Below are 55,653 nucleotides of genomic sequence, written 5' to 3' on the forward strand. Positions count from 1 at the left end.
CCCGCCCTCAGTGCCGGTAGCGTTCGGCCAGGGCCATGAGCGCCTGGGCGAGGTCGGTGAGGTTGGCGGACGCCGCCTCGACCTGGCGGGTGCCGGCCGCGGTCTGCTGGCTGGCCTGGCGGATGTTCTGCAGCGCCCCCATCACCTGCTCGATCCCGAGCTGCTGCTGGTTGGTCGAGGCCACGATCTGCTGGAACGTCTGCACGTTCTCCTCCACCCGCGCCGTGATCTCCTCGATCGTCCGCTGGGTCGTGTCCGAGCGGGTCTTGCCGGCCGCCGCGCGCTTGACCGCCTCCTCGGTGAGCATCACCGAGGTGTTGATGCCTCGCTGGATCTCCCCCAGGAGCCCCCGGATCTGGCCGGTGGCCGCCTTGGCCTGGTCGGCCAAGAGCTTCATCTCGGAGGCGACCACGGCGAAGCTGCGCCCGCTCTCGCCGGCCGCGGCCGCCTCGATGGCGGCGTTGAGCGCGAGCAGATGGGTGCGCTCCGAGATGTCGTTGACCGTCTCGATGATGTCGCCGATCGTCTGGGTCTTCTCCGACAGGCTGACGATGTTGCCGGCGACCGCCTCGGCCTGCTCGCGGATCGCGTCCATGGCCTTGGCGGTGTCGGAGACCGCGCGCAGGCCCTGGCGCGAGGTCTGGGCGGTGGCCTGGGCGGTGGCGATCACCTCGGTGGCGCGCTTGCCGATCTGGGCGCCGGAATGGGTGATCTCGTCGACGGTGGCGGCGGTCTCCTGCACGGCGGCGAACTGCTCCTCGACCGAGGCCGCCTGCTGCTGGGCCGAGGCGCGGATCTCGGCGGCGGCGGCGTTGAGGTCCGAGGTCGCGGCCCGGTTGGTCCGGGCGAGGTCGGAGAGGTTGTCGACCATGGCGTCCAGCGTCCGCCCGAGATTGGCGATCTCGTCTCCGCCCTGCATGGCGAGCTTGCCCGAGAGGTCGCCGTCGCCGACCCGCTCGACGAAGGCCATCACCGTCTCCAGCGGGCGCACCACCGCCCGGCGGATCAGCCAGGTGACGAGCATCGCCAGCAGCACCGCGGCGGCGAGCGTCAGGTAGATCGACAGGCGCGAGCGCTCGTAGACCTCGTGGGCGGCGCGCTGCCCCAGGGCCATACTGCCGTCGAGCAGGGTGCGGAGGTTGGTGATGCCGCCGAGGAACGGCGCCTGCAGACGGCCGATCTCGTCGTTGCGCGCCTCGACGGCGGCGAGATCCTGCTGGGCGATGGCGGCGAATTGCGCCTCGCTCACGGTCCGGACCTCCCGGAAGGAGCGCTGCACCTCGGCCGCCGCCGTGGCGATCCGGTCCCAGGCGGCGTTGCGCTCGGCGGTGATCGATTGCGTCCGGTACGTGCCGGCGAGCTGCATGGTGGCGGCGAGGCCGCTCTCGACCTGGGCGGCGGTCCGGCGCCAGGCCGCCACGGTGTCCTCGGCGCGCGCCGGCCGTCCTTGCGCTTGCGACAGCATCGCGATGACGGCGTTGCGGCGCAGGAGCCCGAGGTCCCGGGCCTCATTGCCGAGGTCGTCGAGCTGGCGCAGCACCGCCATATCGCGGCGGACGATGGCGTCGGTGGTGTCGCGCACCGCCCCGATCTGTTCCAGCGCGTAGAAGCCGAGCGCCACGATCACCACCGTGACGGCGACGAAGCCGAGGAGGATGCGTCTTCCGATCGAGAACGTCACGGTCGGGGCTGACTCCGGTGGAGGGGCGCGCGGACGGAATTTAGGGCAGCACGCGGCGCAGGAGGCGGGAGAGGTCGACGACGACGAAATCCGGTCGGCCGTCGCGGACCGAAGCGGGGGCATACCCCGAAGCGGCCGCGTTGCCCAACCCGGTGGGATCGGCATCCTCCGCGATCCCTGCGGCGGAGGGTCCCGGGGCGGCGGCGATCCCCAGCACCCGGTCGACCGCCAGGGCGACGGCTTGCGGCTGGGTGCCGCGCAGCACGACCAGATGGCCTCCCCCGCTCTCGCCCTCGGGCGGGGCTTCCGGCCGGCCGAGCGCCCGGGCGAGGCCGACGACGCCGACGATCCGGCCCGACAGGGCGATCAGGCCGAGCAAAGCCGGCACCGCTCCGGGCATCGGCGTGCACGGGCGCATCGGCAGGACCTGCGCGACTGCGGCGAGAGGGATGCCGTAACGCTCGGACCCGCATTCGCAGACGAGGTGGTCGATCCCGATCTCCGCGCCCGCCGCGGCGGCGCTCCGGCGCGCCAGGGACGCGGCGCGCGCGGCCCGGATGTCCCGCGCGGTCCCGGGCCGGGCGCCGTGCTGCGGTGCGCTCTGGCGCGCGTCCATCAGGAACTCCCGGTGTCTGCGCTGCGATAGGGCCCGAGCCCGGCGCGGGCCGCGGCCGCCCCGGCGGCGATCTCGCCGGCCGCCGCGCCGTCGCCCTCGAGCAGCAGCGTGTTCGGCCCCAGCGCTTGGCTGAGCGCGATGGCATTGTCGAGGGCCCGGGCCGCCTCGCCGGGACGGCCGAGCCCGATCAGCAGCAGGCCGAGATGGTAGTGCGCCATCACGAAGCCCCGGTCGAGGTAGAGCGCCGCCCGCAGCGCCCGCTCGGCCTCGGCGTCCCGGCCCAGCGTGCGGGCGAGCAGGCCCTCGTAGAAGCGCAGGGCCGGATCGGTCGGGTCGCGGGTGAGGGCGCCGCGCAGCAGCCGCCAGGCGGCGCCGGTCTCCCCGGAATCGGCGAGCGTGCGGATCTGCGCGAGGTCGCCGTCCGGCGCGTCGGCGGGCGCCACCTCGGCCGGCGGAAGCGCGTCGGCCGCCGGAGCGCGCGGCTGGGCCAGGGTCGCGACGACGGTCTCGAGCGCCGTGCAGGGCTCTTCCACGGCCCGGACGCGCGGCGCCGGCCCCGGCTCGACGGCCGGGGAGGCCGGCCGCGGCGCCGGTGAAGCCGCGTCGCCGAGGCGGCGGTAGGCCACGGTGCCGGGCAGGCTGACCGGATCGAGGAACCCCGAGAAGGTCAGGTTCGGCTCGGCATGGCCGAGCAGCAGCCAGCCGTCCGGCCGGAGTTTTCGGCCGAGGCCGCGCACCACCGCGGCCACCGTCTCGGCCTCGAAATAGATCAGCACGTTGCGGCACAGGACCAAGTCGAAGCCCTCGCCCGGCGGGCTCTTGGGCTCGACCAGGCTGAGCAGGTTGCCGCGCTCGAACCGGACCAGCGCGCGGAATTCCGGCCGCAGGGCGTAGCCGCCCTCGCGGCGGATCCCGGGGGCGGGGGGCAGGCGCGTGAAATAGCGCAGCCTCTCCTCCGGCGGCATGGTGCGGAGCGCCCAGCGCCCGTACTCGGCCGCCCGGGCGGTCGCGAGCGCCTCGACGCTGATGTCGGTGCCGAGGATCGCGACCCGCCAGTCGGGCAGGGCGTCGCCCAGGGCCTCGCGGACCAGGATCGCCAGGGAATAGGGCTCGGCGCCGGTGGAGCAGCCGGCGCTCCAGATCCGCAGGGTGCGGTCGAGGCTGCGCGCCGCGATCAGGGCCGGCAGGATCGTCTCACGCAGGGCCTGGAACTGCTCAGCATAGCGGAAGAAGAAGGTCTCGCCGACGGTGATCTCGGCCTCGAGCTGGGACCATTCCCCCTCGCCTCGGGACCGGTCGGCCAGGAGCGCGGCGTAGGCGGTGCAGTCGGCGAGCGCATTGGCCCGGAAGCGCCGGCGCAGGCGCTCGATCAGGAGCTCGTCCTTGTCGATGTAATAGTGGTGGCCGGTGCGGGCGATGATCCGCGCCTTGAGATCGGCATAGGCCGGGTCGGCGCCCGGATCGGGGCGGGGAGGAACGGGGCGCCGCATCGTGGGATCAGGCGGAGGGCGGCAGGGCGGCCAGGCGCTCGGCGGCAGCCCGCGTCAGCGCCGCGACCCGGGCCCGCTCCTGGGCGGTCAACAGGCCGTCGGGGGCAAGGGCGTGGACGAGCCGGTCGCCGATCACGAGCTCGGCGGCCACGCAGCCGTTGAGGGTCCCGACCTCCTTGGCTGGCCGGATCGCGGAATCGGGCACGATCACCAGATCGGCGGCGCGGTCGACCAGGTAAGCGACGGCGTCGTCCCGGGTGAGCACCAGATGCGCGTAGAGGCCCGGCTCCGTGGCGGCCGGGCGCAGGCCGAGCAGCGGCGCCAGATCGATCACCGGGATCGGCGCGCCGCCGAGGTTGAGGAAGCCGGCCAGCCAGCCGCCGGTTGCTGGGGGATTGTGCAGATCCGGCAACGGCAGGATCTCGGAGACGGCCGCGCGGGGCAGGGCGCAGGGCGTGCCGGCGACGTCGAGGAGCAGATAGGCCGAACCGCTGCTGGCCAAGGCCGCCCCCTCCTGAACGCATCGCGGCCGAGCCGGGATAGGTCGCGAGATAGGCTTTCGGATCCCGGCAAGCAATCATCCACCTCCGAATCGCGGATCCGGGGAACCAAGTCTCCTCTCAGCCGCTTATTTTCCAACGCAGCGGCACCGCTCCAGACGACGGGCGACGCCTCGCCTGCGACTGTCTTGAAGCCAGGATCCGATCATGAAGAAATTGCTGTTGGCCGCCGCCTCGCTGACGCTGCTCGCGGGCTCCGCCTACGCCCAGGGCAACGCGCCCTACAACAATTCCGGTTCCCAGGCCGGCGGTCCCCGCGGCGGCATGGAGCGCGCCGGTGAAGCCGCCACCATGGAGCGGGGCGCGGCCCCGGCCCCGATGATGCACAAGCGCATGAAGCACAAGCGGATGATGAAGCATCACCGCCGGATGCGTCACCACCAGATGTGATCGGTTCGGGGAACGCCGCAGCGCGGCATCACCGTGACGATCAGGCCTGTCGCATCCGCGGCAGGCCTTTTTTGTGGGGTTTTCGGTCGTGGTGCCGATCCGGTCGAGGCGGGCTACGATGGTCGCACAATCGGTTTTGCAGGTCGCGACGCGCCTCCTCTCCCGTGCGGGAGAGGGAACCCGTGCCACGTCCAGCATCGTGTGAGTCCGACGGCCTGCACAAGTCGAAGACGCTGCCAAGGCCGCCACCTGTGCGGTTCCAATCCTTTGCGCGCCCCATCCGGTTGCCCCACCGCCCCCATCGGTTCACTCTCTCGCGAAACCCGCCGCACCCGTAAGATGTTCGCAAACGAACATCCGCGCCCGTAAAGTGGCGCGAGAAAACGCCAGGAGTCCTGATGTCACGACCGCTCGACCGGAGATCCGAGGACAGGGTCGAGGTGACCGGGGTCGAGGGGCGGCGCAGCGCCATCGTGGCGTCGGTGCGCCAGCGGGGCTTCGTCACCATCGAGGCGCTGGCCGCGCAGTTCGGCGTCACCGTCCAGACGATTCGGCGCGATCTGAACGAGCTGAGCGCCGAGGGACGGCTGGAGCGCTACCGGGGCGGGGGCGGCTTGCCGTCCAGCGTCGAGAACATCGACTATGCCGACCGCCGGGTGACCCTGCTGCCCGAAAAAACCCGGATCGGCCGGCTCGCGGCGAGCCGGATTCCGTCGCACTGCTCGGTCTTCGTCAATATCGGCACCACACCCGAGGCCGTGGCCCGGGAGCTGACCCGGCACGACGACCTCAGCGTCATCACCAACAACCTCAACGTGGCGCTGTCGCTCGCCGAGGCCACGGAATTCCACATCGTCGTGGCGGGGGGCACCGTGCGCAACCGCGACGGCGCGGTGCTCGGACAGCTCACCTGCGACACGCTCAGCCAGTTCCGGGTCGACGTGGCGGTGATCGGCATCAGCGGTATCGATGCCGACGGCGCGCTTCTCGACTACGATTACGAGGAGGTCCGGGCGACGCAGACCATCCTGGCCCATGCCCGCAAGACCTTCCTGGTGGCCGATCATACCAAGTTCACCCGCCGCCCGATGGTGCAGGTCGGTCGGCTGGACCAGATCGACACGTTCTTCACCGATCGGCTGCCGCCCCCGGACTTCGTCGCCCTGATCGAGCGCCAGGGCGTCACTCTGGCGGTGGCCGACGACGAACTGTAACGAACATGCGTTTTTTCGCTTGCGAAAATCCTCACCGGGTTCAATATGTCCTCAACTCGCCATTCAGGGCGGGAGAGGAGGAACAATGCCGGCTGCAACGCGCCAGCGCGAGCCGTCCGACGCCTACGACCTTTTGGTCATCGGCGGCGGCATCAACGGCACCGGGATCGCGCGCGATGCGGCGGGCCGCGGCCTGGCGGTCCTGCTGGCCGAGCGCGGGGACCTAGCCGGCTTCACCTCCTCGTCCTCGACGAAGCTGATCCACGGCGGCCTGCGCTACCTCGAGTATTACGAGTTCCGCCTTGTCCGCGAAGCCCTGGCCGAGCGCGAGCGGTTGCTGCGCCAAGCCCCTCACGTGATCTGGCCCCTCCGCTTCGTACTGCCCCACGACGAGGGCCTGCGCCCGGCCTGGATGCTGCGGCTCGGCCTGTTCCTGTACGACCATCTCGCGCGGCTGCGGACGCTGCCGGGCTCGACCTCGGTGGACCTGCGCAAGTCCCCGTTCGGCGCGCCCCTGCAGAAGCGGTTGACCAAGGGCTTCGTCTATTCCGACTGCTGGGTCGAGGACAGTCGCCTCGTCGTGCTCAACGCCATGGATGCCCGCGAGCGCGGCGCCACGGTGCTGACCCGCACCGGCGTGGTCTCGGCGCGGCGCGAAGGCGACGGTTGGGTCGCCACTTTGCGCGATGAGCGCACCGGTGCCGAACACAATGTCCGGGCGAAGGCGGTGGTCAACGCCGCCGGCCCGTGGGTGAGCGCGACGCTCGGCGGCACGCTGGGCATCAACAGCCGCGCCGCGGTCCGCCTGATCAAGGGCAGCCACATCGTGGTGAAGCGCCTGTTCCCGGGGGACCAGGCCTACATCCTGCAGCAGCCCGACAAGCGGATCATCTTCGCAATCCCCTACGAGCGCGACTTCACGCTGATCGGCACCACCGACGTGCCCTATGACGGCGAGCCCGGGCCGGTCTCGATCTCACCCGAGGAGACCGACTACCTCTGCGGCTGCATCAACCGCTCCTTCGACACCCGCATCACCCCGGCCGACGTGGTCTGGAACTATTCCGGCGTGCGCCCGCTCTACGACGACGCGGCCGAGAACGCCTCCGCGGTGACCCGCGACTACGTGCTCGATGTGGAGGACCAGGGCGGGAAGGCGGCGGTGCTGTCGGTGTTCGGCGGCAAGATCACGACCTACCGGCGCTTGGCCGAGCACGCGATCGAGAAGCTCAAGCCGTTCTTCCCGGGCCTCAAGGGAGCCTGGACCGGCGATTCATTGCTGCCCGGCGGCGCCATGAAGGATGCCGATTTCGACCGGTTCCTCGCCGAGTTCCAGGCGGACAAGCCGTTCCTGCCGGCCGAGACGGCGCGGCGCCTGGCTCGCGCCTACGGCACACGCGCCCGCGAGATCGTCGGGACCGCGCGCTCCATGGCCGATCTCGGCGAGGTGTTCGACGGCGGCCTCACGGGGGCCGAGGTCGATTACCTGCGCGCCAAGGAATGGGCGGTCACCGCCGAGGACATCCTCTGGCGCCGCTCGAAGCTCGGCCTGCGCACCGGCCCGGAGAGCGCCGCGCGGCTCAACGCCTACCTCGACCGCAAGGCCGAGGCCGCATGATTGTACCGAACCCGAGCCGGCGCGAGACCGGTCGGGCCTAACCGAGGGAGGGAACGATGAGCCGTTACGTCGGGGCCATCGACCAAGGCACCACGAGCAGTCGCTTCATGGTGTTCGATCGCGAGGGCAGCGTCATCGCGCTGGCCCAGGCCGAGCACGCGCAGATCTATCCGGCCCCCGGCCATGTCGAGCACGACGCCGCCGAGATCTGGACCAGGACGCAGGGCGTGATGCGCGAGGCCCTGGACAAGGCCGGCCTCCAGCCCATCGACTTGGCGGCCATCGGCATCACCAACCAGCGCGAGACCACGCTGATCTGGGACCGGCGCACCGGCAAGCCGCTGCACAATGCCCTGGTCTGGCAGGATACCCGCAACGACCGGCTGGTCTCCGAATTCGCCCGGGACGGCGGCCGCGACCGGTTCCGCGACCTGACCGGCCTGCCGCTGGCGAGTTATTTTTCGGGTCTCAAGCTGCGGTGGCTTCTGGACCATGTGGAGGGCGCCCGCGAGCGGGCCGAGGCCGGCGACGTGCTGTTCGGCAATATCGATACCTGGCTGGTCTGGAACCTCACCGGCGGCGCCGAGGGCGGCCTCCACGTCACCGACGTGACCAATGCCAGCCGCACGCAGTTGATGTCGCTGAAGACCCTGGACTGGGACGACGGCATGCTGGCGACCTTCGGCATCCCAAAGGCGATGCTGCCCCGGATCGTCTCGTCGAGCGAGGTCTACGGCGAGACCAAGGCGCCGTTCGCCGGCGTGCCGATCGCCGGCATCCTGGGCGACCAGCAGGCGGCCCTGTTCGGGCAGACCTGCTTCAGTCCCGGCGAGGCCAAGAACACCTACGGCACCGGCTGCTTCGCGCTGATGAACACCGGCGAGACGCCGATCCCGTCCAAGGCCGGCCTCATCACGACCCTGGCCTACCGCCTCGACGGCGAGAAGCCGGCCTACGCGCTGGAAGGCTCGATCGCCATCACCGGGGCCCTGGTGCAGTGGCTGCGCGACAACCTCCACATGATCAAGGACTCGGCCGAGGTCGAGACGCTGGCCACCACGGTCGAGGACAATGGCGGCGTCTACTTCGTGCCGGCCTTCTCGGGCCTCTACGCGCCGCACTGGAACGAGGGCGCCCGCGGGCTGATCATCGGCCTGACCCGCTACGTCAACCGTGGCCACATCGCCCGCTCGGTGCTTGAGGCGACCGCCTTCCAGACCCACGAGGTGCTGCAGGCGATGGCCCAGGATTCCGGCATCCCGGTCAAGGAGCTGCGGGCCGACGGCGGCATGGTCGCCAACAATACGCTGATGCAGTTCCAGGCCGACATGCTCGACGTGCCGGTGGTGCGCCCGAAGGTCTCCGAGACCACAGCGCTCGGCGCCGCCTACGCGGCCGGCCTGGCGGTCGGCTACTGGAAGGGCCTCGACGACCTCAAGCGCAACTGGGGCGTCGACAAGCGCTGGACCCCGAAGATGGATGCCGGCCAACGCGAGAAGATCGCCGCCGCCTGGGGCCGGGCGGTGCAGCGCTCCTTCGACTGGAAGCTCGACGAGGATTGAGCGAGCCAATCCCGGGTCTCCAAAGGGCTCCAGCCCTTTGGCGGGGTTCGGGGGCGGAGCCCCCCGACGATAGCAAGGCTCTGCCCTGCACCCGCAAAAGGTCGATTACCTTTTGAAACCATGACTTTTTCTGAGCCTACACGGCGATACGTTCCGAACAAGAAGACGATCGCCACAAGACGACGGGGGAGACTGGACGATGACCTCACCATTCCTGGGCGAATTCCTCGGCACGATGACGCTGATCGTGCTCGGCGACGGCGTCGTCGCCGGCGCCCTGCTCAAGCGCTCCAAGGCCGAGAATGCCGGCTGGATCGCGATCACCGCCGGCTGGGCCTTCGGGGTGCTGGCCGGGATCTTCGTCGCCACGGCGACCGGCAGTCCCGACGCGCATCTCAATCCCGCCGTGACCGTGGCGGGCGCCGTCAGCTCCGGGGATTTTTCCAAGCTCTCGGTCTACGTGCCGGCGCAGATGCTCGGCGCCTTCGTGGGCGCGGCCATCGTCTGGCTGCACTACCTGCCGCACTGGGCGGCCACGCCTGAGCAGGACCTCAAGCTCGCCTGCTTCTGCACCGGGCCGGCGATCCGGGACGCCAAGGCCAACTGGACCTCGGAGATCATCGCGACCTTTTTCCTGATCCTGACCATCTCGGCGCTAGTGACCAACACGCTGGGCGCCTCCGGGGCGATCCCGCGCGGGGTCGCGCCCTACATGGTCGGCATGCTGGTCTGGGGCGTCGGCCTCTCGCTCGGCGGCACCACCGGCTACGCCATCAACCCCGCCCGCGACCTCGGGCCGCGCCTCGCCCACGCCGTGCTGCCGATCGCCGGCAAGGGCTCCTCGGACTGGGGCTACGCGCTGATCCCGGTGGGTGGCCCCGTGATCGGGGCGGTGCTGGCCGGGCTGCTGGTGCGGGGCCTCGGGATCTGACGGAAACGCCGTATCCTCAACCGCCGCATGGCGTCCCGGCGTCGCGGCGGTTTGCGGCGCGGGGCCGGGCGCCTTAAGTCAGTCCCACTGACCGACCGCGCCCCCGGGCGCCTCCCCGCGGTGTGGCATGGCCATCGTCCTCGACATCCTGAAGAACGATCCGCGCTCGGCGCGCCTGCGCCATCCCGAGAAGGCGCACCGGCCGGACCAGCCGGTCCAGGCCAAGAAGCCGGACTGGATCCGGGTCAAGGCGCCCGGCTCCAAGGCCTGGACCGAGACCCAGAAGATCGTGCGCGAGCACGGCCTGGTCACGGTCTGTGAGGAAGCGGGCTGCCCGAATATCGGCGAGTGCTGGGAGAAGCGGCACGCCACCTTCATGATCATGGGCGACACCTGCACGCGGGCCTGCGCCTTCTGCAACGTCCGCACCGGACTGCCTGACGCCCTCGACGCCCTGGAGCCGGAAAAAATCGGCGACTCGGTGGCCAAGCTCGGCCTGAACCACGTGGTGATCACCTCGGTGGACCGGGACGACCTGAAGGACGGCGGCGCCCAGCATTTCGCCCGGACCATCGCGGCGATCCGGCGGGCGAGCCCCGGCACGACGGTGGAGATCCTCACCCCCGACTTCCTGCGCAAAGACGGCGCCCTGGAGGTCGTGGTCGCGGCCAAGCCCGACGTGTTCAACCACAACTTGGAGACGGTGCCGGCCAAGTACCTGACGGTGCGGCCCGGCGCCCGCTACTTCCACTCGGTTCGCCTGCTGCAGCGGGTGAAGGAGCTCGACCCGACGATCTTCACCAAGTCCGGCATCATGGTCGGGCTCGGCGAGGAGCGTAACGAGGTGCTCCAACTCATGGACGACCTGCGCTCCGCCGAGGTCGACTTCCTCACCATCGGCCAGTACCTGCAGCCGTCGAAGAAGCACCACGAGGTGGTGCGCTTCGTGCCGCCGGACGAGTTCAAGACCTACGAGACCACCGCCTACGCCAAGGGTTTCCTGCTGGTCTCGGCCACGCCGCTCACCCGCTCGTCGCACCATGCCGGCGAGGATTTCGCCAAGCTTCAGGCGGCCCGGCTCGCCAAGCATGCGTCCTCGCACGCCCCCGCCCTCTCGGCCTGAGCACGTCGGAACAGAAATGCCGTCTTTCCGGGTTACCCGTACGGTGCGGCATTCGCCGCAGCAGATGTACGATCTCGTGGCCGATGTGGAGCGCTACCCGGAATTCCTGCCGCTGTGCGAATCCCTGCGGGTGATCCGCCGCCAGGATATGCCGGAGGGCGGGCAGGTGCTGATCGCCGAGATGGGGGTCGGCTACAAGGCGATCCGCGAGCGCTTCACCACCCGGGTCAGCCTCGATCCGGCCCACCACAGGATCGTCGCCGAGTATATCGACGGTCCGTTCCGGCACCTGGAGAACCGCTGGTCGTTCAAGGAAGCGCCGAACGGCGGTTGCGCTGTCGATTTCTTCATCACCTACGAGTTCAAGAGCCGGACGCTGGGCCTCCTGATGGGCACGATGTTCGACCGCGCCTTCCGCAAGTTCACCGACGCCTTCGAAGGCCGGGCGGACCGGATGTACGGCACCGCCTGAACGCATCAGCCCCGGGCCGGCACGAAGACATGCTCCGGCCGCACGCCCATCCCGATCATCCGGGCGGGCAGGACCTGAAGCATCGGCAGCGCGTCGAGGATGCGCAGGGCGAGCGGCGCCCTGAACGGCTCGTCGGCCTTGAGCGCGGCGGCGATCACCCGGGCCTGGATCATCCGCTGCAGCGCCTGCGTCGCCCGGACCGGAAAGAGCCGCCGCGCCTGGACGCGGGCGAGGTCGGCCTCGGCGACCGGCCCCGCCCGCAGGGGCCCGGCCAAGATGTTGGCCGCCGCCACCGCATCCTGGATCGCCAGGTTGATGCCGACCCCGCCCACCGGCGACATCGCGTGGGCGGCATCGCCGATGCAGAGCAGGCCGGGACGATGCCAGCGCGCGAGCCGGTCGACGGTGACGGTCAGGAGCTTGACCGCATCCCAATCGGCGATGGCATCGGTGCGGTCGGCCAGGAACGGCGCGATCTCGGCCACCGCCGCCCGGAAGGCCGGCAGGCCCCTGGCGCGGAGCGCCGCGTCGCCTCCCTTCGGGACCACGTAGGCGCATTGCCAGGTGTCGCCCCGGTCCAGCGTGATCAGGATGCGCCCCGGCCCGAACCGGCCGGCCGCCGCCTCCGGGTCGCCGTCGCGGCGGGGCAGGCGGAACCACAGCACGTCGATCGGCGCCCCGAAGGCCCGGGGTGCGAAGCCGGCGTGCTCGCGCATCGCCGAGTGCCGCCCGTCCGCGCAGAGCACGAGGTCGGACCGGATCTCGACCGGCCCGTCCGGCCCCTCGGCCCGCACGCCCGCGACCCGGCCCTCTGCCGCGATGAGATCGCGGGCCTCGGTCCGGCGGATCAGCCGGAAACCCGGATAGTGCCCCGCCTCACCGGCCAGAAAATCCAAGAAGTCCCATTGCGGCATGAAGGAGAGGAAGCGGTTGCGGGTCGGCAGCCGGCTGAAATCGGCGACCCGGTAGCTCCGGCCGTTCACCACGCCCGAAAAGGTCTCGACCCGCCGCTGGGGCAGGGCACGGAAGCGCTCGGCGAGGCCCAGCTCGTCCATCAGGTCCAGGGTGGAGGGGTGGATCGTATCGCCGCGGAAGTCGCGCAGGAAATCCGCGTGCTTCTCCAGCACCGTGACGGCGATCCCGGCCCGGGCGAAGAGCAGGCCGGCCATCATCCCGGCCGGGCCGCCGCCGACGATGCAGAGCTGGGTCTTCAGGCCGTCCATCGAGCCCTCCGCACCGGATCAGTCTACGAGCGCCCCTTCGAGCAGGCCGAGCGCGTCTGCGACCGCCGCCCGGCGGATTTGTCCACGACCAAGATCGCCGTAGCGCCGCTCCAGATGGCGGCGGCCGCCCGCCCGCAGGGCCAGCCCGAAATGCACCAGCCCGACCGGCTTGTCGGCACTGCCGCCGCCGGGGCCGGCGATGCCGGTGATCGCCACCGCGACCGCGGCGCGCGAGGCGGACAGCGCCCCGCAGGCCATCGCCCGGGCCACGTCCTCGCTGACGGCGCCGTGCCGGCGGATCAGGTCCATCGGAACCCCGATCGCCTCCGCCTTGGCCTCGTTCGAGTAGGTGACGTAGCCGCGCTCGAGCACGGCCGAGGAGCCCGGCACCGCGGTGAGCAGCCCGGCCACGAGGCCGCCGGTGCAGGATTCGGCCGTGACGATCGTCCGCCCGGCCGCCGCATAGGCCGCGACCAGCGCCTCGGCGCGTTGGAGAAGCTCCGTGTCGTCGATCATCGCGCGCGGCTCGCCCTGGGCCGGAGCGCCCTATCTCGTGTTGTGACGCAAGGTAGGCCCCGGCTCAAGGACCGGCCGCCCCCAACAGGAGACCCTGACCCGATGATCTTCCCCGCGACCACGGCCCTGTACGCCGCGCTGCTCGCCCTCGTGTATCTCGGCCTGTCCGGCTGGGTGATGGGATCGCGCGTCTCCGACAACGTCCTGTTCGGCGACGGCGGCGACCAATCCCTGCTCAAGCGGGTCCGCTCGCACGCGAATTTTTCGGAATACGTGCCGCTGGCGCTGATCCTGGTCGGCCTGCTGGAGGCCGGCGGCGGCAGCCACGGACTGGTCCAGGGCCTGCTGATCGCCCTGCTGGTCGGCCGCATCCTCCACCCAATCGGCATGTTCGCCGCGCCGAACTCCGCCCGCCAGTTCGCCTGCCGGGGCGGCGGCATCCTGCTGACGCTGGCCGTGCTCGCCATCGCGGCGATCGCATTGCTGCTGCGGACGGCCTGATTTTCTTCTTTTGGATCAGCCTTCATCCGTGATCGACGGATGAGCGCAGAGGCCGCCCCCAAGCGCATCGCCCTCCCCCACAGAGGGGGAGGGAAAGCGTCGGCGTCCTCACCCCTGCCGCATCGCGGTCTCGGCCTCGGCGTCGAGCACCGGGCCGTCCTCCTCCGGCAGGCGGATCGTGGCGGCGGCCTGGGCGGCGAGGCCCTCGGCGCGGCCGACGAAGCCGAGCTTCTCCGTGGTGGTCGCCTTGATCGAGACGGCGGTCAGCGGCACGCCGGCGATGGCGGCGATGCGGGCGCGGATCGCCTCCCGGTGCTGGCCGATCCGCGGCGCCTCGGCGAGCACGGTAATGTCGAGATGATCGATCCGGCCGCCCCGGGCACGGACCAGCCCGCAGGCATGGGCCAGGAACTGATCGGAGGAGGCGCCTCGCCAGCGCTCGTCCGAGGGCGGGAAATGCGTACCGATATCGCCGTCCGCGATGGCGCCGAGCAGCGCGTCGGTGAGCGCGTGCAGCGCCACGTCGCCGTCGGAATGGGCCAGCACGCCGCGATCGGCCGGGATCTTGATGCCGCCGAGCCAGACATGGTCGCCGGACGTGAAGGCGTGGACGTCGAAGCCGGTGCCGAGGCGAGTGACGTAGGCGGTCATGGCGCGGGCTCCGGGCGCTGGCGTGTCAATTGGGTCGGACGCGAAGGCCCGGTCCGCCTCGATCAGGTCGGCGGGCTGGGTGATCTTGCGGTTGGCGATGTCGCCGACGAACACCACCACCGGCAAGCCCGCCCATTCGGCGAGGGCGCCGTCATCGGTGAAGCCGTCGAGGCCCTGCGCGGCCGCGTCGCGATGGGCGCCGAGCAGCGGCGCGAAGGCGAAGGCCTGGGGGGTCTGGACCGCGCGCAGGTGCTCCCGAGGCGGGGTCTCGTGCACCCGGCCGATGCCGGGGGCGATCTCGGCGACGCGCTTGACCGTGTCAGTCACCGGCACGCCCGGCACAGCGGCGCCATGGTCGCGCCCGGCCGCGATCGCCCGGGCGATCAGCGCGGCGTCGACATAGGGGCGGGCGGCGTCGTGGACCAGCACGATCTCCGGCGTCGCGCCGGCCGCCAGGGCTTCGAGCCCGGCGCGGACCGAGAGTTGGCGGGTGGCCCCACCCGCGACGGGGGCGCCAATCTTTTCACGGAGCTCGGGGGCGAGCTCTTCGAGGCAGCTGACGAAAAACTCCGCCGCGTCGGCGGCGATCACCGGCTGGATCCGGTCGATCGCGTCCTGCGCTGCCAGCGCCGCGAGCGTGCGGGTCAGGACCGCCTGGCCGCCGACCCGGCGGTACTGCTTGGGCGTGCCGCCGCCAATGCGGATGCCGCGGCCGGCCGCAACCACCACTGCGGCGACACCGGCACCCGCATGGACAGGTCCGTTGGCAGGCGTGCCGGTGGCGGGCATGGGCGGCGAACTCGTAGAATCCGGGAAGCGGGCGACAGCGGGCGCGCGGGCCTGCCGTGCTGCCGAACCTCTGCCGGTGAGGATGCCCGTCGTTTAAGCGGGGGAGGGCGCGAAATCAACGCACGGCCCCCGCTTGCCAGCGGACCGCGTTTGCCTCAATGTTGTGCAGAATGGCGACTGATCATTATTTAAGCGCGCTGCGCAGCGGACGACCGGCGGGCGGGGGCGAATCCCCCGCTCCGTTGTGCCTGCTCGCGCCCCTGTCCGGCGTCACCGACCTGCATATGCGCCGGATCGCCCGGCGCTGCGGCGCCGACGCGGTGGTCTCCGAGATGGTAGCGGCGCGCGAATTCACCCGTGGCGCCGGCGAGGCGACCCTGCGGGCGGACGGTTCCGGCGTCGACCTGCACGTGGTCCAGCTCGCCGGCTGCGAGGCCGAGCCCATGGCCGAGGCCGCCCGGCTCGCCGAGGCCGGCGGCGCAGACGTGATCGATGTGAACATGGGCTGTCCGGCCAAGATCGTCACCGGGATCGCCTCGGGCTCGGCCCTGATGCGCGACCTCGACCATGCCGAGCGCCTGCTCGCCGCCGTACGCGGGGCGGTGTCGGTGCCGGTCACTGTCAAGATGCGGCTGGGCTGGGACGACGCCACCCGCAACGCCGTCGATCTCGCGACCCGGGCCGAGCGGCTCGGGCTCAACGCCGTGACCGTCCACGCGCGGACCCGGCAGCAATTCTACAAAGGCGTAGCCGACTGGGCCGCGATCCGCCCCGTGGTCGAGGCGGTGTCGATCCCGGTGATCGCCAACGGCGACGTGGTCGACCTCGCCAGCGCCCGGGCGTGCCTGGCGGCCTCAGGCGCCGCGGGTGTGATGATCGGGCGCGCCGCCACCGGGCGGCCCTGGCTGGTCGGGCAGGTGGCCGCGGCGCTGGCTGGCCGTCCGCCAACGGCGCCGTCGCGGGCCGAGCAGGCTGAAATGGCGGCCGCGCATTATATCGGTCTGCTGGCGCTCTATGGCCGCCACATGGGCGTGCGCCACGCCCGCAAGCACCTGGCCGCCTATGCCGACACCGGCGGAGCGCTCCAGCCTTCCGAGCGAGCCGCGCTCCTCACCACCACCGATGCGGAGGTGGCGCTGACCCTCCTCGCCCGCGCCTTCGGGGCGGCCGAACCGGTCCGGGAGGCCGCGTGAGCGAGGACACCTTCCAGCCCGAATCGTCGACCGGAAGCCAGCGCCCCCCAGCCGGGGAGGCCGTGCTCAACGCCCTGCCGCTGCCGGTGCTGACCATCGGCGGCGACGAGCGGATCCTGCACTGCAACCACGCCGCGGAGGCGTTCTTCGACTATTCCGCGCGCCTGATGCAGCGCCGCCGCCTGCGTGATATCATCCCGTTCGCGTCGCCGATCATTGCCCTGGTGGCCGAGGTCCGGCGGCGACGGGCCAGCGTCAGCGAGTACCGGGTCGAGCTGTCCCAGCCGCGCCTCGGGCTGGAGCGCAGCGTCGACGTGTTCGCCACGCCGCTCGCCGACGACGACGACGCCGTGGTGATGATGCTCCAGGAGCGCACCATAGCCGACAAGATGAACCGCCAGCTCACCCACCGCGGCGCCGCCCGTTCGATGGTGGCGCTCGGCGCGATGCTGGCCCACGAGATCAAGAACCCGCTCGCCGGCATCCGCGGCGCCGCGCAGCTGCTGGAGAGCACCGGCGCCGAGGAGGACCGGGTGCTGACCCGGCTGATCTGCGACGAATCCGATCGGATCGTGCGCATCGTGGAGCGGATGGAGCTGTTCGGCGACGAGCGCCCGGCCGATCGCGGCGCCGTCAACGTCCACGGGGTGCTCGACCAAGTGAAGCGCTCGGCGCAGAGCGGCTTCGCCCGTCACATCCGGTTCATCGAGACCTACGATCCGTCGCTGCCGCCGGTGCTCGGCAGCCGCGACCAGCTGATCCAAGTGATACTGAACCTCGTGAAGAACGCCGCCGAGGCGATCGGCCCCGATGCGGTCGAGGGCGAGATCACCCTGTCCACGGCGTTCCGCACCGGCCTGCGCCTGCAGGTGCCGGGCTCGCGGGAGCGGGTCAGCCTGCCGATCGAGGTGGCGATCCGCGACAACGGGCCGGGCATCTCGGCCGATCTCCTGCCCGACCTGTTCGACCCGTTCGTGACCACCAAGGCGCAGGGCTCCGGCCTCGGACTTGCATTGGTGGCCAAGATCGTCGGCGACCACGGAGGCATCGTCGAGTGCGATCCCGCCCCCCGCCGCACGACGTTCCGCATCCTTCTGCCGATGTCGAGCGCCCGCGACGGGCGCGAATCGTCGGTCGACCCTTGAAATCGTCTTGTGTTTCGGCCCCCCGGCCGGAGGTCTGAGTAGAGAGTCATGCCGAACGGCCACATCATCGTCGCCGACGACGACGCCGCCATCCGCACGGTGCTGAATCAGGCACTGTCCCGGGCGGGCTATGAAGTCCGCTCGACGGGCAATTGCGCCACGCTCTGGCGCTGGGTCGCGCAAGGGGAGGGCGACCTCGTCATCACCGACGTGGTGATGCCCGACGAAAACGTGTTCGACCTGCTGCCCCGGATCAAGCGGGTGCGGCCGGAGCTGCCGATCATCGTCATGAGCGCGCAGAACACCTTCATGACGGCGATCCGCGCCTCCGAGCGGGGCGCCTACGAATATCTGCCGAAACCCTTCGACCTGAAGGAGCTGATCGCCATCGTCGGCCGCGCGCTGTCGCGTCCCCGCGGGGCGCCCGCGGCCGGCGCGCCGCCCGACAACGAGGACATCCCGCTGGTCGGGCGCTCGCCTGCCATGCAGGAGATCTACCGGGCGCTCGCCCGGCTGATGCCAACCGACCTCACCGTGATGATCACCGGCGAATCGGGCACCGGCAAGGAGCTGGTCGCCCGTGCGCTGCACGATTACGGCCGCCGCCGCACCGGCCCGTTCGTGCCGGTCAACATGGCCGCGATCCCGCGCGACCTGATCGAGTCCGAGCTGTTCGGCCACGAGAAGGGCGCCTTCACCGGCGCGCTCCAGCGCTCGGCCGGCCGGTTCGAGCAGGCCGAGGGCGGCACGCTGTTCCTCGACGAGATCGGCGACATGCCGATGGAGGCCCAGACCCGGCTGCTGCGCGTGCTCCAGCAGGGCGAGTACACCACGGTCGGCGGCCGGGTGCCGATCAAGACCAACGTCCGGATCATCGCGGCGACCAACAAGGACCTGCGGATCTCGATTCAGCAGGGCATTTTTCGCGAGGACCTGTTCTTCCGCCTCAACGTCGTGCCGCTGCGGCTGCCGGCCCTGCGCGAGCGGTCCGAGGACGTGCCGGACCTGATCCGCCACTTCTTCGTGCTGGTCGAGCGCGAGGGCCTGACCCGCAAGTCCCTCGACGGCGACGCCATGGAGCGGCTCAAGCGCTACCGCTGGCCCGGCAACGTCCGCGAGTTGGAGAATCTGGTCCGGCGGCTGGCCGCGCTCTATCCGCAGGAGACCATCACCGGCCCGGTGATCGAGGCCGAGCTCGACACCCTGCCGCTCGCCGCCCCGGCCTCGGCCAATGGCAGCGCCCGCAAGGCCAATGGCGAATCCGAGACCCTGTCCAGCGCGGTGGAGCGCCACCTGTCGGATTATTTTTCCGGCTACCGGGATACGCTGCCGCCCCCCGGGCTCTATCACCGGATCCTGCGGGAGATCGAAGGCCCGCTGATCGGCGCAGCGCTCGCCGCCACGCGGGGCAACCAGATCCGCGCGGCGGAGCTGCTGGGGGTCAACCGCAACACCCTGCGCAAGAAGGTCCGCGACCTCGACCTGCAAGTGTTCCGGACGGCGCGGTAGAGAGCCCCAATCAGCGCCGCGGCAGGATCGGGTCGCCGCGCATCAGGGCGTTGAGCCGCTCGGTGTCGAAGCCGTTCGGGATGGTGGGCGCGGCGGCCTTCAGGGCCGGCGCAGCCTTGACCGGCGCCGGCAGCGACCCGGTGGCGGAGGGCTCGGCCTGGGCGGCGCGCACCGTCGCAGACGGCGCCAGATGGGCGAGCCGGTCGGCGCTGACGAGGGCGACGATCGCCGTCGAGACCAGCACGAGGACGCCGCCGAGGAGAGGACGCAGGATACGCACGCAGACGACCCGGAACGCGACTTGAGACGGCAACAGATTACCCGCCCGCCCGTTAACGAAGCCCACCCCAAAGGTCCGGGATGGGAGCCAATGTTCGGGAGGCGATATTGACCAACGTCCAGGCCACCGCGAGCGACAGCCCGTTCATCCAGGGCCGCAACGCCCGCCTCTACGGTAAGCCCGCGAGCGAATGTCCCTATCCGGAAGGCTCCGAAGAGCATGCCGGCTGGATGCAAGCTTACGAGGAGGCTGCCGTCTCCGATCCGGCGGAGAAGCCCTGAGCGGGGGGAGGCCGGGCGGGGGCAAGGCTGGCTTGACCTCGCCCCAGCCCGCGGGCTTCGTGCGTCGCAGCGCAACGTGATCGCCGAGCCCCTATGTCCCTGACGCCCAAGCCCGAGTCCAAGCAAACTTTCGGGGCGGCGACGCGCCTCGTCCATGCGGGCCGGGATCCGGGCGCGCAGCACGGCTTCGTCAACACGCCGATCTATCGCGGTTCGACCGTGCTCTATCCGACCTACGACGCGATCAAGCATCGGCGCGGGCGCTACAATTACGGCACCTCGGCGACCCCCACGATGGACTCGCTGACCGACGCCTGGACCGCGCTCGCCGGCGCGGCCGGCACGGTGGTGACGCCCTCGGGGCTGTCGGCGCTCACCATCGCGCTGATGGCCGCGGTCTCGGCCGGCGACCATCTGCTCGTGACCGATTCCGCTTACCGCCCGACCCGGCAGTTCTGCGACGGCGTCCTGGCCCGGTTCGGAGTCGCGGTGACCTATTACGATCCGACCGTGGGGGCCGGCATCGCCGAGCTGATGCGCCCGAACACCAAGGCGGTGCTGGTCGAGGCGCCCGGCTCGCAGAGTTTTGAGATGCAGGACATCCCGGCCATCGCCGCGGTCGCGCATGCCCGGGGCGCCTGCGTGATCATGGACAACACCTGGGCGACGCCGCTGCTGTTCCCGCCCCACGCGCGCGGGGTCGATATCGCGGTCGAGGCCGGCACCAAGTACCTGAGCGGCGGGTCCGACCTGCTGATCGGCCTAACCTCCGCCAACGCCGCGTATTTCCCGGCGGTGCGGCGCACCTTCGATCATTTCGCCCCCTGCGCCGGAGCCGAGGACATCTTCCTGGCGCTCCGGGGCATGCGCACCATGGCGTTGCGCTTGCGCGAGCACGGCCGCGCCGGGCTGGAGATGGCCCGCTGGTTCCAGGCGCGGCCGGAGGTGCTGCGCGTGCTGCATCCCGGCCTGCCGGAGGATCCGGGCCATGAAATTTGGAAGCGCGACTTTTCCGGCGCTTCCGGCCTGTTCGGGGTGATCCTCAAGCCGGTGCCCGAGGCGGCCGTCGCCGCGATGCTGGACGGGCTTGAGCTGTTCGGGATGGGTTTTTCCTGGGGCGGCTTCGAGAGCCTGGTGATCCCGTTCGACTGCGCCCCCTACCGGACCGCCACGACCTGGGCGCCGGGCGGCCCGGCCCTGCGCTTCCATATCGGGCTGGAGGACGTCGCCGACCTGCAGGCCGATCTCGATGCCGGCTTCGCGCGGCTGCGGGCGGCCTCCTGACGGCCTGCGCCGTCGTCGCGCGCGGGGACGGAGGGATGACGGCGCATTTGACCTTCCCGTCCGATCCTGATTGACCGGCCGGGCATGACCACGAGCCTCTCCGCCGGCGGCGTCCCGCGCCTCGCCTCTGTCGACCGGATCGGCCGCGGGCTCGACGCGCTGAGCCTCACCCATGCCCGCGCCGTCCTGGCCCTTCTGGCGCTGTGCCTGCTGCTGTTCCTGCCCGGCCAGATCTCGCTGCAGCCGATGGACCGGGACGAGCCGCGCTTCGCCCAGGCCTCCAAGCAGATGCTGGAGAGCGGCGACCTCGTCGACATCCGCTTCCAGGGCGAGGCGAGGCACAAGAAGCCGGTCGGGATCTATTGGGCGCAGGCCGCCGCGGTTGCGGCGGGCGAGGCGCTCGGCGTGCCGGATGCGCGCCGGCAGATCGCCCTGTACCGCATCCCGTCGCTGATCGGCGCCACCGCCTCGGTGCTGCTGGCCTACTGGGCGGCGCTCGCCTTCCTGCCCCGCCGGCACGCACTGCTGGCCGCCGCCCTGTACGGCGCCGGGCTGATGCTCTCGGCCGAGGCGCATCTCGCCAAGACCGACGCCCTGCTCGCCGCCTGCGCCACCGCGAGCCTCGGGGCGCTCGCCCGGGCGTGGCTGTCATACCGGGCCGGCGGAACCGTGGACCGCGCGGTCTTCCCCGGCTTCTGGCTCGGGATGGCGCTCGGCATCCTGGTCAAGGGGCCGATGGTGCCGCTGTTCGTCGTGCTGCCGGCCTTGATCCTGTCGGTGGTGGCGCGGTCCGGCCGCTGGCTGCTCGCCCTGAAGCCATGGGCGGGGCTGGCGCTGACGCTGCTGCTGGTGGCGCCGTGGTTCGCGGCGATCGCGTGGAAGAGCGGCGGCGCCTTCTACGCCGAGGCGGTCGGACACGACATGCTGGGCAAGGTCGGCGGCGCCGCCGAGCGGCACTGGGGTCCGCCCGGGGCCTACACGCTCACGTTCTTCGCGACCTTCTGGCCGGGGGCGGCCTTCGCGGCGATGAGCCTGCCGCTCGCTTGGCGCGCCCGGCGCGAGCCGGCCTTCGCGTTCCTGATCGCGGCGGTGCTGCCGGCCTGGCTGATCTTCGAGGCGGTGCCGACCAAGCTGCCCCATTATGTCCTGCCGCTGATGCCGTGGCTGGCGATCCTCACCGCCCTGGCCCTGTCGCGCGGCGCCCTCGACCCGCGGCTGCGGCGCGCGCGGGCGACCGCCCTGCTGGTGCCGGCGATCCCAATCGGGCTGACGCTCGGCCTGTGCCTGGCGGGCTGGCGCCTCGACGGCCACACGCTCCCCTGGGCGGCGCTGCCGCTGCTGGCCGCCGCCTGCGCGGTGGCGGTGCTGGCCTGGATGGCCTTCGCGGGCGGCAGGCCCGAGCGCGCGCTCGTGTTCGGTATCGCCGCCTCCTGCCTGCTCGGGCCGGCGGTGCTGGGCGTGGCGCAGCGTTCGCTCCCAGCCCTCAAGGTCTCGCCGCGTCTGGCCGCCCTGCGCGACCGGATGGGCTGCCCGAACCCGCAGGTCGCGAGCCTCGGCTACCGGGAGCCGAGCCTGGTCTTCCTGACCGGCACCGACCTCGCCCTGCCGCCGGACGGGGCTGCCGCCAGGCAGTTCCTCGAGGCCGGCGGCTGCCGGCTGCTGTTCGTGGAGGCCCGGGAGCGCGACGACTTCAACGCCGCCTGGCCGGTGGCACGGGGCGCGCCCGCGCCGCTCACCGAGGTCGAGGGCTTCAACCTCAACACCGGCCGGAGGGTGTTCGTGACCGCCTACGCGGTGGCCCCGTGAGCGCCCGGAACCTCAGCGTCGTCGTGCCGGTGAAGAACGAGGCCGGCAACATCGCCCCCCTGGTGGCCGAGATCGAGGCCGCCTGCGCGGGGCTCGCCTTCGAGCTGATCTACGTCGATGACGGCTCCACCGACGGCACGCCGGCCGCCCTGGCGGCGGCCTGCGCCGGCCGGCCGTGGCTGCGGGTGGTGCGACACGCGCGCAGCGGCGGCCAGTCGGCGGCGGTGCGCAGCGGCGTCCTGGCGGCCCGGGCGCCGATCGTCGCGACGCTGGACGGCGACGGCCAGAACGACCCGGCCTTCATCCCCGCCCTGCTCGCCGCCCTGGAGGCGGCCGGCGAACGGGCCGGGCTCGCCCAGGGGCAGCGGCGCGGGCGCAAGGACGGGCGCTTCAAGATGCTGCAATCGCGCATCGCCAACGGCGTACGCGGGCGCATCCTGAACGACGCCACCCGCGACACCGGCTGCGGCCTGAAGGTGTTCCGCCGCGCTGTGTATCTCCGGCTCCCCTATTTCGACGCCCTGCACCGGTTCATGCCGGCCCTGGTGGTGCGCGAGGGATTTTTGGTGGTCCACCACGACGTGATCGACCGGCCCCGGCTCACCGGAATCTCGAATTACGGCCTGTTCGACCGGCTCTGGGTCGGGCTCCTCGACCTCGCCGGGGTCTGGTGGCTGATCCGGCGCAAGCGCGCAGACCCGCAGCCGGAGGAACTGCCCGCCCCGGCCGCTGCGCCCGCAGACCAGGATGTCGGATGCTGATCCAGCTCGCCCACGATCTGCCGGACTATTTCTACGACGTGTTCGTCACCCGGCTCGATTTTTGGGTGGTGTTCGGCATCGTCGCCCAGTTGGTGTTCGGCTCGCGCTTCATCCTGCAATGGATCGCCAGCGAGCGGGCCGGCCGGAGCGTGATGCCGCTCTCGTTCTGGTTCCTGTCGATCCTGGGCGGGCTGATGACGCTGGTCTACGGGTTCGTGCGCCGAGAGCCGGTAATCATCATCGGCCAGGGCCTGTCCACCGGCATCTACCTGCGCAACCTCGCGCTGATCTTTCGCGAGCGCCAGCGTCGGCGGAGCGGCACCGCATGACCCGTACGCCCCTGCCGGATTTCTACGACGATCTCGACGCCACCTTCGCCGAGTTGTGGCGGCTCCTCGCGGAGGGCGCCGCGCATGGCCGGAGCGGGTTCCACCTGCCGGTGCTGGCGACCCTCGGGCCCGTGGGTCCCAAGCTGCGCACGGTGGTGCTGCGCGAAGCCGACGCTGAGGCCGGCACCCTGCGCTTCCACTGCGACCGCCGCTCCGACAAGGCCGCCGAGATCCTGGCGAACCCGGCCTGCGCGCTCGCCGCCTACGACGAAGCGGCCAAGATCCAGATCCGGATCGAGGGCCGGGCGACGCTCCACGCGGATGATGGTGTGGCGCAGGCAGCCTGGGCCGGATCTCGGGCGATGAGCCGGGTTTGCTACGGCGCCGACCCCGCCCCGGGCACGGCGCTGGCCACGGGGGGCGCCTACACGCTGCCCGACGAGCAGACGGCGGCGACGCTCGGTCGCCCGCATTTCGCCGCGGTATCGGTGCGGGCCGAGCGCCTCGATTTCCTCTATCTCGACCGCCGCGGCCACCGCCGGGCGGCCTGGCGGCGGTTGCGGAACGACTGGACCGGGGGCTGGATCGCGCCCTGACCGACCAGGGAGATCGTCCACGACGTCGGCCAGCGTCCGCAGGGCTCAGACGCGGTGGGTGACCAGCACTATGGTCGGCGTGGCCTCGGCGCCCTCCGAACTGTCGCGCCAATCCCAGCATCTCAGCGGCGAGGTCGGCCGCTTCCTGGCGACAATCCGGGCCGCCCGAGCCCGGGCGCGCGGCACGGCCTCCGAAGAGATATCAGCCTTGCGCGGTTCGCCCTGTCCCGGGCGGGCCGCCGGGCGTAAAGCCCCGGCACCGCCCGCCCGCTCGGGTCGACCGGGAGGACATCTTGGGCCTCGTCTACGCGCTCGCCGCCTATCTGAGTTGGGGCCTGCTGGTCCCGGTGCATTTCCGCATGCTCGGGGCCTTCAGCCCGAACCACATCCTGGCCGAACGGATCGTCTGGTCGAGCCTGTTCGCGGGCGCGCTGGCCCTGGCGCTGGCTTCCCGCAGGCGCCTGAACCTGCCGCTGCCCCTGTGCCGGCGCCACGCCCTGCTGGCAGTCTCGGCCGCGATGATCGGGGTGAACTGGCTGCTCTACCTCCACGCCATCGACCGCGGGCACCTGCTCGACGCGAGCCTGGGCTACTACATCAATCCCCTGGTCAGCGTGGCGCTTGGCCGGATCGTGCTCGGCGAGCGGCTGCGGCCGCTCCAGGCCGTGGCGGTGGGGATCGCGGCGGCGGGCGTCGCAGTCGCCGTGTTGTGGGCGGGAGAGTTGCCGGCCCTGTCGCTGTCCCTGGCCGTGTCCTTCGCGCTCTACGGACTCGTCCGAAAGATCGTCGGGGTCGACGCCCTGGTCGGGTTTCTGGCCGAGACCCTGCTGCTCCTGCCGCTCGCGATCCTGTGGCTCATCCTGTCGCCCGAGCCGTTCCTGCCTGCCGATCCCAAAAGCCTCGCGCTGCTGATGCTGACGGGGGTGACCACAGCGCTGCCGCTGATCTGGTTCGCCGCCGCGGCGATACGGCTGCGGCTGACGACGCTGGGCCTGCTGCAATACGTCGCCCCGACCTGCCTGCTGTGCCTCAGCGTCCTGGCCTATGGCGAGCATGTGGAGCCACCCCGGGCGGCGATGTTCGCCCTGATCTGGGTGGCGCTCGCCCTCTACAGCGTCGATGCGCTGCGCGGCCGGCGGCCGGTGGAACCTGTGGTCGAGGTCCGGTCGGATCCCGACCCGATGCGTGTATAAGGCAGTCCATACGCCTCGCGGGGCGATGACGGGATACCGGCGGGCCGATGAGCGAATCCGAGGGCGGCCGAGGCGTCGTCACCGATGCCGATTACAGGAACCTCGCCGAGACGCTGCCGCAGCTCGCCTGGATCGCCGAGGCCGACGGGACTATCGTCTGGTATAACCAACGCTGGTACGACTACACGGGCAGCACCCTGGAGGAGATGCGCGGCTGGGGCTGGCGCGCCGTCCACCATCCCGACCACGTCGACGCCGTGACCGAGCGCTTCCGGGCGGCGATCATGCTCGGCCAGTCCTGGGAAGACACGTTCCCGCTGCGCGGCAAGGACGGGATCTATCGCTGGTTCCTGTCCAAGGCCCTGCCGCACCGGGACGCGGCGGGCAACATCCTGCGCTGGTACGGCACCAACACCGACATCTCCCGCCGCCGCGCCGTCGAGGAGCGCCTGCGCGATTCCGAGCAGCGCTTCCGGGCGCTGGTGGACGCCTCCGCGGCGGTGATCTGGAACACCAACGCGGTTGGCGAGCTGATGCCGCCCCAGGTCCGCTGGAGCACCTATACCGGCCAGAGCGAGGAGGCCTACCAGGGCTGGGGCTGGGTCGACGCGGTCCATCCCGACGACCGGGCCCACGCCGCCGATGCCTGGGCCGCCTGCGTCGAGGCGCGCAAGCCCTACGAGGTCGAGTATCGCCTGCTCCGCTACGACGGCGCATGGCGGGCCATGGAGGTGCGCGGCGTGCCCGTTCTCGCCGAGGACGGCACCCTGCGCGAATGGGTCGGCACCTGCGTCGACGTCACCGACCGCAAGGAAGCCGAGGAGGCGGTCGAGCGGGCGCGCCAGGCCGCGGAGGCCGCCAACCGGGCCAAAAGCCAGTTCATCGCCAACATGAGCCACGAGCTGCGCACGCCGCTCTCGGCGGTGATCGGCTATTCGGAGATGCTGGGCGAGGAGCTGGAGGATATCGGCCAGGCCGCCCTGCTGCCGGACCTGCGCAAGATCGAGGCGGCGGCCCGGCACCTGCTGTCGCTGATCAACGACGTGCTCGACATCTCCAAGATCGAGGCCGGGCGCATGACCGCCTCGGCCGAGACGTTTTCGGTGTCGGACCTGCTCCGGGACGTTTCCGACGCCACCGGTTCGCTGGTGGAGAAGAAGGGCAACCGCTTCGTCCTCGACGCGGACGGTGCCGCGCTGGGCGCGATGCACCAGGACCAGACCAAGATCCGCCAATGCCTCCTGAACCTGATCGGCAACGCCGCCAAGTTCACCGAGGGCGGCACGATCACCCTGGCGGTGCGCCGCCACCGGGAGGACGGGGCGGACTGGCTGTCCTTCGCGGTGACCGATACCGGCATCGGGCTGAGCCAGGAGCAGATCGGGCGCCTGTTCGAGCGCTTCGTGCAGGCCGACGAGTCGACCACGCGCCAGTTCGGCGGCACCGGCCTCGGCCTCGCGATCACCCGGGCCTTCTGCCAGACCATGGGCGGCGACATCGCCGTAACCAGCACGGAAGGGCAGGGCGCCACCTTCACGGTCCGCCTGCCCGCGGTGCTCAAGGCCGAGGACGAGCCGCAGGAGATCGCCGCCGAGGCCGCGGCGGCCGCGGTCGAGCCGCACGAGCAGCACGAGACGGTCCTGCTGGTGGACGACGATCCGGCCGCCCGGGAGCTGCTCCAGCGCTTCCTCGAGCGCGAGGGTTTCCACGTCCGCACCGCCAATGACGGGCGCGCCGGCCTGACGCTCGCCCGGGCGCTCAAGCCGCGGGCGATCCTGCTCGATGTCGAGATGCCGCGCATGGACGGCTGGGCGGTGCTGCACGCGGTGCGCAATGATCCGGATCTGGCCGGCACGCCGGTGATCATGACCTCGGTGGTGGCCGAGCAGGGGCTCGGCCAGGCGCTCGGCGCCACCGACTACTTCGTCAAGCCGATCGACTGGGACCGGCTGAAGGGCATGATGGAGCGCTACCGCCCGGAAGGGCCCGGGGAGGCGCGCGTCCTCGTGGTCGACGACGACCCGGATGCCCGCGAGCGCCTGCGCCGGTCGCTGGGCCGCGAGGGCTGGACCGTGGACGAGGCCGAGAACGGCCGGATCGCCCTGGAGCGGGTCAGCCAGACGCGCCCGAGCCTGATCCTGCTCGACCTGATGATGCCCGAGATGGACGGGTTCAGCTTCCTGCGGGCGCTCCGCGCCCGGCCGGACGGCGACGTGCCGGTGGTGGTGCTCACCGCCAAGGAGATCACCAGCGCCGAGAAGGCGAGCCTCGGCGCCCAGGCCGACCGGGTGATCGCCAAGGGCTCGATGAGCCTCGCCGAGATCGGCCGGCAGTTGCGGGTGCTCTACGCCCGCTCCACTGCCGAGCCGGTCCCAGGCCGGCTCCAGGGCCTGATCGAGCGGCTCGCCGAGAACGATGTGGGAGAGACACCATGAGCGACAACGGGATCGATCCGGACAAGGCGGCGGCGATCCGCCTGCGGGCGCGGCTTGCGGTGGTGGAGCGGGCGGCCTGGTTCGGCCTCGTCCACGCGATGCGCACGCAGCCCGCCGAGACCGAGGCCTACATCGCCTCCGAGCGGGCGCGCTGCGCGGAAGGCTTTGGCGGCACCGCCTGGGCGAAGGATCTCACCGATGCCGAGCGCAAGATGCTCGGCGAGGAGGTCGATGCCGGGCTGGCGCAGCTGATCGCGGATGCGCGCGGGGAGGTGTGAGACAGTCTCGGTGGGACGGCACTACCTCTCCACGCATGAACGATCGCGAGCAGAAGCGTCGCTGGAGGCCGTTTGATAGCGGTCGATGCACGAGCGGCATGATACAGATCGACAAATGCGCAAGAATATGTTCTTAAATCGAGAATACGTTTTATTTTCACTCAAACAAGTCGAAAATCTGATTAATTTTTAAATTACTAATCGATATCAAGTAAAAATTGATAAGTCTAGGCGAATATTACTATAAAATTGATGCAAGATTCCGACCACATCATGCCCCGGAATCCTGATTTTCTGCTAAAATTCCTATGCATGTGGCGTGCAGTAGGAGAACTCGCGATGCGTGACCGCGGCGAATCATTGCATCTATCTAAACTTTGTTATGATCTTGCGGCAGCCAGCGTAGTCGTAAAATTCAATCGGCTTAGGTTTGCGCTCAAATATTTTGATCCCAATCAGCCGCGTGTCCCGGCGGGACAGCGCGAAGGAGGTCGATGGTCTAGTACCTCATCTGGGTCTGGAACACGTCGAACTGACAACGGCGTTCAACCTGTCACGCAATCGTACAGCTTCGAAGTACTTGTTGCCGAGATACAGAAAAAAATAGGGCGCAATTGTGTCTACGAATTCGACTTCGGATTAGTCATGGTTGAAGGACCAACAAATCTTCGTTGCATTCTGGAACTTCCCTCAGCAGCTGTCAGCCATGGAATGTTGCTGAACGACAACTTCAGGAGGTGAGCCATGACGACGAATTCTTATCTCCCAATCAACTTCACGATTTCTCTGGAAGCTTGGGCAGAAATTGAAGCCATCAGAAAATTCTATGACAAAAATCGTGATGACAAAGCCTCTGTTTTAATGATATCCTGGGGCAATACTGTATTAAACGATGGCAAGTCCTGGAGTCACGTCGTCATAGGATTCTATCGGACATCAGAAAGATATAAAATCCGTGATGGCATTCAGATGATTTCTGGCCACGAGGTTGTTTTTTTCATTACACCCGATCTTTATGAGAAATTCGACAGGAAAATTATAAAATTTGAACGGGAAGAGGGCTTTTTCCTGGCGCCAAATTGAAGACATCCGCGATCACGCGCTTCGTGGTCGGACTCGAAATCTAAGACTCTCGGAACACGTCGTACCAGGCCGGCGGCAGTCCTATGACCGATAGAGGCGCCGCGACAGTGTGGCCCGGCAGGCTCGTCGCGCAATAGACTCCCCGCGCCACGCTCCGGGCCAGCACCCGCGCGGCGGCGTCGCCCAGGCGGGCGAGATCGGCTACCGGGTCCGTGAGCGGCACGGTGCCGGTAGCCACCGCGAAGACGAGGTCGCCGTCGAGGGGCGTATGGGCCGGCACCAGGGCGCGGGCGAGGCCGTCCTGCGCGGCCACCGCGAGGCGCCGGCACTGGGCCTTGGTCAGCGCCGCATCGGTGGCGACCACCGCCAGCGTCGTGGCCGCGCCTGGCAGCGTCCGGGCCGGGAAGGCGAGGGCGTCGGCCGGCACTCGGGCGGGAGAGCCGAGGCCGCCGAACTCGTCGCCTACCTCGAACGGCGCGGCCCAGAAATGCGGCCCGTCGCCAATGGTCGCATTGCCGAAGGCGTTGACCGCCGCCAGCGCTCCGACCGAACAGCCGCTGCCCGGCACGGACGCCGAGGCCGATCCGATCCCGCCCTTCAGGCGCCCGGTGCGCGCGCCGATGCCGGCCCCCACGGAGCCGAGGGCGAAGTCGTCCGACGCGGCGGCGGCCGCCAGAAAACCCAGCTCGCGATAGGGCGGGTAGCGGCCCCACTCCTTGTCGCCGCCGTTGAGCAGGTCGAACAGGATCGCGCCCGGCACGATCGGCACCCGCATCGGGCCGACCGGAAAGCCCCGCCCGGCCTCGGCGAGCCACGCGGTCACGCCGGCGGCCGCGTCGAGCCCGTAGACCGAGCCGCCCGAGAGGACCAGGGCGTCGATCCGCTCCACCGTGCGCTCGGGATCGAGCAGGTCGGTCTCGCGGGTGCCGGGGCCGCCGCCGCGCACGTCGACGGAAGCGATGACCGGCGCGTCGAACAGGATCGCGGTGACGCCGCTGGCGACCGCCAAGTCGCTGGCGTGGCCGACCCGCAGGCCGGGAATGTCCGTGATGCGATTGTGCGCCATCGATCGAGCTTGCCACGCCCGGCGATCGGGGCAAATCCCCGCTCACGCCGCCGGGGGCCGTCTCGGGTCGGTACGGCGGCAACGTCATTGAGGAGCAGGACATGGACGTCGGATTCATCGGATTGGGGCGGATGGGCCGCGGCATGGCCGCCAGCCTCGCCCGGGCGGGCCACAGGGTCCGGGCCTGGAACCGTTCGCCCGCGGGCGCTCAGGGCCTCGACGGGGTGACCCCGGTGGGCAGTGCCGCCGAGGCGTTCGCCGGGGATGCGGTCATCACCATGCTGGCCGACGACGCGGCCCTGGAGGCGGTGATCGTGTCGGGCGGCCTGCTCGACCAGCCCGAGCGCCCCGGCCTGCATATCGGCATGAGCACGATCTCGGTGGCGCTGGCCCGGCAACTCACCGCGGTGCACGAGCGGGCGGACGTTCCTTACGTCTCCGCCCCGGTCTTCGGACGCCCGGACGTGGCCGAGGCCGGCAAGCTCAACATCGTGGCGGCCGGCGACGCGGCCCTGATCGACCGCGCCGCGCCGCTGCTCGACGCCATGGGTGCCAGGACCTGGCGGTTCGGCGACGAGCCGTCGCGGGCCAACGCCGTCAAGCTCGCCGGCAACTTCATGCTGATCTCGGCCATCGAGGCCATGGGCGAGGCCTGCGCGCTGACCGAGGGCCACGGGGTCGCGGGCGCCGACTTCCTCGACCTGATGACCAACACGCTGTTCGCCTCGCCGGTCTACAAGGGTTACGGTGCCTCGATCGCCCAGAACCGCTACGAGCCACCGGGCTTCGGCCTGAAGCTCGGCGCCAAGGACGTGCGGCTGGCGCTCCAGGCGGCGGAAGGCGCCGGCGTGCCGATGCCGTTCGCCAGCGTCCTGCGCGACGGGCTGATCGAGGCGATCAGCCACGGCGATGGCGAGAAGGACCTCGCAGCCCTGGCCCGGGTCTCGGCCAGGCGCGCAGGTCGGTAAGGGGTTCCCAAAGGGCATCGCCCTTTGGCGGGTGATCAGGGCAGAGCCCTGATGCAGGACGTTCAGAGCCCGAAACGGGCGAAGGCGGCGCGCGCCTCCAGCGCCGCCATGGCGTCCTCGGCAATGCCGCCCGGCGCCCCGCCCCGGCGCAGCAGGCGGGAAAGGAGCCCGCCTTTGGCCTCGGCGACGAGCCGCAGGTCGACCGTGTCGCCGAAGCGCGCCCGCAGGGTCGCGCGCACGTCGCCGAGCGCGTCGACCAGCCCGAGGGGCAGCGCCTGGCGGCCGGTCCAGACCGCGCCGGTGAACAGGTTTTCCGCCTTCGACAAGTTCGGGCGCCGCGACGTCACGAGGCCGGTGAACAGGTCCTGGATGTCGGCCTGGAGGCGCTTCAGGCGCTCCACGTCGGCCGGGTCCTCGGGGCGGAATGGGTCGAGCATCGACTTCGCCTCGCCCTGTGTGTGGACCCGGCGCTCGACGCCGATCTTCTCCAGCAAGCCCTGGAAGCCGAAGCCGGCGGAGACCACGCCGATCGAGCCGACGATCGAGGTCGGGTCGGCGACGATCTCGTCGGCCGCGCAGGCGATCATGTAGCCGCCCGACGCCGCGACATCCTCCACGAAGGCCACGACCGGCAGCGTCTTCTCCTCGGCCAAAGCCCGGATGCGCCGGTGGATCAGGTGCGACTGCGCCGGCGAACCGCCCGGCGAGTTGATCACGATCGCCACCGCCTTGATCCCGGGCATGGCGAAGGCCCGCTCCAGGCTGCCGGCCACGCCGCCGATCGAGAGCCCCGGGCGGAGCGGCGAGACCGCGCCGATCGTGCCGGACAGCCGGACCACGGCGACCCGGGGGCGGCGGTCGCGAAAGCGGCGCGGCAGGAGGGCCCGGAGGGCGTCGGGAAGGGCGAACGGCATGGGGTCTCTTCGGGAGATGCGGGACGCGTCGAGCGCTGCCGCCCGAGTTGGGCGTTCCGGCGCCGCGCGCAAGGGAAGCGGGACGCCAGGTCCCGGCAACCATGATCGTCTGCGCAGTCAGAACGGATCGAACCGTTTGCCGACCTTGGCGGTTCCTGCCTGCGGCGCGCGGATCGTGCCGGCCCGGATCGGCTGCGCGCCGCCGGGGGCTCACACGGGAGAGAGAGAGACACGATGCGACCCTGGCCTATCCTGGTCCTGCTCGCCGCGCTGATCGGGGGCTTCGCGAATGCCCCGGCGCGCGCGGCGCCCCTGCCGGTCCCCGCCGCCGCCGAGGCGGCAGCCCCCGCCCCGACGGTGCAGCTCGCCCGCTGGCACTACCGGCGACACTGGCACCGGCATCATCATTGGCGGCGGCACTGGCACCACCGGCGCCATTTCTGGCACCGCCGCCATCATTGGCACCGTCATTACGGGTACCGGCGCCCCATCGGGTATCACCGGCCTTTCGGCCACCGGCACCCGACCTTCTACTGAGGGGTGCAGCCCGCGCACCGGCCGGATCGGGCCGGTGCGCGGCCTTGTGCGCGGGCGCGGAAAAGCTTATTTAACCACCTGATATCACTGCTGTTCCGCAAGGCCGTCCGGGCGCTCCGCGCGCCACCGGGACGGTCGCCAGCACCGCCCCTCCGGGCCTGATAACGGGTACTTCCTTGGCCGAGACCGATCCGACGGGCACCACCCCGCCCGCCAGCGACATTCGCCCCGTCTCCATCACCGACGAGATGCGCCGCTCCTACCTCGACTACGCCATGAGCGTGATCGTGAGCCGCGCGCTTCCGGACGCGCGCGACGGGCTGAAGCCGGTCCACCGCCGCATCCTGTATTCCGCCTTCGAATCCGGGCACCTGCCGGAGCGGAAATACGTCAAGTCGGCCCGCATCGTCGGCGACGTGATCGGTCTCTACCACCCACACGGCGACCAATCGATCTACGACGCCTTGGTGCGGATGGCGCAGGACTTCTCCATGCGCCTGATGCTCATCGACGGGCAGGGCAATTTCGGCTCGGTCGACGGCGATCCGCCGGCGGCCATGCGCTACACCGAATCGCGCCTGGCCAAGCCGGCGACCGCGCTGCTCTCCGACATCGACAAGAACACCGTCGATTTCCAGCCGAACTACGACGAATCGCGGGAGGAGCCAAAAGTCCTCCCGGCCCGGTTCCCGAACCTCCTGGCTAACGGCGCCGGCGGCATCGCGGTGGGCATGGCGACCAACATCCCGCCGCACAATCTCGGGGAGCTGATCGACGCCTGCATGGCGCTGATCGACGATCCCGGGCTCACCATCGAGCAGCTCACCGAGATCGTCCCCGGGCCGGACTTCCCGACAGGCGGGATGATCCTCGGCCGGGCCGGCACCCGGCAGGCCTACGCCACCGGCCGCGGCTCGGTGATCATGCGCGCCAAGTCGCATGTCGAGGAGCTGCGCAAGGAGCGCGAGGCGCTGATCTTCACCGAGATCCCATATCAGGTGAACAAGGCGACGCTGGTCGAGAAGATCGCCGAGCTCGTGAAGGAGAAGCGGGTCGAGGGCATCTCGGACCTGCGCGACGAATCCGACCGCAGCGGCATGCGCATCGTGGTCGAGATCAAGCGCGACGCCATGGCCGAGGTGGTGCTGAACCAGCTCTACCGGTTCACGCCGCTGCAATCCTCCTTCGGCTGCAACATGGTCGCCCTCAACGGCGGCCGGCCGGAATTGATGAACCTGAAGGACCTGCTCCAGGCCTTCGTCGACTTCCGCGAGGAGGTCGTCTCCCGGCGCACCAAGTTCCTGCTCGGCAAGGCCCGGGAACGCGCCCACGTGTTGTGCGGCCTGGCCATCGCGGTCGCCAATATCGACGAGGTGATCCGGCTGATCCGCACCTCGCCGGACCCGAACACGGCCCGCGAGGCCCTGATGAGCCGCGACTGGCCGGCCCACGACATCGCCCCGCTGATCGCGCTGGTCGACGACCCGCGCCACCGGGTCGCCGAGGACGGCACCTACCGCCTGTCCGAGACCCAGGCCCGCGCCATCCTGGACCTGCGCCTGCAGCGCCTCACGGCTCTGGGCCGCGACGAGGTCGGGGACGAATTGAAGACCCTGGCCGACGAGATCGCCGACTATCTCGACATCCTGCGCTCGCGCGCCCGCATCCAGGCGATCGTGAAGGACGAGCTCGTCGAGGTGCGGCAGCAATTCGCCACCCCGCGCCGGACCGAGATCGTCGATTACGATTCGAGCGTCGACGACGAGGATTTGATCGCCCGCGAGGACATGGTCGTGACCGTGTCCCATGCCGGCTACGTCAAGCGCGTGCCGCTCTCGACCTACCGGGCCCAGCGCCGGGGCGGGAAGGGCCGCTCCGGCATGGCGACCCGCGACGAGGATTTCGTCACCCGCCTGTTCGTGGCCAACACCCACACGCCGGTGCTGTTCTTCTCCAGCCAGGGCCAAGCCTACAAGGAGAAGGTCTGGCGCCTGCCGATGGCCGCCCCGAACGCCCGCGGCAAGGCGCTGGTGAACATCCTGCAGCTGCAGGACACCTCCGAGCGCATCACCACAATCATGCCGCTGCCCGAGGACGAGGCGTCCTGGGACACCCTCGACGTGATGTTCGCCACCGCCAGCGGCAACGTCCGGCGCAACAAGCTGTCGGACTTCGTCCAGGTGAACCGCAACGGCAAGATCGCCATGAAGCTCGATCCGGGCGACCACATCGTCCATGTCGAGATCTGCCGGCCGGACCAGAACGTGCTGCTGACCACGGCGATGGGGCAGTGCATCCGCTTCCCGGTCGAGGACGTGCGCGTGTTCAAGGGCCGCGATTCGACCGGCGTGCGCGGCATCCTGCTGGCTAAGGACGACCGGGTGATCTCGATGACGATCCTGAACGCCTTCGACGCCAGCGCCGAGGAGCGGACGGGCTACCTGAAGATGCGTCGCGCCATCACCGGCGAACAGGAGGAAGGCGCCGAGGTCGAGGCCGAGGACGGCGCCGAGGCCGCGGCGATCTCGCCGGAGCGCTACACCGAGATGGGCGCGGCCGAGCAATACGTGCTCACCCTGTCCGAGCGCGGCTACGGCAAGCGCTCGTCGTCGTTCGAGTACCGGACCTCCGGCCGCGGCGGCAAGGGCATCACGGCGATGCGAGTCAACGACCGCAACGGCAGCCTCGTCGGCTCCTTCCCGGTCGAGGCGACGGACCAGATCATGCTGGTCACCGACCGCGGCCAGCTGATCCGGGTGCCGGTGGACGACATCCGCATCGTCGGCCGCGCCTCGCAGGGCGTGACCGTGTTCAACACCGCCAAGGACGAGAAGGTCGTGTCGGTGGAGCACATCGTCGGCGAGGACGACACCGAAGCGGGCGCCGAAGGTGGTCTGGACGGCGGCATCGAGGGCGGCCCCGATGCTGGTCCGGAGGGCGGCCCCGAGGAGGTGTGAGGCTCCGGCCGACACACCCCGAGGTTCCGTCCCGCGCAAAAATGCTCTAGGTCGGGCCTCGATGACCCGCACCGCCCTCTATGCCGGCTCGTTCGATCCGGTCACGAACGGCCATCTCGACGTGGTCCGCCAGGCCTGCCGGCTGGTGGACCGCCTCGTGATCGCCATCGGCGTCCATCCCGGCAAGGCGCCGCTGTTCTCGGCCGAGGAGCGCGCCGCGCTCCTCACTGAGACCTGCGGGCCGGTGGCCCAGGCCGAGGGTGCGACGCTGGAGATCGCGACGTTTGCCGACCTCGCGGTCTCGGCCGCCCGGCGCTGCGGGGCATCGATCTTCATCCGCGGCCTGCGCGACGGCACGGATCTCGATTACGAGATGCAGCTCGCCGGCATGAACGGCGCCATGGCGCCCGAGGTGCAGACCGTGTTCCTGCCTGCCTCGACGCAGGCGCGCCCGATCACCGCGACGCTGGTGCGCCAGATCGCCGGCATGGGCGGGGACGTCTCGCCCTTCGTGCCTGCGGCCGTCGCCGACCGCCTCCGGCAGCGCTTCGCCGCCACCGCCTGATCCTCTGACCGTTCTGGAAGGAATCCGATGAACCGCCGCAACGCCCTCCTCGCGCTCGCCCTCGTGTTCGGCTCCGTCCCGGCCGCCCGGGCCGCCGACGCCAACACGGTCTATCTCGAGACCAAGGACGGCCGCATCACGATCATGCTGCGGCCGGACCTCGCCCCCAAGCACGTCAAGCAGATCAAGACGCTGGTTTCCCAAGGCTTCTACGACGGCCTGAAGTTCCACCGGGTGATCGACGGCTTCATGGTCCAGACCGGCGACCCGAAGGGCAACGGCACCGGCGGCTCCAGCCTGCCGAACATCCCGGCCGAGTTCTCGCAGACCGCCGAGTTCCGACGCGGCACGGTCGGCATGGCCCGCTCGTCGGATCCGAACTCGGCCAACTCGCAGTTCTTCATCTGCCTGGGCGACGCGCCGTTCCTGAACAAGCAGTACACCGTCGTCGGCAACGTCACCGACGGGCTCGACGTGCTCGACAAGATCAAGAAGGCTTCCCCCGGCGCGCCGGGGGGCGCCGTGCAGGACCCGGACAAGATCGTCCGCATGACGCTCGCCGAGAAGGCGAAGTAGCCCCGCCGATGTGGCGCCGGCTGGCCGTCCTCGGCGTGCTCGCCCTCGCTCCGGCGGCGGCGCGCGCCTATGACGGCTTCTATGCCTACGGTGGCTACGCCTATCAGCCGGGCGGCGGCTATCCGTTGAGCCTGCCGCAGACCCTGCGGGGCACCGTCGCGGTGCCGCTGGCGCATCGACCGGCCCGGGCGGCCGACACCCTGGCCGAGCTCTACCCGGTGCTGGCGGCCTGCTGGCAGCCGCCGGCCGGACTGGGACATCCTGCTTCCGGTTCGGACGATGTCGAGATCACCGCGCGGCTGTCGCTCCGGCGTGACGGCAGCCTGATCGGCCCGCCGCGGATCACCTATGCGGCGGGGTTCGCGGGTGGCCAGCGCGGCAGCCTGGTGCGGGCGACCCTGGACGCGCTCGCCGGCTGCACGCCGGCCAAGATCACTCCGGGCCTCGGCCGGGCGATCGCGGGGCGACCGGTGGCCCTGCGGCTCGTCTACCGCCCGCCAGCCTGACCGTTTCGCCGCGCTCGCCGGATCCGGCGGGCGCCGCTACATTCCCACCAACAGGAAGGACCCACCATGGCCGATACCGAGACCCTCATCCTGGAGACCACCAAGGGCCGCGTCGTGATCGGGCTGCGCCCCGACCTCGCCCCGGGCCATGTCGAGCGGATCAAGACGCTGGCCGCCCAGGGCTTCTACGACGGCGTGCCGTTCCACCGGGTGATCGAGAACTTCATGGCCCAGACCGGCGACCCGACCGGCACCGGCTCGGGCGGCTCGGAGCTGCCGGACCTGAAGGCCGAGTTCAACGCCGAGCCGCACGTGCGCGGCACCTGCTCGATGGCCCGCACCAACTTCCCGCACTCGGCGAACTCGCAGTTCTTCATCTGCTTCGACGACGCGCGCTTCCTCGACAAGCAGTACACGGTCTGGGGCAAGGTCGTGGAGGGCATGGACGTGGTCGACACGATCAACAAGGGCGAGCCGCCGCGCTCCCCGGACAAGATCGTCAAGGCGAGCGTAGGCGAGGCGGCCTGATCGGCGAACCGTCCGGAAGTGTCCGCCGATCCGGGCGGACACTTCCGTAAGCCCACGGGACGGCGTCCCTTGGCAAAGCGACCGCGGCCTGCGACGCCGCGGCGCCATGAAGACCGCCACGCTTCCGATTCGGGATCTCTGCCTTGCCGTGACGGTGGTCGCCGTCTGGGGCACGAACTTCGTCGTGATCCGGATCGGGCTCGACCATCTGCCGCCGCTGCTGTTTGCGGCGCTGCGCTTCCTGCTGGCAGCCTGCCCCGGCGTCTTCCTGCTGCCCCGGCCCAAGGTCGCGTGGCGCAATCTCGCCGCCTACGGGCTGCTGATCGGGGCCGGACAGTTCGGGCTCCTGTTCATCGCCATGCGCGGCCACATCACCCCCGGCCTGGCCTCGCTGGTGATCCAGATCCAGGTGTTCTTCACCATCGGCCTGTCGATCGCCCTGACCGGCGAACGGGTCCCCGGCTACCAGTGGGCGGCCCTGGCGCTTGCCGCGACCGGCATCGGCGTGATCGCGCTGCATTCTGATGCCGCCACGACGCCCCTGGGCCTCGGCCTCGTCATCCTCGCGGCGGCGAGCTGGGCCGGCGGCAACATCGCGGCGAAGCGCAGCGGCGTCCGCGCGATGCTGCCCTACGTGGTCTGGGCCAGCCTGTTCTCGGCGCCGCCGCTGTTTGCGCTATCCTTCCTCCTCGAAGGCCGGGATGCGATCCGCGCAGGCCTGCAGAATGCCAATGCGGCGACCTGGGCGGCGGTGATCTGGCAATCCGTCGGCAATACCCTGTTCGGCTACGCCATCTGGGGATGGCTGCTCGCCCGCCACCCCGCAGCGCAGATCGTCCCGATGGCGCTGCTGGTGCCGGTGTTCGGTATGGCCGGATCCGCACTCTGGCTCGGCGAGGCGTTGCCGGCCTGGAAGCTCGGCGCCGCCGGGCTCGTCCTATCGGGCCTCGCCCTCGGCATCCTCTACCCGCGCTGGCAGGCACGCCGCGCCTGATGAAGCGGCAGGGCTCAGTCCCGTGCAAGCCCGGCCAGGATCGCCTGCTCGGCGGCCGCCATATCGTCCGGCGCGTTGAGGTTCAGGAACGGGTCCAGGGGCTGCGTCGGCCACGAGGCGGTCGCCGCCCCGTGGCGGGCGACGAACGCTCCGACCCGCCGCTCATCCCGCTCCACCAGGGCCCGGCGCAAGTCCGCCCGCAGCCCGACCGGCCAGAGCGCCACGGTGTAGTGCTCGCGCCCGCCCGAGGCGGCGAGCGCGATCTCAGCAGAGCCGAGCGCGGCGCGGAGCCGTTCGGCGAGGTCGCCCGGCAGGAACGGCGCGTCCCCGGGTGCGCTCAGGACGTGCGTGACCGCCGGCCGATGCGCGGCGGCGAAGTCGAGCCCCGCGAGCAGGCCGGCGAGCGGTCCCGGCCGGCCCGGGACGGGATCGGGCAGGACCGCTCCCGGAAACCCGGCGAACCGCTCCGGATCGCCATTGGCGCTGAGCACCAGGCCGGCCGGGCATTGCGGACCCAGCCGCTCCACCACCCGTGCCAGCAACGTCCGGCTGCCGAGTTCAAGCAGCGGCTTGTCGACCCCGCCCATCCGCCGGCCGAGACCGCCGGCCAGGATCAGGCCGAGGATTGGTGCCGCCAAGGTCCGGCTCCCAAGGCCTACTCGATCACGATCCTGGGCGCCGTCCGCCCCGCCGGGGCGCCCGAGAGGTTCGCCCACAGGGACGCGGCGATATCGCGGTAGATCTTGGCGTGCGGGCCGTCCGGGTCGGTCGCCACCACCGGCCTTCCGGAATCCGAGGTCTCCCGGATGGTCATGTCGAGGGGCACCTCGCCGAGGAACGGCACGCCGAGGCGCTGCGCCTCGATGCGGGCGCCGCCATGCCCGAAGATGTGGGAGGCGTGGCCGCAATTCGGGCAGACGAAGGTCGCCATGTTCTCGATCACCCCGAGGATCGGGACCGCGACCTTCTTGAACATGGTCACGCCGCGCCGGGCGTCGATCAGGGCGAGATCCTGGGGGGTCGAGACGATGACGGCGCCGGACAGCGGCGTCGCCTGGGCCATGGTGAGCTGCGCGTCGCCGGTGCCCGGCGGCATGTCGACGATCAGCACGTCCAGCTCGCCCCAGAGCACGTCGCGCAGCATCTGGGTGATGGCCGACTGCACCATCGGCCCGCGCCAGATCATCGCCGTCTCGGGCTCGATCAGGAACCCGATCGACATGACCTTCAGGCCGTAGCCGACCATCGGCTCCATGGCCTTGTTGTCGACCACGGTGGGCTTGCCCGACAGGCCGAACAGTTTTGGCACCGACGGCCCGTAGATGTCGGCATCGAGCAGGCCGACCTTCAGCCCCTGGGCCTGAAGCGCGAGGGCGAGGTTGCACGCCGTTGTGGACTTGCCGACGCCGCCCTTGCCGGAGGCGACCGCCACGATGTGGCGCACACCGGCGATCTGCGGACCCTGGTTCGGCGGCGCGCCCGGCCGCGGCGGGGCGACCGGCGGCGGCGTCACCGGGCGGGGCGCGGCGTCGCTCTGGGCCGGCATGCCCGGGCCGCGCTCCGAGGTGAGGCTCGCGAACACCCCCGAGACGCCCGGCATCTGCAGGATGCGCCCCTCCGCCTGCCGCCGCACCGGCTCGAACCGCTCGGCCTCGCTCGGATCGACCAGGATCGAGAACATCACCCGGTTGCTCGGATCGACCACGACTTGGGACAGCCGCCCGGAGCCGGGCAGGGTGGTGCCGGCGGCGTCGACGGTGACGGATTGGAGCGCGCGCAGCACGTCGTCGCGGGTTATCGCCAAATCGTCCTCCACCGGGAGCAAGCAGGTTCAATACCCGCTGCATGTAACCGAGCGCCGTGAGAACACCAGACCCCGCCTCGGCTATCGAGATTTCGTTCTTACGCGACGCGTAGCGGATTTACCCTCGAAAATGCCGGCCAACGGCCGTACATTCTGGGTCGGCACGGAGGTGGCGATGCGCGACGCTCAATGTTCGGAAGGCAGCTCGAAGAACCGGCGACGGGCAGATCGATTGGAGGCCCGCGTGACGGCGGAGCAGAAGGCCCTCGTCGCGCATGCCGCAGCGCTTGAAGGACGCAGCATCACCGACTTCGTCCTGACGAGCGTCCAGGATGCCGCCAAGCGCGCCATCGCGGAGCATGAGGTGATCCAGCTCAGCGTTCGGGATTCCCGCGCCTTCGTGGAGGCGCTCATGGCGCCGCGCCAACCCAACGAGCGGATGCGGACTCGCGTCGCCACCTACCGGACGCTGATGGGTGGCTCGGAGACGTGACCATCGGTGCAACGCCGGCCATCGAGCTCTTCGATGCCGGGCGGCACGATCGGTCCCGCTTCACGTGCAGCGTCGACGCCCTCGATCGCTATCTCCGCTCGCAGGCCGGTCAGGATGCGCGCCTCCGGGTGGCGGCCCCCTATGTCCTGCTGGAGCCTCCGGAACCCGCGATTCTAGGCTTCTACACCCTCGCCAACACGTCGATCCGGGCGGCCGAATTACCCGCGGCCTTCGTCAAGAGACTGACGCGCTATCCCATCCTGCCGGCCACGTTGCTCGGGCGGCTGGCGGTCGACGCGACGCGGCGTGGCAAGGGGTTCGGCACGCTTCTTCTCCTGGATGCGCTGCTGCGCTGCCTCAGGAGCGAGACGGCCTCCCTGGCGGTGGTGGTCGACGCGAAGGATGAAACCGCGGTCGCGTTCTACGAACGCTATGACTTCCTTCGGCTGCCCGACCAGCCCCGCCGTCTGTTCAAGCCGATGGCCGAGATCGAGATGCTGTTCGACAGTCGTAACTCGTGAGGCCCCCGGCCTCACCGCCGCCCCGGTGGAAGCGCGATCAGATTGCACTCTTCCATCGGTCCCCGCACCACGCTGCCGTCGCCGCGCCGGTAGAAGCCGTGGCGAACGCGGCGACAGCCGAGCGGGCCGCGCAGACGCTTCATCCGTTCGATATGGACGCTGCCGGCGCGCCGCCCGGAGAAATCGTGGCCGCCGATTCGGACACCCGGCCCGAACCGGACCTCGGCGCAAGCCGGAGCGGCCGCCAGCCAGACCGATCCGACGAGCACCGCCAAGCCCCTACCGACGCTCCACCGCCCGTTCGCCCCCATCCCGAAACCGCCTGAACCAAGCGGGCCTTCGCCCGTTGTCGAGGCGACTTGCGGGCGGGGCCTCACCGGAGGGGTCCGACCGCGCGACTCGAACGCCACCTCGGCGACAGCAAGGAGATCGGTTTCATGCATCAGGGCAACCACCGCGACCACGAGGGCGCCAAGAAGCTGTTCGAGCTGGTCAAGGACGTGAAGATCGCCATGATGACCACGGTCGATGCCGAGGGGACGCTCAACAGCCGCCCGATGTGGAACAACGACGCCGACGAGAACGGCGATCTTTGGTTCTTCACCAAGCTGCACTCGCCCAAGACCACCGAGATCAGCAAGGACAACCAAGTCAACCTGGCCTATTCCGACCCGTCGAGCCAGACCTACGTGTCGGTGGCCGGCAAGGCCGAGATCGTGCGCGACCAAGCCAAGATCGATTCCAAGTGGAATGAGAGCCTGAAGACCTGGTTCCCCAACGGCAAGAACGACCCCGAGGTCGCGCTGATCCGCGTCCACCCGGAGAAGGGCGAGTACTGGGACAGCCCCAACAGCACGATGCTGCACCTCTACGGCTACGTGAAGGCAACGCTCACCGGCGAGAGCCCCAAGACCGACACCAAGAAGGTCGACCTCGCCTGATTTTTCGTGACTTGGCTTTGTGACTTGGCGACGTGGTTAATAGGGGGCGGCGCGTCGCAGGGACGTGCCGTCCTTTTTCTTGACGCGGCCGCGCCCGGCATGCGCTCTGCGCCGTGAGACGCGCGGACGAGTCCGAAAAACATGATTGATCTGGCGAAGCGGGTCTACGATCACAGCTTCCGCATCGACCCGATCGTGCGGTCGCTGCTCGACACCGATTTCTACAAGCTGCTGATGGCGCAGACGATCCTGCGCCGGCATCCGCAGATCGACACCACCTTCGGCATCACCAACCGCACCAAGCGCATCCGCATCGCCGATGAGGTCGATGCCGGGCTCCTGCGCGAGCAGCTCGACCATGCCCGCAGCCTCCGGCTCAGCAAGGGCGAGGTGACCTGGTTGCGCGGCAACGTGTTCCGCGGCCAGGGGCGGATCCTCGGCCCCGAATTCGTGGCGTGGTTCGAGGGCTTTCAGCTGCCCGACTACGAGCTTGCGGTCCATGACGGCCAGTACGAGCTGACCTTCCACGGCCCCTGGATCGAGACCACGATGTGGGAGGTCCCGGCGCTCGCCATCCTCAACGAGCTGCGGGCGCGGGCCGTGCTGCGCGGCCTCGGCAAGCTCGACCTGCAGGTGCTCTACGCCCGGGCGATGACCCGGGTCTGGGAGAAGATCCAGCGGCTGCAGAAGCTGCCTGACCTGTCGGTGGCGGATTTCGGCACGCGTCGGCGCCACGGCTTTCTCTGGCAGGATTGGTGCGTGCAGGCCATGGCCGAGGGGCTGGGCCCCGCGTTCCTCGGCACCTCGAACTGCCTGATCGCCGCCCGTCAGGAGGTCGAGCCGGTGGGCACCAACGCCCACGAATTGCCGATGGTCTACGCGGCGCTGGCCGAGGACGATTCGGCGCTCGCCGCCGCGCCCTATGCTGTGCTGGCCGACTGGCAGGAAGATTACGACGGCAACCTGCGGGTGATCCTGCCCGACACCTACGGCACCACCGGGTTCCTGGCCAACGCCCCGGATTGGGTGGGCGACTGGACCGGGATCCGCATCGACTCGAAGGACCCGATCGAGGGCGGCGAGGAGGTGATCCGGTTCTGGCAGGAGCGCGGCTACGATCCCCGCGACAAGCTCGCGATCTTCTCCGACGGGCTCGACATCGACGCGATCGAGCACATCCACGGCCATTTCCATGGATGCATGCGCATCGGCTACGGCTGGGGCACCCTGCTCACCAACGATTTCCGCGGTCTCCTGCCCGACGGCAAGCTCGATCCGGTCTCCGTGGTCTGCAAGGTCATGGCGGCCAACGGCCGGCCGACAGTCAAGCTCTCGGACAACCCGACCAAGGCGCAGGGACCGGCCGACGCGATCGCCCGCTACCGCCGGGTTTTCGGCGTGGGTGCGCAGGAGGCGCTGCCGGTCGTGGTGTGAGGCGCGTTTCAGTCGGCCATTCGTGAAACCGGCCCCCTGACGACAGGCGCCTTCAACAGGTATGATGTCGACCAGGAGGGCTGCCGCACGCGGCCGGCTCGACGGGAGAACGCCATGACCCTGAACCGCCGCTCGCTCATCGGTGCCGCGGGCCTCGCCCTGGCGGCGCCGGGCCTCGAAGGCGCGCAGGCCGCCGAGGCCGCGAAGCCGGCCGCCAAGGCGCCGCCCGTCACAAAAATCCTGGCGCAGTGGATCCTGGCCTCGTCCTACGACACCCTCCCCGAAAACGTCCGCCGCGAGGGCGTGCGCAGCTTCCTGAACTGGGTCGGCGTGGCGATCGGCGGCTCGCATCACGAGACCGTGGACGTGGCGGTCTCGGCGCTGCAGCCGTTCTCCGGACCGCCGCAGGCCGGCCTGTTCGGCCGACCGGAGCGGTTCGACATCATGAACGCCGCCTTCCTCAGCGGCGTGGCGAGCCACATCTTCGACTTCGACGACACCCACCTCAAGACGATCATCCACCCGGCCGGCCCGGTTGCCTCGGCGATCCTGGCCTATGCCCAGATGAAGCCGGTCTCGGGCAAGGATTTCCTCGACGCCCTGGTGGTCGGGATCGAGACCGAGTGCCGGATCGGCAACGCCGTCTACCCGAACCACTACGACGCCGGCTGGCACATCACCGGCACCTGCGGGCCGTTCGGCGCGGCGGCGGCCGCCGGCAAGCTGATGGGGCTCACCGAGCCGCAGATGATCTACGCTTTGGGGCTCGCCGCCTCGCAGCCGGTGGGCCTGCGCGAATCGTTCGGCTCGATGAACAAGAGCTTCAACCCGGGCCGGGCGGCCTCGAACGGTTTGTTCGCGGCGATCCTGGCGGCCAAGGGCTTCACCTCGTCGGATGGCATGATCGAGGCCAAGCGCGGCTGGGCCAACACCATCTCGACCAAGCAGGACTGGTCCGAGATCACCGACGGCCTCGGGACCCGCTACGAGGCCCTGCTCAACACCTACAAGCCGTTCGCCTGCGGCATCGTCATGCACCCGACGATCGACGCGGGCGTGCAGATCCGCGACCAGGACCATGTCCGGCCCGAGGACATCGCCCGGGTCGACCTCAAGGTCCACCCGCTGGTTCTGGAGCTCACCGGCAAGACCGCGCCGAAGACCGGCCTCGAGGGCAAGTTCAGCATCTACCACGCCGCCGCCATCGCCCTCGTGGAGGGCGCAGGCGGCGAGAAGCAGTTCAGCGACAGGGCGGTGAACGACCCGCGCGTCGTGGCTTTGCGCCAGAAGGTGGTACCGGTGATCACCCCGGGCATCGACGCCGCGCAGGTCGACATGACCGTGACGCTCACCGACGGGCGGAGCTTCCACCGCCGGATCGAGCACGCGATCGGCAGCGTCGAGACGCCGATGTCAGACGCGCAACTGGAGGCGAAGTTCGCCGACCTCGCCGCAGGCGTGCTGCCGGAGACCCAGGCCAAGCGGGTGATGCAGATGTGCTGGTCGCTCCCCGACTTGAAGGATGTCGGCGAGGTGGCCCGGGCCGGGGTGCAGGGGGCGTGATTGGGGTGTCGGCACCTCGGTAACGGATCCGCGAGCCCGGCGGGATCGTTTTCCGGCCCCGTGCCGTTCCCCTGCCGCGAGGCCCCGCGACCCCGGCGGGCGCCCGCCTGTGGCGTTCGGGGCGTGGATCGCAGCATGGGTACCAAGACCCCGGTCGGGGCGCAGCCTGAGCGCGCGCTGGTTGCGCCGCGCCCGACTCGCGTCGCCGCGGCGGAGACCCCGCGGGCCACGATGGCGTCGCCGATCCTGATCGGGGCCACCATCGTGGCGATCCTGTACTTCGGCCGCGAGATCTTCATCCCGATCGCGATCGCGCTGCTCCTGTCCTTCGTGTTGACGCCGCTGGTGAGCCGTCTGCGGCGCCTGCGCCTGCCGCGGCTGGTGGCGGTGGGCGTGAGCGTGCTGCTGACCCTCGGCGTCGTGGCCGCCCTGGCGACCTTGATCGGGATCCAGGCCGCCGACCTCGTGGGCGACATCCCGCGCTACCGCGCCACCATCGAGCGCAAGATCGAGGGCCTGCGCACCTCGCCGGTGGGCCACATCACCGATTACGTCGCCAATATCGGCCGGGCGCTCCATACCGGCGGCCAGGATCAGGCCAAGGCGCCGGCTCAAGAACCGCCGCGTACCACACCGCAGCCGTCCGAGCCCGCACCGGGCCTGGACCAAGCCAAGCCGGACCAAAAGCCAGTCCTGGTCGAGGTCACCTCGATCCCGCCCGGGCCGCTGGAGATGCTGGGCACCCTGCTGTCGCCGGTCCTGCAGCCGCTGGCCACGGTCGGCATCGTCTTCGTGGTGCTGCTGTTCGTCCTGATGCAGCGCGAGGACCTGCGCGACCGCATGATCCGGCTCGCGGGGTCGAGCGATCTGCACCGCACAACCGGGGCGATCGACGACGCGGCCGGGCGCCTCAGCCGCTACTTCGTCGTGCAGCTCGCCCTCAACACCGCCTTCGGGGTCGTGATCGGGATCGGCCTCTACGTCATCGGCGTGCCGAACCCGGTGCTCTGGGCGATCGTCTCCGCCCTGATGCGGTTCGTGCCCTATATCGGCGCCTTCCTGTCGGCGCTCCTGCCGATCACGCTGGCCGCCGCGGTCGATCCCGGCTGGAACATGATGATCGCGGTGACGATCCTGTTCCTCATCCTGGAGCCGCTCACCGGCCAGGTGGTCGAGCCGATCGTCTACGGGCAGTCCACCGGGCTCTCGCCGCTGGCGGTACTGGTCTCGGCCCTGTTCTGGACCTGGCTGTGGGGGCCGGTCGGGCTGCTGCTGTCGACGCCGCTCACCGTCTGCCTGGTGGTGCTGGGCCGGCATGTCGAGCACTTGGAATTCCTCGACGTGCTGTTCGGCGACCGGCCGGCGCTCACCCCGGTGCAGAACTTCTACCAGCGGATCCTGGCCGGCGATTCCGAGGAGGTCTTGGGCCATGCCGAGCTGATCCTGCAGCAATGCTCGCTGTCGTCCTATTACGACGAGGTCGTCCTCAAGGGCCTCGAACTCGCCGCGCGGGACGCCGCGCGCGGCGTGCTCACCACCCAGCAGAAGGGCGCCATGCGCACCGCCCTGGGCGAGTTGATCGCCGACCTGTCCGAGCGCGGCGACGCCGTCGCCGAGACGGCGGGGGAGGGCGGCGAGCAGGCCTGCAGCCCCATGCCGATCGGCCCGTCGCCGGATGCGCTTCCGGAAGCCTGGACCCGCCGGGGCGCGGTGCTGTGCGTCTCCGGGCGCGGCTTCCTGGACGAGGCCGCGGCCGCGATCCTGGCCCAGATCCTGGAGAAGCGCGGCATCGGCATCCGCACGGTGCCGTTCGCGGAGGCGTCCTCGGCGCGAATCGGGCGGTTCGAGCCCGGCCCGGTGCGGATGGCCTGCGTGGTCTCGCTGGCCCTGAGCGGTGAGCCGACGCACCTGCGCCGGCTGGTCGGCCGGCTGCAAGAGCGGATGCAAGGCGTGCCGGTCCTGCTCGGCCTCTGGCTCGCCCAGAACGGCCAGTCGGACCGGGTGGCACGCGCCCCGGAGGGCTCCACCGCGGCGAGCGGGCAGGTCGCGTCCCTGCGCGAAGCCCTCGAGGCGGTGCTGGCCGCGGTGCAGGCGGACATCGCCGCCCGGTCCGGGGTCGGCGCTGCGGCGCGCATGCCGGAACCGGCGGAGGCATGAGGCGAGCCGGCTTGGGCCCTGGGGGGCTTGACGGCCGGGGTGCGGCCCCGGTTTCGTCGAGCACCGGCCGGACCCGTATCGGGCTCCGGGCAGATCAGGGGACAGGGCCGATGAGCGTCGTCGAACTCGGGCGGTTCATGGACGAACTCGTGGAGGCGTCCGGCCAAGCGATCCTGCCGTTCTTCCGCGCCCCGTTCGGCCTCGACGACAAGGCGCGGGGCGGCGCGCCGTTCGATCCGGTCACCGAGGCCGACCGGGCCGCCGAGGTGGTGCTCCGGGCGATGATCGGCCAGACATTCCCCGGCCACGGCATCCTGGGCGAGGAATTCGGCTCCGAGCGCGTGGACGCCGAATATGTCTGGGTGCTCGACCCGATCGACGGCACGCGCGCCTTCATCGCCGGCCTGCCGACCTGGGGTACGCTGATCGGCCTGACCCGCAATGGCGTGCCGGTGCGCGGGCTTATGCACCAGCCCTATCTCGGCGAGCGCTTCACCGGCGACGGCTGCCACGCCCGCCTGCGCGGCCCGGCGGGCGAACGCACCCTGCTCACCCGCCGCTGCGCGGATCTCGGCCAGGCGATCCTGGCCACCACCGATCCGCGGCTGTTCGCGGACGGCGACGAGGCCGAGCGCTTCCTCGCCCTGGAAGGCCGGGTGCGCCTGTCCCGCTACGGCACCGATTGCTACGCCTACTGCATGCTGGCCGCCGGCCAGATCGACCTCGTGGTCGAGGCCGGCCTCAAGCCCTACGACATCGTCGCACTGATCCCGATCGTCGAGGGCGCCGGCGGCCGGGTCACGGCCTGGGACGGCGGCTCGGCCGCGAACGGCGGACGGATCGTTGCGGCCGGCGACCCGCGCCTGCACGAGGCGGCGCTGAAGGTGCTGAACCCGTGAGGGGGCACGGTCTCACGGACCGTCGGGACGGCCGGAGCCCGCCCGCGTGCTGCTGAACGCGCTCGTCCTGCTGGCAAGCCTGGTCCCGGCCGTCGAAGACCGCGCCGCGGCGTTCCTGGCGACGCCGCCGGCGGCAGTTGCCCCGGCCGACATCGCGCCGCCGCGCTTCGACCCGGCCACGCGGTCGGTCTCGAACTGGCACGAACAGGCCGGTGAGAGCCTGCTGCCGCGATCCCTGGCGCTGACCGCCCGGCTCGCCGAGGACCCACCCTACGTCGCCCGCTGCGTCCGGCTGAACAACGGCTGGTGCATCAAGTCCGCCCGCTGGCCGGGGGAGATCGGGGCCGATGCCGAGGGCCACACCGCCTTCGCCACCCTGGCCGACGGCGCGGACGCCGCCGCGAGCCTGCTGCGCCGCTACTTTCGCGACTACAACCGGCGCAACGCGCTCGCCATCGTACGCCGCTGGGCGCCGGCCGAATGCCAAATCGCCTCGACGATACGGGTGGGACGGGGCGTCGCGACGCCGGCCGTCTCGGCCACCCTGGCGCCCCGGGGGCTCGGCCGGACGCTGCGTGCCCGCTTCCTCGCCTCCCACCGGCCGGGCGGCGTGCCGCGGGCGCGGGCCAAGGCCCTGCGGGTGCAGCCCTGGTCGCCGCTGGCCCGGATGGCCGGTCGGCCCGGGGCGCGTCCGGCCGCCCGGGTGCCGCGGGTGGCGATGCTCCAGCCGGTGCCCGACATCGCCGCCGGGATCGCGGCCGAGCCCGGCCGGGCGGGCACGGTCCGGGGCGCCGTGGATCCCACGGCGCTCCTCGACCGCAAGGTGCCGAGCCCCGACCGGATGGTCGCGGAATCCGCCCAGCTTCCGGCCATCGCGGCCGGGCTGCCCCTGCTCGACCTGCGCCTGCCGGCCCCGCTCTGCACCGGCGACGAGGTCCGGATCCAGGCCTATGCCGCGCGGATCAGCGGCAGCGTCGGGCTGAAACCCGGCGACGACCTCGACCTGTTCGGGCCGGACGGCGCGCCGCGGCCCAACCTGGCGCCGGTGATGCTGGCGATGTCGGCGGTGGAGCTCGGCACCCTCCGGGCCGGGCCGGACCTCGTCGAGGCCGCCATCGCCCGCCTGAAGCCCACCCCATAAAGTCCTGGTTTCAAAAGGTCCGAGACCTTTTGCGGGTCCAGGGCGGAGCCCTGCAAGTCTTAGGGGCCCAGCCCCCGAACCCCGCCAACGGGCAAAGCCCTTTGGAAACCCGAAGCCGGCCAAGCCTTGCGGTTCGGGCCGAACCGCGCCACCTGTGCCCCGCCTCTTTTCCCAGACGACGAGCCCGCCCGTGCCCCTGACAGACCTTGCCGCACGCGCCGGCTCGGCCGTCAAAGCCTTCGCTGAAGCCTCGCATGACCTGCTGATCCAGCCGACCTTGCGGCTCGGGGTCACCGGGCTCGCGCGCTCGGGCAAGACCGTGTTCACCACGGCGCTGATCCACCACCTCGTGGAGGCGCACGCCCTGCCGGCCTTCGCCCCCGCGCAGGAGGGCCGCCTGCGCCGCGCCCGTCTGGTGCCGCAGCCCGACGACGACGTGCCGCGCTTTCCCTTCGAGGAGCATTTCGCCACCCTCACCGAGGCCAGGCGCTGGCCGCGTTCCACCGACCGGATCAGCCAGTTCCGCCTGGAGATCGCCTACGAGCGCGCCGCCGGCTGGCGCAGCGGCCCGGCGACCCTGATGCTCGACGTGGTCGATTACCCCGGCGAATGGCTCCTCGACCTGGCCCTGATCGAGACCGGCTACACTGCGTGGTCCCGGGCGACGATCAACGGCACCCGCCGGCCGGGCCGGAGCGCCGTGGCGGCGCCGTGGCTCGAAGCGCTCAAGGGGTTCGATCCCAACGGCCCCCTCGACGAGGTCGCGGCCGAGCGGGCCAGCGACGCCTTCAAGGCCTATCTGGCGGCCCTGCGCGCCGGCCCGGAATCGGTCGCCACGACGCCGCCGGGCCGCTTCCTGATGCCAGGCGACCTCGCGGGCTCACCGGCCCTGACCTTCGCGCCGCTCGACAACCTCACCGGCAGCATCGCCCCCGACAGCCTCGCCGGGCTGATGGAGCGGCGCTTCGAGGCCTACAAGGCCAAGGTGGTCACCCCGTTCTTCCGCGACCATTTCCAGCGGGTCGACCGGCAGATCGTTCTGGTGGACGTGCTCGCCGCGGTCGATGCCGGGGCCACCGCCCTGGCCGAGCTGGAAGAGGCGCTGGACGCGGTGTTGCTCAGCCTCAACATCGGCCGCAACACGGTGCTGTCGAAGCTGTTCGCGCCCCGGGCCGACCGGGTGCTGTTCGCCGCCACCAAGGCCGACCATCTCCACCAGACCAGCCACGACCGGCTCGACGCGCTCCTGCGGCTGCTCGTCTCCCGCTCGATGCGCCGGACCGAGGCCGCGGGCGCCCGGGTCGGCACCGTGGCGCTCGCCTCCGTGCGCGCCACCCGCGAGACCACGATCCATGACGGCGCCGAGGTTTTGCGCGCGGTCGCAGGTACCCCCGAGGCCGGCGAGACGGTGGGCGACGAGCTCTTCGACGGCAACAGCGAGGCCGCGGTGTTCCCGGGCGAGCTGCCGGCCCGTGCGGAAGCCGTGCTGGAAGGCGCCGTCGCCCCGGGCTCGCTCCGCTTCCCCCGCTTCCGCCCGCCGCTGATCCGCCCCGACGGCCTCGGCCGCCCCGGCCACCTGCCGCAGATCCGCCTCGACCGGGCGATGCAGTTTCTGATCGGGGACAGGCTGGGGTGAGGGGGAGGGTGGCTTTCCGCGTGGGCCGTGAGGCTCACACAACGCGTTCCGGTTCCTCCGAGGCTGGGCGAGACGCCCGGTCCGGACATCGCGCGCGCCATCCCTCCCCCCTCTGCGGGGGAGAGGAGTGCGCGTGAGTTCGACCGCGACCCTCATTCGTCGCCCGGCGTTCCATCAGCCCACTGCCGTGAGGGCAAAACTGAAAAACCCCCTCTGGAGGCCGTAAGCCATGTCCTCAGGCCAGAAACCCCGCGCCTTCCGGATCAATCCCGAGCCTCCGCCCGGTCCCGGCGTGATCACGACACCACTCGCGGCTCGGCCGGAGCAGGCCCGGATCGTCGAGGAACCGTTCGAGATCGTCGATGCGGCCGACGGCGTCGCGGTGCCGGTGGCGCCGCGCCGGCGCTCGCCCTGGGGGGCGCTGTTCCTGTCGGCGGCCGGCGGATTGGTCTCGCTGGGGATCGGTCTGTCGATCGAGCGGATGATCGCCGACCTGTTCCAGGCCGCACCCTGGCTCGGCTGGGTGGCGCTCGTGCTGCTGGGACTCGCCGGGCTGGCGCTCCTGGCGATCGTCGTCCGGGAGCTGGCCGGGCTGCGGCGCGAGCGGAAGATCGAGCGGCTGCGGCAATCGGCGGTCGATGCGCTCGCCACCCGCGACCATACCGGCGCGCAGGCGGTGGTGCAGGCGCTGTCCGCCTTCTACGCCGACCGGGAGGTCCTGGCGCCGGGCCGCGCCCGGATCGATGCCGCCGCCGACGCGATCCTCGACGTCGACGACCGGATCGGCTTGGCCGAGCACGAGTTGCTGGCCGGTCTCGACCGGCAGGCGCGCAACGCCATCGCGACCGCCGCCAAGCAGGTCTCGGCGGTCACGGCGCTCTCGCCGCGGGCGATCGTCGACGTGGCGTTCGTGGTCTTCGCCGCCGTCCGGCTGCTGCGCCGGATCGCCGCCATCTACGGCGGCCGCCCGGGCTTCCTGGGCTTCCTGCGGCTGGCGCGGTCCGCTGTGGCGCATCTCACCATCACCGGTGGGATGGCGGTGGGCGAGAGCGTGATGCAGCAGGTACTGGGGCTCGGGATCGCCGCCCGGGTCTCGGCCAAGCTGGGCGAGGGCGTGCTCAACGGGCTGATGACCGCCCGATTCGGGCTGGCCGCGCTCAATGTCTGCCGGCCGCTGCCCTTCGTGCGCGAAGCCCCGCCGCGCCTCGCCGACGTGGCGGGCGAGCTGCTGCGCGCGGCAGAACCCGAATCGAAATAGCCCGGACCGGTTACTTGGCGGCTACTTGGCGGCGGCCGTGGCGGCGCGGCGATTGGCGATGCGGGTGAACATGTTGCCGGTGTAGTCGGCGACCTTCGGCTTCTCGACCTCGCCGACCTTCGCCTCGAACGCCTCGATGCGCTTCAGGAGCGCGACGTCGTTGAACAGCGAGCTGTTGAAGTTGATGTGGGCCCGGGGGCCGAGGGCGGCCTGGACCGCGTCGAGTCGTTCCAGAAGCTCTTTACGCGTCACGGTGCTCTCCAGGGGCGCCTTCGGGGCGAAGGACCGCCCAAGCCGACACTGGAGGCCGCGAGGGTAAACGGCGCGTTAACGCGAAGCGCAGCGCCTACAGCCCTTTCATGAACCCGGCGAGCCGCATCAGCCCTTCCGGCCACGGCCCGTGGCCGCTGGCGGCGTTGATGTGGCCCGATTCGCCGGCATCCACGATCAGGGCGCCCCAAGCATGGGCGAAATCGTCGGCCCGGCCGTAGGTGCAATACGGGTCGGTGCGACTGGCGACCAGGAGCGACGGGAAGGGCAGGGGGTCCCGGGGCACCGGCGCGAAGGCGCGCACCGCTTCGGGCAGGCCGGGCGCCTCCTCGACATCCGGGCATGCCACGAACAGGACACCGCGCACGATTCCGGGAGCGAAGCGCGGGGCCGCCTCGACGCAGGCAACGACCCCGAGGCTGTGGGCGATCAGGATCGCCGGCCGGGTCGCGGCCGCCACCGCCTCCGCGATACGGCCGCACCAGGCCTCCGGGGTCGGCGCGTGCCAGTCATCCTGGGCGACCACCTGCGCGGTGGCGAGGCGCCCGGCCCAGCGGGCCTGCCAGTGGTCCTCGTCCGAGCCTCCGAGCCCCGGGACGATGAGGATGTCGCAATCGGCGGTCTTCATGTCGGCTGCCTAGCGCATGATGCGGAAAAGTGGAATCCGGTTTTCCGAAATCATCATGCGCGAACAAGGCGCTAGCGCAGCCGTCCGGCAAGGCCGTCGAGACCGACCGTCACTCGGCGGCGATCGGGGCGGGCCGGGCTGGACCGGTGATGTGCCGGGCGATCTGCGTCGAGGCGTGGTTCTTGGCCTTGGCCTCGATCTCGAAATCGGCCCAGACCATGTGGCGGGCGACGAGATCGTTCACGGCCCGGTTCCACATCATGTCGGAATGGGCGGCGAGATCCCGGACCGCGTGGCCAGCGGCGCGGAGCGCCGGGAAGTCGGGCAGGGCATCCGGGTCGCATTCGGCCGAAACCGCCTCGCGCGAGACGCTGATATGGGCCACCGGCCGCACCCCGCGCCAGGAGGCCCGTACCCGCGCGATGCGGGGATCGTCGGGCTCGATGTATTCGCCGCCGCTCTGGACCCAGTGATGGTGCAGGTCGAGCACCACCGGCACGGTATCGGCGAGCTGGAGCACGGCCTCGATCCCGAAGACGTTCTCGTCGTTCTCGACGGTGACGAGATCGCGCGCCACCCGGCTCGCCCGGGGCAGGGTCTCGCGGAAACCGGCCACCCCCGGGTCGCCGGCGCCGACATGGATGTTGATATGGGCGCCGTGCGGGTGCCAGCCACCGCCATAGCCCATCCGGTCGAAGATCTCGGCGTGGTAATCGAGCTCCGACAGGCCGTTGGCGATGGCCGCCGGGTTGCGGCTCGCCAGCAGGCAGAACGGGCCGGGATGGAAGCTCAGGCGCACGCCGAGCTGACGGGCCAGCGCCCCGGCCTCCGCCAGCCCGCGTTCGACCAGGGTCGCCATCTCGGGCTCGGCGTAGATGTCGCGCGCGATGGCGTGGGTGTAGCCGGGCAGGACGTTGCTCGCCATGCGCAGCAGGCGTTCGATCGGCGGCCGCGCCCCGACCCAGGCGATCTGGCGGGCCAGCGCATCAAGGTTGTGGGAGACGAGACCGGCGAGCTTCGCCCGCCGGGCGGCGGGGTCCAGCTTGGCGAGATGCGCCATGGTCACGCTGGTCAGGTTCATGTGGAGCGTCGCCTCGCGCTCCGCCTTGAGGGTGGCGTAGGTGCCGGGGGGCTCGTCCAGGACGAACTTGCAGCAGAATCCGAGTCGGGGCTGATCGCGCATAGGATGCACAACGCGCGTCGGCGCCGCGCGTGCCCGACATCGCGCGCGGAACGGCCGCGCTTGGCCGACGTTTGAGCCTTCGAGCGCGGCAGTTCCGCGCGGACGGCCGTCTCGTACCCCCATGCCCGCGTCGCCCCCCCGCCCGAGCTCCGCACCGGAGTCCGGCTCGATCCTCTGGATCCTGATGCTCGGCTCGGCCCTGGTGGCGCTCGCCGCGGCACCGGCCCGCCGGCGCGCGCCGGAGCGGCCCGAGCTTCCGGAGCCCACAGCGGATCAGCACGAAGCCGACGCCGCGCGCAGGAAGGCCGTCAATGCCGGCGCGCGCTCGATCGCGGGCCGCGCCGCGCAGCTCACGGCGGCGACGCAGCCCGAGCGTGGCCGCGCCGCCGACAGCCCCACCGAGATGACGGGCGCCGGCTGGAAGGACATCGCGGTCCGAGTCTACCTGGAATTCAACAAGGATCGGGTGCTGGCGGTCGCCGCCGGGGTCACCTTCTACACCCTGCTGTCGCTGTTCCCGGCGATCGCCGCGCTGGTGAGCTGCTACGGCCTGTTCGCCGACGTGAACGCGATCAACGAGCACTTGGCACAGCTGCACGCGGTG

General features: G+C 70.7%; 56 protein-coding genes (1 of these 56 only partly in view). 40 read left to right on the plus strand and 16 right to left on the minus strand.

Annotated elements, in window-relative coordinates; genetic code table 11:
- Positions 1-7: 7 nt before the first annotated feature.
- The 4 genes from MKL11_RS19140 to MKL11_RS19155 are packed head-to-tail and all read right to left on the minus strand — an operon-like array spanning position 8 to position 4,289.
- The gene (locus tag MKL11_RS19140; RefSeq protein WP_243946328.1) at positions 8-1,681 is read right to left on the minus strand and encodes a methyl-accepting chemotaxis protein; all 1,674 of its coding nucleotides are present in this window, start codon (positions 1,679-1,681) and stop codon (positions 8-10) included.
- 40 nt (positions 1,682-1,721) lie between these two features.
- On the minus strand, positions 1,722-2,297 hold the full coding sequence (locus MKL11_RS19145) for a chemotaxis protein CheW (RefSeq protein WP_243946330.1): 576 nt from the start codon (positions 2,295-2,297) through the stop codon (positions 1,722-1,724).
- Positions 2,297-3,787, minus strand: coding sequence for a CheR family methyltransferase (locus tag MKL11_RS19150; protein ID WP_243946332.1), 1,491 nt, complete (start codon positions 3,785-3,787; stop codon positions 2,297-2,299). The genes MKL11_RS19145 and MKL11_RS19150 overlap by 1 nt, the downstream gene beginning before the upstream one ends.
- 7 nt (positions 3,788-3,794) lie before the next feature.
- Positions 3,795-4,289: a chemotaxis protein CheW gene (locus MKL11_RS19155; protein ID WP_243946333.1), complete on the minus strand. Its 495-nt coding sequence runs from the start codon at positions 4,287-4,289 to the stop codon at positions 3,795-3,797.
- A gap of 205 nt (positions 4,290-4,494) precedes the next feature.
- On the opposite strand from MKL11_RS19155, the gene MKL11_RS19160 reads away from it, so the two are divergent.
- The 7 genes from MKL11_RS19160 (at position 4,495) to MKL11_RS19190 (ending at position 11,657) form a co-directional block, all read left to right on the plus strand.
- Positions 4,495-4,737, plus strand: coding sequence for a hypothetical protein (locus MKL11_RS19160; RefSeq protein WP_243946335.1), 243 nt, complete (start codon positions 4,495-4,497; stop codon positions 4,735-4,737).
- A gap of 398 nt (positions 4,738-5,135) precedes the next feature.
- Positions 5,136-5,951: a DeoR/GlpR family DNA-binding transcription regulator gene (locus MKL11_RS19165; RefSeq protein ID WP_243946337.1), complete on the plus strand. Its 816-nt coding sequence runs from the start codon at positions 5,136-5,138 to the stop codon at positions 5,949-5,951.
- Between the two features lie 85 nt (positions 5,952-6,036).
- The gene (glpD, locus tag MKL11_RS19170; RefSeq protein ID WP_243946339.1) at positions 6,037-7,569 is read left to right on the plus strand and encodes a glycerol-3-phosphate dehydrogenase; all 1,533 of its coding nucleotides are present in this window, start codon (positions 6,037-6,039) and stop codon (positions 7,567-7,569) included.
- Between the two features lie 56 nt (positions 7,570-7,625).
- Positions 7,626-9,131 (plus strand): glycerol kinase GlpK, encoded by a 1,506-nt coding sequence (glpK, locus tag MKL11_RS19175; protein WP_243946341.1) that lies wholly within the window; start codon positions 7,626-7,628, stop codon positions 9,129-9,131.
- 199 nt (positions 9,132-9,330) lie between these two features.
- Positions 9,331-10,062: an MIP/aquaporin family protein gene (locus MKL11_RS19180; protein WP_243946343.1), complete on the plus strand. Its 732-nt coding sequence runs from the start codon at positions 9,331-9,333 to the stop codon at positions 10,060-10,062.
- Between the two features lie 127 nt (positions 10,063-10,189).
- Positions 10,190-11,185, plus strand: coding sequence for a lipoyl synthase (gene lipA / locus MKL11_RS19185; RefSeq protein ID WP_243946345.1), 996 nt, complete (start codon positions 10,190-10,192; stop codon positions 11,183-11,185).
- A gap of 16 nt (positions 11,186-11,201) precedes the next feature.
- Positions 11,202-11,657: a type II toxin-antitoxin system RatA family toxin gene (locus MKL11_RS19190; RefSeq protein ID WP_243946356.1), complete on the plus strand. Its 456-nt coding sequence runs from the start codon at positions 11,202-11,204 to the stop codon at positions 11,655-11,657.
- Between the two features lie 5 nt (positions 11,658-11,662).
- Here MKL11_RS19190 and MKL11_RS19195 read toward each other — a convergent pair whose 3' ends face one another.
- Positions 11,663-12,880 (minus strand): FAD-dependent oxidoreductase, encoded by a 1,218-nt coding sequence (locus MKL11_RS19195; protein WP_243946365.1) that lies wholly within the window; start codon positions 12,878-12,880, stop codon positions 11,663-11,665.
- 18 nt (positions 12,881-12,898) lie between these two features.
- On the minus strand, positions 12,899-13,396 hold the full coding sequence (locus tag MKL11_RS19200) for a CinA family protein (RefSeq protein ID WP_243946367.1): 498 nt from the start codon (positions 13,394-13,396) through the stop codon (positions 12,899-12,901).
- 102 nt (positions 13,397-13,498) lie between these two features.
- Here MKL11_RS19200 and MKL11_RS19205 point away from each other — a divergent pair, with 102 nt between their 5' ends.
- Positions 13,499-13,897 carry an MAPEG family protein gene (locus MKL11_RS19205; protein ID WP_243946370.1) on the plus strand — a complete coding sequence of 133 codons (399 nt, stop codon included), beginning with the start codon at positions 13,499-13,501 and terminating at the stop codon, positions 13,895-13,897.
- A 108-nt stretch (positions 13,898-14,005) separates the two neighbouring features.
- On the opposite strand, the gene MKL11_RS19210 is transcribed toward MKL11_RS19205, so the two are convergent.
- Positions 14,006-15,337, minus strand: a complete 1,332-nt coding sequence (locus MKL11_RS19210) for a bifunctional 2-C-methyl-D-erythritol 4-phosphate cytidylyltransferase/2-C-methyl-D-erythritol 2,4-cyclodiphosphate synthase (RefSeq protein WP_243946372.1) — start codon at positions 15,335-15,337, stop codon at positions 14,006-14,008.
- Between the two features lie 170 nt (positions 15,338-15,507).
- Here MKL11_RS19210 and dusB point away from each other — a divergent pair, with 170 nt between their 5' ends.
- From dusB to ntrC, 3 genes are read left to right on the plus strand one after another with little or no spacing between them, the layout of a single operon-like run.
- Positions 15,508-16,530 (plus strand): tRNA dihydrouridine synthase DusB, encoded by a 1,023-nt coding sequence (gene dusB / locus MKL11_RS19215; protein WP_243946374.1) that lies wholly within the window; start codon positions 15,508-15,510, stop codon positions 16,528-16,530.
- Positions 16,527-17,675: a two-component system sensor histidine kinase NtrB gene (locus MKL11_RS19220; RefSeq protein WP_243946377.1), complete on the plus strand. Its 1,149-nt coding sequence runs from the start codon at positions 16,527-16,529 to the stop codon at positions 17,673-17,675. The genes dusB and MKL11_RS19220 overlap by 4 nt, the downstream gene beginning before the upstream one ends.
- A gap of 48 nt (positions 17,676-17,723) precedes the next feature.
- A complete protein-coding gene (gene ntrC / locus MKL11_RS19225; protein WP_147909200.1) occupies positions 17,724-19,184 on the plus strand; it encodes a nitrogen regulation protein NR(I) in 1,461 nt (486 codons plus the stop codon).
- 10 nt (positions 19,185-19,194) lie between these two features.
- Here the strand turns inward: ntrC and MKL11_RS19230 are convergent, their stop codons facing one another.
- Complete coding sequence (locus tag MKL11_RS19230) at positions 19,195-19,497, minus strand: hypothetical protein (protein ID WP_243946379.1); 303 nt, start codon at positions 19,495-19,497, stop codon at positions 19,195-19,197.
- Positions 19,498-19,571: 74 nt separating this feature from the next.
- On the opposite strand from MKL11_RS19230, the gene MKL11_RS19235 reads away from it, so the two are divergent.
- The 10 genes from MKL11_RS19235 to MKL11_RS19280 all read left to right on the plus strand — a co-directional run bounded on the left by MKL11_RS19235 (position 19,572) and on the right by MKL11_RS19280 (position 29,510).
- A complete protein-coding gene (locus MKL11_RS19235; protein WP_243946381.1) occupies positions 19,572-19,745 on the plus strand; it encodes a hypothetical protein in 174 nt (57 codons plus the stop codon).
- A 93-nt stretch (positions 19,746-19,838) separates the two neighbouring features.
- On the plus strand, positions 19,839-21,029 hold the full coding sequence (metC, locus tag MKL11_RS19240; protein ID WP_243946383.1) for a cystathionine beta-lyase: 1,191 nt from the start codon (positions 19,839-19,841) through the stop codon (positions 21,027-21,029).
- An 84-nt stretch (positions 21,030-21,113) separates the two neighbouring features.
- On the plus strand, positions 21,114-22,835 hold the full coding sequence (locus tag MKL11_RS19245; RefSeq protein ID WP_243946385.1) for an ArnT family glycosyltransferase: 1,722 nt from the start codon (positions 21,114-21,116) through the stop codon (positions 22,833-22,835).
- Positions 22,832-23,596 (plus strand): glycosyltransferase family 2 protein, encoded by a 765-nt coding sequence (locus tag MKL11_RS19250; RefSeq protein WP_243946387.1) that lies wholly within the window; start codon positions 22,832-22,834, stop codon positions 23,594-23,596. Before MKL11_RS19245 ends, MKL11_RS19250 begins: the two co-directional genes overlap by 4 nt.
- Complete coding sequence (locus MKL11_RS19255) at positions 23,590-23,925, plus strand: lipid-A-disaccharide synthase N-terminal domain-containing protein (RefSeq protein WP_243946388.1); 336 nt, start codon at positions 23,590-23,592, stop codon at positions 23,923-23,925. The genes MKL11_RS19250 and MKL11_RS19255 overlap by 7 nt, the downstream gene beginning before the upstream one ends.
- Positions 23,922-24,521, plus strand: coding sequence for a pyridoxamine 5'-phosphate oxidase family protein (locus MKL11_RS19260; protein WP_243946390.1), 600 nt, complete (start codon positions 23,922-23,924; stop codon positions 24,519-24,521). Before MKL11_RS19255 ends, MKL11_RS19260 begins: the two co-directional genes overlap by 4 nt.
- Positions 24,522-24,814: 293 nt before the next feature.
- Complete coding sequence (gene rarD / locus MKL11_RS19265; RefSeq protein WP_243946392.1) at positions 24,815-25,714, plus strand: EamA family transporter RarD; 900 nt, start codon at positions 24,815-24,817, stop codon at positions 25,712-25,714.
- 47 nt (positions 25,715-25,761) lie between these two features.
- A complete protein-coding gene (locus MKL11_RS19270) occupies positions 25,762-28,149 on the plus strand; it encodes a response regulator (protein ID WP_243946394.1) in 2,388 nt (795 codons plus the stop codon).
- Positions 28,146-28,427: a hypothetical protein gene (locus MKL11_RS19275; protein ID WP_243946396.1), complete on the plus strand. Its 282-nt coding sequence runs from the start codon at positions 28,146-28,148 to the stop codon at positions 28,425-28,427. The genes MKL11_RS19270 and MKL11_RS19275 overlap by 4 nt, the downstream gene beginning before the upstream one ends.
- A gap of 744 nt (positions 28,428-29,171) precedes the next feature.
- Positions 29,172-29,510 carry a hypothetical protein gene (locus MKL11_RS19280; RefSeq protein WP_243946398.1) on the plus strand — a complete coding sequence of 113 codons (339 nt, stop codon included), beginning with the start codon at positions 29,172-29,174 and terminating at the stop codon, positions 29,508-29,510.
- Between the two features lie 40 nt (positions 29,511-29,550).
- Here the strand turns inward: MKL11_RS19280 and MKL11_RS19285 are convergent, their stop codons facing one another.
- Positions 29,551-30,576 (minus strand): P1 family peptidase, encoded by a 1,026-nt coding sequence (locus MKL11_RS19285; RefSeq protein ID WP_243946399.1) that lies wholly within the window; start codon positions 30,574-30,576, stop codon positions 29,551-29,553.
- Positions 30,577-30,677: 101 nt separating this feature from the next.
- Here MKL11_RS19285 and MKL11_RS19290 point away from each other — a divergent pair, with 101 nt between their 5' ends.
- A complete protein-coding gene (locus MKL11_RS19290) occupies positions 30,678-31,544 on the plus strand; it encodes an NAD(P)-dependent oxidoreductase (protein WP_243946401.1) in 867 nt (288 codons plus the stop codon).
- A gap of 62 nt (positions 31,545-31,606) precedes the next feature.
- Here the strand turns inward: MKL11_RS19290 and MKL11_RS19295 are convergent, their stop codons facing one another.
- The gene (locus tag MKL11_RS19295; RefSeq protein WP_243946403.1) at positions 31,607-32,458 is read right to left on the minus strand and encodes a S49 family peptidase; all 852 of its coding nucleotides are present in this window, start codon (positions 32,456-32,458) and stop codon (positions 31,607-31,609) included.
- A gap of 234 nt (positions 32,459-32,692) precedes the next feature.
- Here MKL11_RS19295 and MKL11_RS19300 point away from each other — a divergent pair, with 234 nt between their 5' ends.
- From MKL11_RS19300 to MKL11_RS19330, 7 genes are all read left to right on the plus strand, one after another.
- Positions 32,693-32,995, plus strand: coding sequence for a hypothetical protein (locus MKL11_RS19300; protein WP_243946412.1), 303 nt, complete (start codon positions 32,693-32,695; stop codon positions 32,993-32,995).
- A gap of 176 nt (positions 32,996-33,171) precedes the next feature.
- Entirely contained in the window at positions 33,172-35,952 is a 2,781-nt protein-coding gene (gene gyrA, locus MKL11_RS19305; RefSeq protein ID WP_243946414.1) for a DNA gyrase subunit A, read from the plus strand.
- 61 nt (positions 35,953-36,013) lie between these two features.
- Positions 36,014-36,517 carry a pantetheine-phosphate adenylyltransferase gene (coaD, locus tag MKL11_RS19310; RefSeq protein WP_243946417.1) on the plus strand — a complete coding sequence of 168 codons (504 nt, stop codon included), beginning with the start codon at positions 36,014-36,016 and terminating at the stop codon, positions 36,515-36,517.
- Positions 36,518-36,544: 27 nt separating this feature from the next.
- Positions 36,545-37,093, plus strand: a complete 549-nt coding sequence (locus MKL11_RS19315; RefSeq protein ID WP_243946421.1) for a peptidylprolyl isomerase — start codon at positions 36,545-36,547, stop codon at positions 37,091-37,093.
- 8 nt (positions 37,094-37,101) lie between these two features.
- Complete coding sequence (locus MKL11_RS19320) at positions 37,102-37,599, plus strand: hypothetical protein (protein ID WP_243946423.1); 498 nt, start codon at positions 37,102-37,104, stop codon at positions 37,597-37,599.
- 66 nt (positions 37,600-37,665) lie between these two features.
- Positions 37,666-38,127, plus strand: coding sequence for a peptidylprolyl isomerase (locus MKL11_RS19325; RefSeq protein ID WP_058192188.1), 462 nt, complete (start codon positions 37,666-37,668; stop codon positions 38,125-38,127).
- 106 nt (positions 38,128-38,233) lie between these two features.
- Entirely contained in the window at positions 38,234-39,121 is an 888-nt protein-coding gene (locus MKL11_RS19330) for an EamA family transporter (protein WP_243946424.1), read from the plus strand.
- A 14-nt stretch (positions 39,122-39,135) separates the two neighbouring features.
- On the opposite strand, the gene mobA is transcribed toward MKL11_RS19330, so the two are convergent.
- Together mobA and apbC are read right to left on the minus strand one after the other, a co-directional pair.
- Entirely contained in the window at positions 39,136-39,759 is a 624-nt protein-coding gene (gene mobA, locus MKL11_RS19335; RefSeq protein ID WP_279600594.1) for a molybdenum cofactor guanylyltransferase MobA, read from the minus strand.
- Between the two features lie 17 nt (positions 39,760-39,776).
- Positions 39,777-40,925 (minus strand): iron-sulfur cluster carrier protein ApbC, encoded by a 1,149-nt coding sequence (gene apbC, locus MKL11_RS19340; RefSeq protein WP_243946426.1) that lies wholly within the window; start codon positions 40,923-40,925, stop codon positions 39,777-39,779.
- A gap of 175 nt (positions 40,926-41,100) precedes the next feature.
- On the opposite strand from apbC, the gene MKL11_RS19345 reads away from it, so the two are divergent.
- On the plus strand, positions 41,101-41,418 hold the full coding sequence (locus MKL11_RS19345; RefSeq protein WP_243946428.1) for a DUF1778 domain-containing protein: 318 nt from the start codon (positions 41,101-41,103) through the stop codon (positions 41,416-41,418).
- Positions 41,415-41,939, plus strand: coding sequence for a GNAT family N-acetyltransferase (locus MKL11_RS19350; protein WP_243946430.1), 525 nt, complete (start codon positions 41,415-41,417; stop codon positions 41,937-41,939). Before MKL11_RS19345 ends, MKL11_RS19350 begins: the two co-directional genes overlap by 4 nt.
- Before the next feature lie 11 nt (positions 41,940-41,950).
- On the opposite strand, the gene MKL11_RS19355 is transcribed toward MKL11_RS19350, so the two are convergent.
- Positions 41,951-42,250: a hypothetical protein gene (locus MKL11_RS19355; protein ID WP_243946460.1), complete on the minus strand. Its 300-nt coding sequence runs from the start codon at positions 42,248-42,250 to the stop codon at positions 41,951-41,953.
- A gap of 126 nt (positions 42,251-42,376) precedes the next feature.
- Here MKL11_RS19355 and MKL11_RS19360 point away from each other — a divergent pair, with 126 nt between their 5' ends.
- The 8 genes from MKL11_RS19360 (at position 42,377) to MKL11_RS19395 (ending at position 52,968) form a co-directional block, all read left to right on the plus strand.
- A complete protein-coding gene (locus MKL11_RS19360; protein WP_243946432.1) occupies positions 42,377-42,880 on the plus strand; it encodes a pyridoxamine 5'-phosphate oxidase family protein in 504 nt (167 codons plus the stop codon).
- Positions 42,881-43,021: 141 nt separating this feature from the next.
- On the plus strand, positions 43,022-44,314 hold the full coding sequence (locus tag MKL11_RS19365; RefSeq protein ID WP_243946434.1) for a nicotinate phosphoribosyltransferase: 1,293 nt from the start codon (positions 43,022-43,024) through the stop codon (positions 44,312-44,314).
- A gap of 114 nt (positions 44,315-44,428) precedes the next feature.
- Positions 44,429-45,877 (plus strand): MmgE/PrpD family protein, encoded by a 1,449-nt coding sequence (locus tag MKL11_RS19370; protein WP_243946436.1) that lies wholly within the window; start codon positions 44,429-44,431, stop codon positions 45,875-45,877.
- Positions 45,878-46,012: 135 nt separating this feature from the next.
- Positions 46,013-48,034, plus strand: a complete 2,022-nt coding sequence (locus MKL11_RS19375; RefSeq protein WP_243946437.1) for an AI-2E family transporter — start codon at positions 46,013-46,015, stop codon at positions 48,032-48,034.
- 110 nt (positions 48,035-48,144) lie between these two features.
- The gene (gene hisN, locus MKL11_RS19380) at positions 48,145-48,933 is read left to right on the plus strand and encodes a histidinol-phosphatase (RefSeq protein WP_243946439.1); all 789 of its coding nucleotides are present in this window, start codon (positions 48,145-48,147) and stop codon (positions 48,931-48,933) included.
- Positions 48,934-48,979: 46 nt separating this feature from the next.
- A complete protein-coding gene (locus tag MKL11_RS19385; RefSeq protein WP_243946441.1) occupies positions 48,980-50,074 on the plus strand; it encodes a hypothetical protein in 1,095 nt (364 codons plus the stop codon).
- Positions 50,075-50,264: 190 nt separating this feature from the next.
- Positions 50,265-51,710 carry a YcjX family protein gene (locus MKL11_RS19390; protein WP_243946443.1) on the plus strand — a complete coding sequence of 482 codons (1,446 nt, stop codon included), beginning with the start codon at positions 50,265-50,267 and terminating at the stop codon, positions 51,708-51,710.
- A gap of 229 nt (positions 51,711-51,939) precedes the next feature.
- Positions 51,940-52,968: a YcjF family protein gene (locus MKL11_RS19395; RefSeq protein WP_243946445.1), complete on the plus strand. Its 1,029-nt coding sequence runs from the start codon at positions 51,940-51,942 to the stop codon at positions 52,966-52,968.
- Between the two features lie 21 nt (positions 52,969-52,989).
- Here the strand turns inward: MKL11_RS19395 and MKL11_RS19400 are convergent, their stop codons facing one another.
- From MKL11_RS19400 to MKL11_RS19410, 3 genes are all read right to left on the minus strand, one after another.
- The gene (locus tag MKL11_RS19400; protein WP_058194309.1) at positions 52,990-53,220 is read right to left on the minus strand and encodes a hypothetical protein; all 231 of its coding nucleotides are present in this window, start codon (positions 53,218-53,220) and stop codon (positions 52,990-52,992) included.
- A gap of 94 nt (positions 53,221-53,314) precedes the next feature.
- A complete protein-coding gene (locus MKL11_RS19405) occupies positions 53,315-53,866 on the minus strand; it encodes an RBBP9/YdeN family alpha/beta hydrolase (protein ID WP_243946447.1) in 552 nt (183 codons plus the stop codon).
- Positions 53,867-53,975: 109 nt separating this feature from the next.
- On the minus strand, positions 53,976-55,049 hold the full coding sequence (locus tag MKL11_RS19410; protein ID WP_243946449.1) for a UV damage endonuclease UvsE: 1,074 nt from the start codon (positions 55,047-55,049) through the stop codon (positions 53,976-53,978).
- A 121-nt stretch (positions 55,050-55,170) separates the two neighbouring features.
- Between MKL11_RS19410 and MKL11_RS19415 the strand changes: the two genes are divergently transcribed.
- Positions 55,171-55,653 carry the beginning of a YihY/virulence factor BrkB family protein gene (locus MKL11_RS19415; protein ID WP_243946451.1) on the plus strand. 702 nt of this gene lie beyond the right edge of the window, so 483 of the gene's 1,185 nt are visible here — the first part of the coding sequence; the start codon lies at positions 55,171-55,173; its stop codon lies off the right edge, out of view.

Origin of the sequence: Methylobacterium sp. J-077, from assembly GCF_022829365.1 — a bacterium.
Taxonomy (GTDB): Bacteria; Pseudomonadota; Alphaproteobacteria; order Rhizobiales; family Beijerinckiaceae; genus Methylobacterium.

Bases quoted from the DNA above. Each gene is read 5' to 3' on its own strand.
- MKL11_RS19145 (WP_243946330.1), bottom strand. From the start codon at position 2,297: ATGGACGCGCGCCAGAGCGCACCGCAGCACGGCGCCCGGCCCGGGACC.
- MKL11_RS19150 (WP_243946332.1), bottom strand. From the start codon at position 3,787: ATGCGGCGCCCCGTTCCTCCCCGCCCCGATCCGGGCGCCGACCCGGCC.
- MKL11_RS19160 (WP_243946335.1), top strand. From the start codon at position 4,495: ATGAAGAAATTGCTGTTGGCCGCCGCCTCGCTGACGCTGCTCGCGGGC.
- MKL11_RS19165 (WP_243946337.1), top strand. From the start codon at position 5,136: ATGTCACGACCGCTCGACCGGAGATCCGAGGACAGGGTCGAGGTGACC.
- glpD (WP_243946339.1), top strand. From the start codon at position 6,037: ATGCCGGCTGCAACGCGCCAGCGCGAGCCGTCCGACGCCTACGACCTT.
- glpK (WP_243946341.1), top strand. From the start codon at position 7,626: ATGAGCCGTTACGTCGGGGCCATCGACCAAGGCACCACGAGCAGTCGC.
- MKL11_RS19180 (WP_243946343.1), top strand. From the start codon at position 9,331: ATGACCTCACCATTCCTGGGCGAATTCCTCGGCACGATGACGCTGATC.
- lipA (WP_243946345.1), top strand. From the start codon at position 10,190: ATGGCCATCGTCCTCGACATCCTGAAGAACGATCCGCGCTCGGCGCGC.
- MKL11_RS19190 (WP_243946356.1), top strand. From the start codon at position 11,202: ATGCCGTCTTTCCGGGTTACCCGTACGGTGCGGCATTCGCCGCAGCAG.
- MKL11_RS19195 (WP_243946365.1), bottom strand. From the start codon at position 12,880: ATGGACGGCCTGAAGACCCAGCTCTGCATCGTCGGCGGCGGCCCGGCC.
- MKL11_RS19200 (WP_243946367.1), bottom strand. From the start codon at position 13,396: ATGATCGACGACACGGAGCTTCTCCAACGCGCCGAGGCGCTGGTCGCG.
- MKL11_RS19205 (WP_243946370.1), top strand. From the start codon at position 13,499: ATGATCTTCCCCGCGACCACGGCCCTGTACGCCGCGCTGCTCGCCCTC.
- MKL11_RS19210 (WP_243946372.1), bottom strand. From the start codon at position 15,337: ATGCCCGCCACCGGCACGCCTGCCAACGGACCTGTCCATGCGGGTGCC.
- dusB (WP_243946374.1), top strand. From the start codon at position 15,508: ATGGCGACTGATCATTATTTAAGCGCGCTGCGCAGCGGACGACCGGCG.
- ntrC (WP_147909200.1), top strand. From the start codon at position 17,724: ATGCCGAACGGCCACATCATCGTCGCCGACGACGACGCCGCCATCCGC.
- metC (WP_243946383.1), top strand. From the start codon at position 19,839: ATGTCCCTGACGCCCAAGCCCGAGTCCAAGCAAACTTTCGGGGCGGCG.
- MKL11_RS19245 (WP_243946385.1), top strand. From the start codon at position 21,114: ATGACCACGAGCCTCTCCGCCGGCGGCGTCCCGCGCCTCGCCTCTGTC.
- MKL11_RS19255 (WP_243946388.1), top strand. From the start codon at position 23,590: ATGCTGATCCAGCTCGCCCACGATCTGCCGGACTATTTCTACGACGTG.
- MKL11_RS19260 (WP_243946390.1), top strand. From the start codon at position 23,922: ATGACCCGTACGCCCCTGCCGGATTTCTACGACGATCTCGACGCCACC.
- MKL11_RS19270 (WP_243946394.1), top strand. From the start codon at position 25,762: ATGAGCGAATCCGAGGGCGGCCGAGGCGTCGTCACCGATGCCGATTAC.
- MKL11_RS19275 (WP_243946396.1), top strand. From the start codon at position 28,146: ATGAGCGACAACGGGATCGATCCGGACAAGGCGGCGGCGATCCGCCTG.
- MKL11_RS19280 (WP_243946398.1), top strand. From the start codon at position 29,172: ATGACGACGAATTCTTATCTCCCAATCAACTTCACGATTTCTCTGGAA.
- MKL11_RS19285 (WP_243946399.1), bottom strand. From the start codon at position 30,576: ATGGCGCACAATCGCATCACGGACATTCCCGGCCTGCGGGTCGGCCAC.
- MKL11_RS19290 (WP_243946401.1), top strand. From the start codon at position 30,678: ATGGACGTCGGATTCATCGGATTGGGGCGGATGGGCCGCGGCATGGCC.
- MKL11_RS19295 (WP_243946403.1), bottom strand. From the start codon at position 32,458: ATGCCGTTCGCCCTTCCCGACGCCCTCCGGGCCCTCCTGCCGCGCCGC.
- MKL11_RS19300 (WP_243946412.1), top strand. From the start codon at position 32,693: ATGCGACCCTGGCCTATCCTGGTCCTGCTCGCCGCGCTGATCGGGGGC.
- coaD (WP_243946417.1), top strand. From the start codon at position 36,014: ATGACCCGCACCGCCCTCTATGCCGGCTCGTTCGATCCGGTCACGAAC.
- MKL11_RS19315 (WP_243946421.1), top strand. From the start codon at position 36,545: ATGAACCGCCGCAACGCCCTCCTCGCGCTCGCCCTCGTGTTCGGCTCC.
- MKL11_RS19320 (WP_243946423.1), top strand. From the start codon at position 37,102: ATGTGGCGCCGGCTGGCCGTCCTCGGCGTGCTCGCCCTCGCTCCGGCG.
- MKL11_RS19325 (WP_058192188.1), top strand. From the start codon at position 37,666: ATGGCCGATACCGAGACCCTCATCCTGGAGACCACCAAGGGCCGCGTC.
- MKL11_RS19330 (WP_243946424.1), top strand. From the start codon at position 38,234: ATGAAGACCGCCACGCTTCCGATTCGGGATCTCTGCCTTGCCGTGACG.
- MKL11_RS19345 (WP_243946428.1), top strand. From the start codon at position 41,101: ATGCGCGACGCTCAATGTTCGGAAGGCAGCTCGAAGAACCGGCGACGG.
- MKL11_RS19355 (WP_243946460.1), bottom strand. From the start codon at position 42,250: ATGGGGGCGAACGGGCGGTGGAGCGTCGGTAGGGGCTTGGCGGTGCTC.
- MKL11_RS19360 (WP_243946432.1), top strand. From the start codon at position 42,377: ATGCATCAGGGCAACCACCGCGACCACGAGGGCGCCAAGAAGCTGTTC.
- MKL11_RS19365 (WP_243946434.1), top strand. From the start codon at position 43,022: ATGATTGATCTGGCGAAGCGGGTCTACGATCACAGCTTCCGCATCGAC.
- MKL11_RS19370 (WP_243946436.1), top strand. From the start codon at position 44,429: ATGACCCTGAACCGCCGCTCGCTCATCGGTGCCGCGGGCCTCGCCCTG.
- MKL11_RS19375 (WP_243946437.1), top strand. From the start codon at position 46,013: ATGGGTACCAAGACCCCGGTCGGGGCGCAGCCTGAGCGCGCGCTGGTT.
- hisN (WP_243946439.1), top strand. From the start codon at position 48,145: ATGAGCGTCGTCGAACTCGGGCGGTTCATGGACGAACTCGTGGAGGCG.
- MKL11_RS19395 (WP_243946445.1), top strand. From the start codon at position 51,940: ATGTCCTCAGGCCAGAAACCCCGCGCCTTCCGGATCAATCCCGAGCCT.
- MKL11_RS19405 (WP_243946447.1), bottom strand. From the start codon at position 53,866: ATGAAGACCGCCGATTGCGACATCCTCATCGTCCCGGGGCTCGGAGGC.
- MKL11_RS19410 (WP_243946449.1), bottom strand. From the start codon at position 55,049: ATGCGCGATCAGCCCCGACTCGGATTCTGCTGCAAGTTCGTCCTGGAC.